The following is a 52,309-nucleotide window of genomic DNA, read 5'->3' as shown; positions in this document are numbered from 1 at the left end:
CTGCGGTGTTGCTTGTCGGGGGGTGCAGGGGGGCGGAGCCCCTCCTGCCGGGGGTGCAGGGGGCGGAGCCCCTTGCCGGGGTGGGCGGCCCCGTAGCGAGCCGCCAGGCGAGCGAAGGGGCCGATCGCCCCGCCCTGGGGGTCTGGGGGGTGGCCCCCCAGGTAAACACAGCCCCCAGATCAGCGCTGCCCGGTGAGCCACCTCAAGGGGTTGTCGTGGAGGACTCGGTTCAGGGTGGCCTCGTCCGCGCCTGCGGCGCGGAGGGCGGGGACGAAGGTGTCGAAGAGGAAGCCGAAGCCGTGGCCGCCGTATCGGGAGATCTGCGTCATGCGCGAGATGCCGGTGCTGAGCAGCAGGCGGTCGGCGTGGCCGCCGTCGAGGAACTCCATCACGTTGCGGACGCGGGTCGCGAGCGCTTCGGGGCGGCCGGCGGCCAGGCCCAGGGAGCCGAAGGAGACGTAGGCGCCCGCCTCGGCGATCTTGCGGTGCGCGGCGGGCTCGTCCACCAGGTCCTGCTGGCCGACCGCGACGCGGTGCGGGGGCAGGCCGGCGCCGGTGAGGATCTCCAGCTGGGCCAGGCCGGCGCGGCCGTAGGTGGCCACCGACAGGCCGGAGTAGCGGCCGGCGTGGGCGGCGGCGCGCAGGCAGCGCTCCTCGTCCTCGGTGGGCGTCTCACCCCAGGTGCCGATCTCGCCGATCACGCCGGGGAGCGCGTTGGTGCCGTCGAGCCCGAAGCCGATCTCGGCGAGCAGCCGCTCGGCGAGGGCGTCGGCGTCGGCGTCCTTGACGTAGGCGGGGTGGAACGGCTGGGTGAAGAACCCCGTGCCGGCGACCACCGCGACGCGGGCGCCCGCGCCGATGCGGGCGAGGGAGGCGGCGCTGCGGCCCATCCCGGTGCACGTGAGGTCGACGACGAGGCCGAGGTCGTGCTCGCCCCGGAGGGCGGCCAGCTCGCGGGTGACCGGCTTCTCCTCGTCCAGCCAGCGGCGGGGGTCGGAGTCCAGCGTGGCGGGCCGGGCGGGCCAGCGCAGATCGAGCTGCAGATGCTCATGCGGCAGCACCGGCCCGGTGATGGCGGAGATCGGGATCGTTCCGGTCACGGTGCGCAGCCGCCCGGGCTCCTCGCGGGGGGTCATATCATGCGAGGCTACGACATATTTGGCCTTTTCAGGACCTAGAGTGGGGAGGTTTTTACCTTTCCCCGCCGCCACCTTCGGCCACGGATCCGGCCGAAGATGCCGCGGCAGGCTCGGGAACTGGGTCGATGTCCTGCGCGGCCGCGCGGACGGCGCGGGCCCGGGCCGTGTTCGCGCTCGGCCACCGCTGGTCGATCTCGGCGTTCAGCGCGGCCCCGATCAGCACCGCCAGCGCCGCCACGTACAGCCAGGCGAGCACCGCGATGGACGCGGCCAGCGACCCGTACACCGACACCCCGGCCAGCGACCCGGCCAGGTAGAGCCGCAGCGCGAAGCTGCCCAGGATCCAGATCAGCAGGGCCATCACCGCGCCCGGCACCTCGCGCCACCAGGACGTCCGCACCGGCACGCTCATGTGGTAGAGCATCGCCAGGAACAGGATCGACAGCGTCACCACCACCGGCCAGTACAGCACCGGCAGGAACCCGGCGCTCTCCGGCAGCGCCTGCCGGACCAGGGCCGGTCCCGCCACCAGCAGCGGGATCACCACGATCATCACCAGCAGCCCGAGCAGGTAGAGCACGAACGCGCGCAGCCGGGTCCGGATCACACCGCGCAGCCCGGACAGCCCGTAGGCGATGGTGATCGTGTCGACGTAGACGTTGGTGGCCCGCGAACCGGCCCACAGCGAGATCAGGAAGCTCACCGACACGATGTCGGGGCTGCCGCCGCGGATCACGTCGTCGATGAGCGGGACCACCACCGAGTCCACCGCCGGTCCGGTGAGCACGGTCTGCGCCCGCTCGATCAGCCAGGTGCGGATCTCGCCGACGGTGCCCGGCCCCAGCGCGCCGCGGAAGTGCCCCATCGTCCCGATCAGCCCGATGACCAGCGGCGGCAGCGACAGCAGGGCGAAGAAGGCGGCCTCGGCCGCCAGGCCCGTCACCCGGTGGCGGAACGCCGCCACGGCCGTGCCGCGGACCAGTTCCCAGCAGGTCCGCCGGGCGGCGTGCAGGGGGGCGCGCACGCGCCCGATCACCAGTGCCGGGAGCAGCAGCCCGGCGCGCAGGCGGCCGCCCAGCGCGGCCCGTTCCTTGCCGAAGTCCGCGTCGCCCTCCTCTGCCGGGGTCCCGGCGGGGTCCGAAACCGTGGTCACACCGATACACCGTAGAGTGTCACCGGTCCGTTACCTGCGGGGATCACCCATCTCGCGGACGTTCGGCGCATCGCCGGACGTCGGTGACAATGGAGAGGTGATCTGCCAGACGTGCCGCGACGGCCGCCACGGGGACTGCCGTGGCGGATCGTGGTGCGACTGCCAGCACCAGCCGTCCCCCGCGACGCGGCGCGCCGCACCGGGGACGGCGTCCGGGGGCGGCTCCGCGAGCGGTGCGGAGGACGGCGGCGGAGAGCGGTCCGAGCCGCCGGTCAACTGGAAGCGGCAGGGGTGAAGGCGGCGGGGATGACACTTCTCACCTGTCCGTATGCCGGACGCAACTGGACAGCCCGCGAGACGGCGTGTCAAAGTTCAGATATGACTGCTGCGGATCCGTTGCTGGTAATGCGCCGGCACGTCGACTTCCTGCGCGTCCGCAGCGCGATCTGTCTGTGACGCCCCGACCACGCCCCCTGTTTTAGCACCGGCGCGTGGTGCCCCGGCGTCACCTTTGATCGACCCCTGCTCAGCGTCGAGCCGGCTGTTCGCGATGCCCTGTGCGCCACGCGTCCCACCACCGGATGGATGAGGATCGCGCCGTGCCACCTGCGACCAAGCGCAAGAAAGGCGAGGGCCAGTGGGCCCTCGGCTATCGGGAACCGCTCAACAAGAACGAAGAGAACAAGAAGAACGACGACGGGCTCAACGTCCGCCGCCGCATCATCGACATCTACTCCAAGGCCGGGTTCGACTCGATCGACCCCGCCGACCTGCGCGGCCGGTTCCGCTGGTTCGGGCTCTACACCCAGCGCAAGCCGGGCATCGACGGGGGCAAGACCGCGATCCTCGAGGACGAGGAGCTCGACGACCGCTACTTCATGATGCGGGTGCGCATCGACGGCGGCCAGCTGTCGGGGCCGCAGCTGCGGGCCGTGGCCGACATCGCGACCACCTACGCGCGCGGCACCGCCGACATCACCGACCGGCAGAACGTCCAGTTCCACTGGATCGCCATCGAGGACGTCCCGGCGATCTGGGAGCGGCTGGAGGCCGTCGGGCTGTCCACCATGGAGGCCTGCGGCGACACCCCGCGTGTGATCATCGGCTGCCCGCTGGCCGGGATCGCCGACGACGAGGTGATCGACGCCACCCCGCAGATCCGCGACATCCACGACCGCTACATCGGGTCGGCCGAGTTCTCCAACCTGCCGCGCAAGTTCAAGAGCGCGCTGTCGGGCTGCTCCTCCCACTGCACCGTGCACGAGATCAACGACATCGCGTTCGTCGGGACGGTGAACGAGAACGGCGAGGCCGGCTACCAGGCGTTCGTCGGCGGCGGCCTGTCCACCAACCCGATGTTCGCCAAGAGCCTCGGGGTGTTCGTCAAGCCGGAGCAGGCGCACGAGGTCTGGAAGGGCGTCGTGTCGATCTTCCGGGACTACGGGTACCGGCGGCTGCGGCACCGCGCCCGGATCAAGTTCCTGATGAACGACTGGGGCGCGGAGAAGTTCCGCGAGGTGCTGGAGAAGGAGTACCTCGGCTACGCGCTGCCCGACGGCCCCGAGCCCGCCGCCCCGCTCACCCAGCGCGACCACGTCGGCATCCGCCGGCAGAACGACGGCCTCTTCTACGTCGGCTTCGCGCCGAAGGTCGGCCGGGTCAACGGCCCGCTGCTGACCACCATCGCCGACCTGGCCGAGCGGTACGGGTCGGGCCGGGTGGCCACCACGGTCGAGCAGAAGATGGTGATCCTCGACGTGCCCGAGGAGAACACCGAGCCGCTGGCCGCCGCGCTGGCCGAGCACGACCTGCAGGTCCGCCCCTCGACGTTCCGCCGGCAGACGATGGCCTGCACCGGCATCGAGTACTGCAAGCTGGCGATCGTCGAGACCAAGCAGCGCTCCATGGACCTCATCGACGAGCTGGAGAAGCGGCTGCCCCACTTCGACCAGCCGCTGACCATCAACGTCAACGGCTGCCCGAACGCGTGCGCCCGCATCCAGGTCGCCGACATCGGCCTCAAGGGCCAGCTGGTGGTGGACGAGAACGGCGACCAGGTGGAGGGCTTCCAGATCCATCTGGGCGGCCAGGTCGGGGCGACGTTCGGCAAGAAGGTCCGCGGGCTGAAGACCACCTCGGCCGGGCTGACCGACTACGTCGAGCGGGTCGTGCGCAAGTACGACGAGCAGCGCCAGGACGGCGAGACCTTCGCCGCCTGGGTCCAGCGCGCCGACGACACAGATCTCAAGTAACGGGCAACCGGAATGAGCGAACGTGCCGCGCCGTTCTACTGCCCGTACTGCGGTGACGAGAATCTCGAGCCGCGTGAAGCACCCGCCCCCGCCTCCGGCGACGCCGGGGGCCCGACGAAGTCCAAGCCCGAGGGAGCGGCGTGGTTCTGCCGTGACTGCCTCCGTTCCTTCATGTTGAAGTTCCTCGGTGTTGGAGCGCCCCGCACACACAAGGAGACCCTTCGGTGACGCTGCTGGAGACCGACAGACCGACCCTTGATCTCGAAGACATCGTCGAATCGGCCGCGGTGGCCCTGGAGGGCGCCTCCTCGCTGGAGGTCATCCGCTGGGCGGCGGCCACGTTCGGCGACCGGATCTGCCTGACCTCCTCGATGTCGGACGCGGCGCTGATCCATCTGGTGTCCAAGGTCAAGCCCGGCATCGACGTGCTGTTCGTCGACACCGGCTACCACTTCGCCGAGACCATCGGCACCCGGGACGCGGTCGAGGCCGTCTACCCGGTCAACGTGATCAACGTGACGCCGTCCCGCACGGTCGAGGAGCAGGAGGCCGCGCTCGGCCCCCGGCTGTACGGCCGCAACCCGGACCTGTGCTGCCACCTGCGCAAGGTGGAGCCGCTGGGCCGGGCGCTGGAGGGCTACATGGCCTGGTTCAGCGGGATCCGCCGGGACGAGACCGCCAGCCGCCGCGACCGCAGGGTCGTCGAGTGGGACCGCAAGCGCGGGATGGTCAAGGTCAACCCGATCCTGGACTGGACGCAGGAGGACATGGACAACTACATGTCCGACAACGGCGTCATCGTGAACCCGCTGCACTACGACGGCTACCCCTCGATCGGCTGCGCGCCGTGCACGCGTCCCGTCGCCGCCGGCGAGGACCCGCGCAGCGGCCGCTGGGCCGGGACGGGCAAGACCGAATGCGGCATCCACCTGTGACGGTGGGCCCGCCGATGGTCGCGGTGGCGCACGGGAGCAAGGACCCGCGCGCCGCCGCCACCGTGGAGGAACTGCTGTCGGCGGTGCGGGCGAGGCGGCCGGTGGTGCCGGTCCTGACCTCGTTCCTGGACCACGCCCCGCCCTCGCCCGGCGCGGTGCTGGACGGGCTGGCCGCGGGGGGCGCGGGCGAGGCGGTCGTGCTGCCGCTGCTGCTGACCGCCGCCTACCACAGCAAGAGCGACGTTCCGGGCGTGCTGACGCAGGTCAGGAGGCGGCATCCGCTGCTGGGCCTGCGCACGGCGGCGACGCTGGGCCCGCACCCGCTGCTGATGGCCGCGCTGGAGCGGCGGCTGGCCGAGGCGGGCGTGCCGATCGGCGACCCGGACACCGCCGTGGTGCTGGTGTCGGCCGGCTCCAGCGACGCGTCCGCGAACGCCACGATCGGGGCGATGGCCCGGGAGTGGCGGGAGCGGGGCTGGCGGGACGTGGTGCCCGCGTTCGCCTCCGCGGCCCGCCCGTCGCCGGGCGAGGCCGTGACGGCCCTGCGCGCGGCCGGGGCGCCGCGCGTGGTGGTGGCGTCGTACTTCCTGGCGCCCGGCTACTTCGCCGACAAGGTGCGGGACGAGGCCATGGCCGCCGGGGCGCACGCGGTGTCCCCGGTGCTGGGCGCCGCTCCCGAACTCGCCGCGCTGGTGCTGCGGCGCTACGACGAGGCGCTGGACGCCGGCCGCGCCGAAGGGGCCGGCGGAAGGGCGCCGGGGTCGCCCAGGGCGGGCGTGCTGGCCACGGCGTAGCCGTTCGCGGGCGTGTCCGCGGACACGCCCGTGGACACGGCCGGCCCGAGCGGAGTCGGCGCCGGACCGGTCGGACGGGGCGTTCAGCCGGCCGGAGGCGCGAGAACGATCGTCATCGCGTCGTCGGGCGACTCCACGACGCGGCCGCTCCTCGCCAGGTGCGCGACGACCTCGTGGGCGAGGTCGTAGAACTCGTCGCGGCGGCTGTTGTAGAGGGCTCCGGCGAGCTCGTCGTAGTCGTCGACGGTGATCTGCACGCCCCTCTCCAGCATGAAGCAGATCAGCTCGCCGTCCAGGGTCAGCCGCCAGCCGTGGGCCAGTTCGGTGACCGCGACGGCGTCCTGCCCCAGGGACAGCGTGACCGGGCGGCCGTCGTGCAGCAGCACCGGGACCCGCCTGGTCAGCTTGCCCATGAACGTCCGGACGCCGGTCCAGGGGAACTGCTTGCCCGACTTGCTGGGCGCCCCCTTGCGCTGGTCGCGGACCGCGTTCACCGCGTCCCGGATCAGCTGCTGCGGCGGCCGGGTCCCCTCCTTGACGAGGCGCTCCAGCTCCTCGTAGATGTCCAGGCGCAACTCCTGGAACGGCCCCATCTCGTTCTTGCGCAGCACGTCGACGAACAGGTGCGAGCGGGAGCGGCTCCCGTCCGCCGACGCGATCGCGTCCTGGCCCGGCGGCGGCATCGGGGACGGCAGCACCGGAGCGGTGACGCGGGCGCGGCCCGCCGGGGTCAGTTCCAGCACCGGATTGTTGTCCTCGCCCGAGGTGTGCGTGGTGACGGCGAGCCCGCGGTCGACCGCGAAGCCCACCAGCGTGGAGACGAACTTGGGCCGGGAGTTGAACGTGCCGACCTGCTTGCGGAACCGCGGATTGTAGGCGGTCAGGGCCTTGCGCAGGTCGGTCATCCGCATCCGCGCGGCGGACCGGCCGATCGCCTGGACCAGCGCGTCCACGGCCTCGTCGCGGGGCATCCACGCGTCGTCCCAGACCATGCCCTCGGCCGCCGCCTCCGCCGCGGGGGCGAAGGGCGCCAGGTGGACGAAGGTGACGCCGCCGAGCATGACGCCGAGCATCTCCGCCACGTTCTTCACGCTGCCGCGGAACGAGGCGACCGCCACCTCCCGGCCGTCGGCGCGGGCCTGGCTCACCCGCTGGTGGACGGCCGCGGCGACGGCGGCGTCGTCGGCCGTCTCCCCCACGTCGGCGCGGACGACGCCGTACTGGCCGTCCGCGACCGCCTGCGCGGCGAGTACGAGGCATTCGACCGCGGTGCCCGAGTTCCAGGGGTGCGCGTCGTGGAGCGCCCGGAGCACCTCGCCCTCGGTTCCCGCGTGCGCCCGGGTGAGATCGATCAGAAACCTGTCCATGGTCCCTCCGATTGCGCTGGGGACCTCATCACCGAGCGATGAGGTCCCCAGCGGAAGCTGAGTGAGCGGGATCGCCTATGGCCGATCCCGCTTGAGGAGGGCCCACCTCAGAAGGGCTTCGATCAGCAGACCCGCCAGCAGACTGATCGTCTGCTCCGGCAGGGTCACCGCCGCCACGGCCGTTCCGGTGAGCACCGCCGCACAGATCAGAAACTCGGTCTCTTGGTCCATCATCGCCTCTGACGCTTGTCGTTCCGGGCGACTCGAACGAAGACGCTGACTTCCTGACGGACGCCGACTTCAGGACTGGGACGTGGAACTACGACGAGAACATGAGGACGCCGACGCACGACGGGGACGCGTGACTGCGACTGCGCGACTGGGACTGCGGGACTTCGGACGCCGACTGCGGGACTGGGCACGCGCAGGCAACAGCGTTGCCTGCCTGTAGCCACCTTATCGCAGAACGTGACCGGCGCGCCAGCCGCGCCGGACGGCCCGCCGCCGGGGGCACGCATACCGCGGCCCCATCGGGTATGCGGACCACATGACTGATCGCGAGGAGCTCGGCCACGAGCCCGAGCAGACGCACGACGAACGGTTCGCCCCGGTCACCCGCGGCGGCGGCGCCTCCCGCGACCACCCCCGCTGACCGTCAGTCGCGGCGGGCCTTGCGCCCCTCCCACCAGGACGCCAGCGCCCGCCGCACGGGGGCGTGGTGCTCGTCGTCGACGATCTTCAGGTCGCCCATGACCACCTGCGCCTTCACCCGAACCAGCGGGACCCGCCGCCCCTCCCGGGCCTCCCGGACCTGCACGCTCCGGTCGCCCATCACGCAGTAGCCCGACATCTCGACGTTCACGCCGTCCGGCACGATGACCTTCACATCGCCCATCACGGCGGTGGCGACCACGCTGACCTCGCCGCTGGGCACCTGGGCGCCGCGCAGGTCGAGGACGATGTCGCCCATCACCGACAGCGCCTCCAGCTGCTGGTCGACCCGGCCGCTGATGCGCTCCTTGCAGTCGCCCATGATCGCGGTGAAGCGCCGCTTCACCTGCAGCGGCGCCGGGTCGGCGCCGGGCGCGCCCATCCCGGGCAGGTCGGCGGTGACGCTCTCCAGGTCGCCGCGGGTGACGGCCAGGTAGGCGGCCTCGGTGCGCTCGGCCAGTTCCTCGAAGGTCAGCCGGCCCTCCACCGACGCCACCCGCAGCCCCTCCACCACGGCCTCGCGCTCGGCGTCGGAGGCGCGGACCGAGCCTCCCGCCGCGCCGTCCGCCGGCGCGGCGGAGGTGTACGGGGACTCGGACGGGGCGGCCGGCCGGTGCTCGGATGGCCGTCGGCCCTGCGGCGGGGTGGGCTGACTCATGATTCAGAAAATATGCCCTCCGGGCCCGCAGGCAATCCGCCGCGCGGACGAGATCGCCCCGGCTCTTTGGGAGGACCCCGCGGCCGTGGCCCCCTCCGGCCTGGCCATGGTCCTGCCAGGTGTCCTGACAAAGCGTAAGAATAAGGACATGGCGCCGATCGGTTCCCCCTCGTCCCCGGCGCCCGCCTCGCTCAGCCCCATCGTGATCGGGTGGCGCCCGCTGGCAGCGCGGAACGTCTTCGAGACCGCGTACTTCACGGCCCTGCCGGCCGGCATGGCCCTCCTCTGGGGCGCGGAGTTCGGCTTCGCCATGCCGCTCTCGCTCGGCGCGGGCGCCGCGCTGGGAGGCGTCCCGGCCGTGGCGATGGTCCTCACGCAGCCCCACTGCGTCCTGGGTCCGGAGGGGCTGACCGTCGTGCGCCCCTGGGGACGACGCCGCGTGACCGTCCCGGCCTCGGCCATCGCCGGTGTGGGGATCCTGGACGCGGCGGGCCGGCCCCGGCTCGCCGTCTGGTGCGACGGCACCGCGGTGACCGGCCGGCGCTTCCCCGAACGGCTGCGGCCCGATCCCGACATCGCCGTGATCCCGCTGTGCGAACCCGGCTGGATGAACGAGGCCAGGGTCGAGCGGGTCCGGCGGCTGGTCCTGGCGGCCGAGCTCGGCGAGTGGTGGACCGGTGGCGACGACGGACGGCTGGCGCTCTCGCCCGCGGACGTCCAGCGTTCGGCGCTGTTCACCGCCACCGGCCTCCGCCTGGTGAGGAACGCCTACCAGCACGCCGGCATCGAGGTCGCCACGCAGGGCGACCGCGCGCAAGGGACATGCCTGCGCTCTCCCGAGGGCAGGCCCCTGCTCCACATCACCCGTTGGGTGGAGGGCGCCCGGCCCGTCGAGTACCGCGTCCGATGGCCGGACGGCACGGCGGTGGGCTCGGTCGTGGCGACGTCCCCCCGCTGGAGGCTGTGCGACCCCGAGGAGCGGGTCCTCGCCACCGCCCGCCGGACACGGAACAGGGGCCGCCATCCCCGCGGCGCCCTGGTCGTCCGCGACCCCGGCACGGCCGTGGTCGCCTCGGTCTGGCCGGCCAGGTCCGGGCAACGCGCCGGGCTGCGGCTCCAGGCCGAACCGGCCCCCGCCTTGCGCGCCCTGCTCATCGCCCTCCTCTCCGTCGTCGTCTGAGAGGCCGAACGCGGCTCGGTATCCTGCGGGTGGAAGCGGCCGGCGACGGTGTTGGGAGCGGTGCGGTGACGGCGACACACGAAGTGTTCAACCAGGTTCCCCCGCTGGCCGGCCATGACCTGGCCGACGATCCCGCCCTGCTGGACGGGCTCGCCCGGGAGGGCGCCGGCGCCGCCCTGGCCGAGGTGCACGCCCTCGGACGGCTCGCCGGGACCGAGGAGGCCCAGGAATGGGGCCGGCTCGCCAACGAACACCCGCCCGCGCTGCGCACGCACGACCGCTACGGGCACCGCGTCGACGAGGTCGAGTTCCACCCCGCCTGGCACGAGCTGATGCGCACCGCCGTGGAGCACGGCCTGCACGGCGCCCCCTGGGCCGACGATCGCGAGGGCGCCCACGTCGCCCGCGCCGCGAAGTTCTACGTGTGGCGGGTCGACGCCGGGCACGGCTGCCCGATCTCGATGACGTACGCGGCCGTCCCGGCGCTGCGGCAGGCCCCCGAGCTGGCCGCCCGGTTCGAGCCGCTGCTGGCCGCGCCGGTGTACGACTTCGGGCTGCGCGAGCCGTCCGGCAAGGCCGGGCTGCTGGCCGGCATGTCGATGACCGAGAAGCAGGGCGGCTCCGACGTCCGCGCCAACACCACGCAGGCCGCGCCCCGGCCGGACGGCACGTACCGGCTGGTGGGGCACAAGTGGTTCACCAGCGCCCCGATGTGCGACCTGTTCCTGACGCTGGCGCAGGCCCCCGGCGGCCTGACCTGCTTCCTCGTGCCGCGCGTGCTGCCGGACGGCGCGCTCAACCCGATGCGCCTGATGCGGCTGAAGGACAAGCTGGGCAACAGGTCCAACGCCTCCGCCGAGGTCGAGTACGAGAACGCGGTGGCGTGGCGGGTCGGCGAAGAGGGCCGCGGCGTCCGCACCATCATCGAGATGGTCAACATGACCCGGCTGGACTGCCTGATCGGCGCGGCCGCCGGGATGCGGCAGGGCGTCACCGTGGCCGCGCACCACGCCGCGCACCGCAAGGCGTTCGGCCGGTACCTGATCGACCAGCCGCTGATGCGCAACGTGCTGGCCGACCTGGCGCTGGAGTCGGAGGCGGCGACCACGCTGATGGCGCGGCTGGCGGGCGCCACCGACCGCTCCGTGCGGGGCGACGAGCGGGAGACGGCGTTCAAGCGGCTCGCCCTGGCGGTCGGCAAGTACTGGGTCTGCAAGCGCTGGCCCGCCCACGCGGCCGAGGCCCTGGAATGCCTGGGCGGCAACGGCTACGTCGAGGAGTCGGGCATGCCCCGGCTGTTCCGCGAGTCGCCCCTGAACTCCATCTGGGAGGGCTCGGGCAACGTGGCGGCACTCGATCTCCTCAGGGCCACTCTACGTGGGCCTCAGACACTGGATGCGTTTTTCGACGAAGTCGACCTCGCCCAGGGCGCCGACCCGCGCCTCGACGCCGCCGTCAAGGAAGCGAAAGACGCCTTCGCCGACATTGAGACGATCGAGTACCGCGCCCGCCGCGTAGCCGAACGTCTGGCCCTCGTACTACAGGCATCGCTGCTGGTCAGGTACGGTCACCCGGCCGTCGCCGACGCCTTCTGCACCACCCGCCTGGCCGGCGACCGGGGAGCCGCCTTCGGCACCCTGCCCCCAGGCTTGAACCTCGCTCCGATCATCGACCGGGCGACCCCGAAGATCGGCTGAGCCCACGCTCAAGCACCACCATTGAGGGCGCGGCGAGGCACCAGATCAGCGCGCCCGACCACAATCCCACTGAAGATCATCCGCTAACGTACCGGATAGTAGATAGCTGCTGCGCTGGGGTCCGCCCTTGCTGTTATTCATCTCAGTTCGGCCCCAGACTTGATCGTGGGCACGTCCAACTGGGCTCGTTTGCAGCGGTCAGAGTGGGACTCGAACCCACAACCTGCGGATTAAAAGCCCGCAGGGATCATGTCGCCTCGGTGTAGACGGTGTTGCTCTGTGCCGTTCTATCCGCGTCCAGCCCCATTTCGGTGCCGGGCCATGTCGTCGCGTGCCGTCCCGTACCGATCCCGCCGAGCCGACAGCGAGCCAACATGCCCGCCGGTGCGTGCGCAGGATGCAGTCGGTGCAGAGTGTTCGGGCGTCCCCTCAGCAGCGGACAACCGACTCCAGGTTCCCGAGGTGCCCCGGGTTGTGTGAAGTCCAGAATGTACACGCGCGACCTGGAGCACTGTCATTCGTCGACGGCGAGTCGTTCGATGGCTTTCTGGCGGTCGCGGCGGGTGGGCAGGCTGTAGCGGCGGGCGGTTTCGAGGGTGTGGCCCAGGAGTTCGGCGACGACGACGATGTCGGTGCCCTGGCGGGTCATGATGGTGCCGGCGGTGTGCCGCAGGACGCGCGGGGTGAAGACGCCGTCGCGGCCGATCGGCAGGTTCGCGGCGGCGGCGATGGCGCGCAGCACGGTGTAGGCCGAGCGGGCCGACAGGCGGCCGCCGCGGCGGTTAAGGAACAGTGCGGGGCTGGCATCGGCGCCTTTCCAGTCGGCCCGCTCGCGCAGCCACTCCTCCAGCACGGTGCGGAGCTTGGGGTGCAGGGGGATCTCACGGCATCTGCCGTTCTTGCCGGCCCGGACGATCAGATGGCCGTTGAGAGCCGGGGTGCGGACGTCGCCGGTGTCCAGGCGGGTGGTCTCACTGATGCGGGTGCCGGCGTAGAAGGCGGTGAAGGCGATCGCCTTGTCGCGCAGCGGGGCGCGGTCGGCCTCACGCAGCAGGGCGAGCTGGTCGCCTTCGTCCAAGGGCCGGGGTGCGGCCGGGGGGATGTCGGCGCGTTCGGCGGCGGCGGGGCCGAGTCCGCGGCGGCGGTAGAAGTCATCGACCGCGGTCAGGTGCGCGTTGATGGTGGCGGGTTTGCGTTTGAGCGCGGTCTGCAAGTGGGTGCGGTAGTCCCGGGCAGCACGGTCGCTCGCGCCGGGGTCGGTGAGCGGGTCGCCCTCGATCGTCCCGTCGGCGAGAGCGATGGCGAGCCAGGCCAAGTACTGGCGGACCCGGGAGGCATAGACGCGGACCGTATCGGCATCCAGTGATTCGCTCGGGAGGGCGATGCTGCGCTGGTAAGCGGCGAACACCGGCTGCAGGCCCTCGGGAAGCGGGGTCGGCCGAGCGCCCCGACGGCGCCCGGCCTGCGGAGTCGCGCCGTCGGACGGGCGCGGCGAGGTCTCGGAAGCCGGTACTGAGGAAGGGGAACCGGTCGGGGACGAAGTATCGGAAGTCATAACTGGAGGTTACTTCAGATATTTCGCGATATCGGAAGTTCTTGGAGTAGAATAAAGATATCCGGCAACGACGACATCCCCACGCTGAGGGTGACCCGCCACACCGGCTCACCCCGACAGGGGGTTGTACATGCCGATGTTCAATCGTGCTCGTCGACCCGACCGGCCCGGTGCAATTGCGGGCAAGGGGGTTTCCCGGATGGACCAGGTCCGGCCCGCAGTGATCGTGCCGGCCGCGATGATCGTGTTCGTCGTGTTCCTGGTCCTGGCCGGCCTGCCGATGGCGGTGGCCATGGCGCTGACGACCCTGGTGGCCGCCGCGATCCTGGTCACGCTGGTGACCGGAACCGCGTGGCTCACCCCGCTTCGCCGCCTCGTCCCGCATCTGCGGGAACGCCACTGAACCGTCCGGCCGGCCATCCCGATCACCATCCGCCCCGAGCCGCCACCCGGCGGCCCGGGGGAAAGGGCAACGACCCATGTGGACTCTCACTGAAACAGGAACAACGATCAGCCTCCCGCCGCCCTCGACACCACGGCTGTGCCTGCGGCCGCCGCGGGCCGCCGGCTCGCCACAGGCGCCGCTGGAGGGCGGATGGTGGCCACGCTCGGCCGACCCGGCCGCCGAACTGCCTGGGCTGGCCCTGGCCCTGCGCACCCACAACGCCAACCCGCCCGACGATCACCGGCCCGTCGCCCACATCACGCTGCGGGCCGCCGACTGGGACAGCCATCCTGCCAGCCTGCGCGTCGACAGCGCCGACGGCATCCGAACGGTGGGCCTGAGCTGGGTCGACCCCCTGCCCGCCGGGCTGCTCACCGCGATCTACGCCGACGGCCGGCACCTCGACCTGCTCACCGTCCCGGCACCCACACCCCACGCGGAGGCCCACGCAGCCATGGAACTGGCCGCCCACCCCGCCAACCATCTACACACCCCCGACCTGCTCGCCGCCCTCACCGCACCGGTCGGCCCGCGTGACCCGGCGGGGAGCGAGACGGCATCCCACAACGCCTGGGAGAGCGAGGGCGGGCGGCTAGACCGACAACCGGCGGCGCAGTGACCGGTCCGCCACCCCGGCCGGAGCGGCCGGGTCTGCACACCTGCGATCGGAGATCGCCATGACCATCATCCCGCCCGCCACCACCGCATCCACCGCGACCAACTGGTACGCCGGACACCCCGGGTTCACCAACCTCCGGCGCTCCCAGGCCGCGACCAAAGCGGACTTGCCCACCCATGGGCGCCCCGGCCACACCATCGTCGCCCTCCACGGCGAACTCGACATCGCCTCCGCCCCGGCGCTGCGCGAACACCTGCTCGGCTCACTGCACCACAGCGCCCGGCTGCTGATCGTGGACCTGGGCGAGGTGTCGTTCTGCGACGCCACCGGCCTGGCCGTACTGATCGGCATCCAACGCCGCGCCACCGGAATCGGCATCACCCTGCAACTGGCCAACCCCCGGCCGCAGGTCGCCAAACTGCTGCGCATCACAGGACTGGACCGCAGCCTTTCCGTCCACCCGGCCTCCACCCCAAGCGCCGAGCCCGCACTCCAAGCCTGACTCAACGCCTGCAGCCGCTGGCCGAACCGGCCGCATAAGCACCTGAACGCCGGGCACAGGACCGGCGATGCGACCAAACCGGGTGCGATCCAAGTGCCGCCGACCGAGCCCGGGCCCCGCCCGGGCCTGCTTGTGGACTCCGTGACCACCGTGCCCCATCACCACGCCGACGGCGCCGCACCACCGGTGCTGCGCACCGGCCGATGGCGACTGCCCAGCGGGCGGTCGGCGACCGCCCACACCCGCCGGGCGATCCACACCGCCCTGCGGCGGTGGGGACTGGGGCCGGCCGCGGACGCCCTCGCCCATCAGGTGGCGTCACTGATCCAAGAGTTGCCCACCCGCTCCGCCGCCCACTCACACGGCCCGATAGACCTGCGGCTGGAACTACGCTCAGCCGACCGCCTGCTGCTGGGCGAGATTCAAGCCGCCACCCCCGACCGGCTCGTCCCCGATGACCCGACACCCGCAGGCGGCCCAGAGCCCCGTCGCAGCATCATCGCCCTCACCTACGGGCTCCGCCCCGCCCGCAACGGCACCGCCACCTGGTACACCCACGCCTTCACCTGGTACCAGCCGGACGCCAACAGCACCGATCGCCAAACCGTCCCCCCTGCCTGATCACACGGCGGTCGGCCAGCTACCCGGAGGGCTCGTTGATCATTAACAGGTGCCTGACCCGGCATAACGCTTGGCACCGCGCGCAGCGCCTCCGGCACGCCCAGCTCCCGGCCGCGCCCTCGATCAGCTCGCTCACCGGTGACCACCACCTCTGCGGCGCTTCGCGCGCTGCGTCATCTCGATCGCGTGCACGCACGAGCGCGCCAGCTTCCCGCGGCTCAGCCCCGAGTGCCGCAGCCGCTCCAGCTGCTCGCGGATGGCCTGCTCGTGGTGCACCGCCTCGGCCGCCAACATGCGATCGAGACGGTCTCGCAACCGCCCCCGCCCCACGCGCAGCACACCGGCGGCCAACAGCGCACCGCAAGCCGCGCAGCTCACCGCGAGCACGAGCCTGCCCCTCCCGCCCCAGGACAGGCCGGAGGCGATCAGCGCGCCCAGCACCAGGCCACTGGCGGCGCCGCTGCACACAGCGATCGTCGCGGTCTGCCGCATGGTCCGCTCGTAGCGGACCAGGTCGCCCTGCAGCTCCCGCACCGGCCCGTGCGCCCGGCTCACCTCTGGGACCGATCGGTCGGTGATGCGCATGAGAGGCTCCCTCTCTTTCACGTGCCGCTGCCCAATCTCGAAAAAGCTTCTTTCCATCGCGCCGCCACTTGAGGCCATGCCTCTCCCTCGTTGCCGACCTCTGCCCGCCCGTTCGTCCCGCACCGGCTGAGCCACTCGGCCCTGACACATCTGGCGGCCGCCGGGCCACAGCGCCGCCGAACTGCGGACCGAGCCGCACCACGCCCGCCCGGGCAACGTCGACTTCTACGCCAAAGATCGGCAAGGAGGCCGCTGCCCACGTTCAACGCCAGATGTACGCGGTCATGAGCTTTCCCAATCATGATCTTGGTGTCCGTCGAGTGATGGGTGGGTGGTCGCCGAGGGCCGGGTCTGGGGTGCAGCTGCTCAGGTCCGGGGGCGAAGGTTCGGGTGTGCTGGTCATTGCTGTGTTGGGCTGCCGGCAGGCCCGTTCGGTGACCGGGGTGCGGTCGAGTCGCTCCCCCTCGGCCGGCGGTCGCGACGGCGAGAGCCGGGTCCGCTGCGCCGATCAGCGGAGCGTCCCGGCCCCGGGTGTCGGCGGCGATGACCGTGATCAGGTTTCCAGGACGGCCAGGTGGTCGGCGCTGCCTCCGTTCCACTCGACCAGCAGGAGTGTGGCGTCATCGGTGGTGATCCCGCGTCGTTCCCGCATGAGGCTGTGGGAGTACGTGCGTGCCAGCGCCTGGGTGTTCATGCCTTCGCGTGCGGCCCGGTCGATGACGTTGATGAGACGCTGCTCCCCGAACTGCTCCCCACCGGCTTGGCGCTCCTCGACGAGCCCGTCGGTGAAGAACAACAATTGATCACCTTGCTGGAGCGCCAGCTCGCTGACCTGTGGCTGGTCGCCGCCGAACCCGACCGGCAGGGTGGTGGCGGATTCCAGGCTGCGGATCACCCGGTGATCGCGGATCAGCAGCGGGGCGGGGTGACCGGCGTTGACCCATTCCAGGCGCCCCGTCCCGACGTCCAGCCGCGCCATCTGCGCCGTGACGAACTGCTCGGGTTCGAACTGCTCGACGATCGCCGAGTCCATGAACGCGTACAACTCGGCCAGCCCGACATCGGCCCGCCGCGCATGGCGGTAGGCGCCGATGGCGACGGTGGCCAGGACCGCGGCGTTCAAGCCGTGCCCCATCGCGTCGATGACGGCCACATGCAGGATGTCGTCGTTGAGGGCGTAGTCGAAGCTGTCACCGGCGACGTTGTAGGCCGGCTCCAGCATCCCCGCGACCACGACCTGCGGGGTGGTCATCCTCAACGGGGGCAGCAGCGACCACTGGATCTCGGCGGCCACGCTCATCGGCTCGCGACGTCGCGCCTTGAAGAACCGATCGGTGTAGCTGTTCTTGGTGACCAGCATGTCGGCGACCAGACCGGCCAGCCGGCGCAGCAACCGCCGGTCATCGTCATCGACGGAGTCCAGCGTCAAAGCCAGCACACCGACCTGATCACTGCCGTCCAGCAGCGGCAGGAACACCCGGACGGCGGCGGCCAGCGGCTCTTCGACGATGACCACATCCAGGAAGGCCCTGCCGGCCACAGAGCCGTCGATCAGCTCAGGCTCACCGACCATCAGATGCCTGCCCGGCAACGGAAGCAGCAGCATCTGGTCATAGTCCTGCAGCAGGATGGAGACATCCCGGCCACCGATCCTCGCGACCTCCTCCGCGATCAACGGCGCGACCAACTGCGGCGGCATCTCATGCGCCCGGTCCAGCAACACGCCCAGCAACCGCTCACCGAACCCCTCGGACCGGTCCACCACAACCTTCTCCCGCTGCCCTTCCCATCCGGCCATGTCCACTTGATGCCCCGCACCGCCCCGCTCGCAGAGGCCGACCAGCCGCAGCCACGCAAAAGATCGTTCAAGATTGCCGGGAACCCTGTTCCCCCAACCGTCCCGACGGGCGAACCGAAGAATGCCCAGGCGGCACCACCACGGGCAGGCGAGAGTCGTCGAAGCGGTGCACCTGATCTCAATGGTGCAGGCGTGGCCGTGGTTCGCGCGGAACGGACCGGCCCGCCCGCAGCTCGATCGTCACCGGCCGCCCAGCGCGGGAACGTCCCGCAGCCGACGCCGGTAATGGCCATGCGTGCGGGACGGGTCCGCCGCACAACCGGGACACCGCACCCGTGGGCACCGTCCGGGCAGTGTCACCGAGATGATGACCAAGTACGCCTAGAGTGGTTCGCTGACCCAACGCCAGACTTCACCGTCGTGATGCGCGCGGACCAGTTGCGCCCCGCTGGAGTCGGCGAGTTCGGCGACCGCCCGGACCAGCCGACGATGGAAATCACCGGGTGGCCGACCGCGCGACGAGCCTTCCAGGAAGGTCACACTGACTCTGGCCTCATCACGGAGCTGGGCGGTCAGCCGACCGGCCTCGTCAAGGCGGAGCATCACGATCGCATCAGCACGGACCAGGTCGCGGCCATCGTGGCACTCGACCCACACCTCGGTCACCGTTGCATTCATGAGCCTCACTCCTCACGGCTTGTCCGTGTCCTATCCCACTTGTCCGTGTCCTATCCCACTTTCGCCCCCGGCCGCGGAAGCGTGCGATCCGGCCGGGATCGGCGAGCGATCCTCGTCATGGGGCGGGGCCCTGCCGAGATGCTCTCGCGGCCGTCCGCCCCCGTTCTCAGGCGTCCTGTGGTTCTCAGGGGTCTGGTGATGTCACATCCGGGCCGGTCGTGGCTGCCGATCCGGTCGGTGTGACGAGTGCGGCCGGCAGCGGCCGGCAGCTTGGGGGCGGGCAGGTGGTTGGAGTCGTGGGCGGCCAACTCCAGGGCCGATCGTGCCGCCGCGTGGGAGGTGTAGGGCGGGACGGTGAGCAGGTCGACGCGGTGGCCGTCGGCGTAGAGCGCGGTGAGCAGCCCGGTGGGCAGGGTGTCGAACCAGCTCAGCCGCACCACCCGGGTGTCGGCCGGGCCGTCGACGCGCAGCCGGCGTGGCCGGCTGTCCCAATCGGCCACTCGCAGCATGACATGGGTGATGCGCCCGCGGTCATCGGCGGGCCCGTCGGTGTCATCGGCGGGCCCGTCGGCCTGCGGCCCGGCTCGCAGGGCCAGGATCAACCCGGGCAGTTCGGCGACCGGGTCGGTCGAGCGGGGCCACCAGCCGCCGTCCAGCGGCGTCCGCGGCGAGCCCGCGGGGCCCGGCGGGCGCATCCGCAGCCGGGGGGTCGAGGGCGGCGAGAGGCTGATCGTTGTTCGTCGCTCGGTGATGGTGCGCATGGGGCACAGCCCCTTCTCCCGAGCCGCCGGGTGGCGGCTCGGAACGGTTGGCGATCGGGTGGCCGGCCGGAGGGGCCGGCCGGGTGGGTCAGCGGTGTCCCCGCGGATGCGGGGCGAGGCGATGAAGCCGGGTGAGCCATTCGGTTCCGGTCACCAGCGTGACCAGGATCGCGGCGGCCACCAGGGTCGTCAGCGCCATGCCCACTGCCATCGGCAGGCCGGCCAGGACCAGGAAGACGATGAACACGGTCGTCGCGGCCAGAGCGATCACAGCGGGCCAGACCTGGTCCGTCCAGGACACCTGCCCGTCCGGGATCGCTCCGGGCCGGTCGGGTCGGCGAGCACGAGTGAAGATCGGCATGTGCATTCCCTTGCCGGGGTGAGCCGGTATGGCGGGTCACCCTCAGGGTGGGGATGTCGTCGTTGCCAGATACTTTTATTCTACTCCTAGAACTTCCGATATCGCGAAATATCCGAAGTAAATTTATGGCTTTCGCGACCTCAATTCCGGCCGTTTCCCGGTCCGCGCAATCGGCTTGCGAGGTTTTCGCGGTACCCGCCCGGTCAGGGTTCCGCAAGCCCGGTGGCGCCGGGGCACTCGGCCCACCCGGCTTACCGAGGACCTGCGGGGCGGTGTTCACCGCTCACCCACGCGGCATCGTTACCGCGGTCGATGACTTCACCGCCACCGCGGGCCGAACCCCGCCGCCGGCCGCGCACCATTGCGCGGCAAGGCGACCACCTGCACCGCCTTCTATGCCGGCACCCGCATTTCGTGAAAGTGAGGCGATCGGCTTTGGTGATGGCCTTTGCGCGAACTGACGGTTTCCGGAATCTGGCGGGTGGTCTTGGTTGGGAGGTGGGCAGCCACGGCTGGGGCGGCTGCGCCGATATCCCAGGGTCGTCCGCGCCTCCGGGCGACGGACGGCCCTGGCCACGAGCCGTTCAGTTCGGATGAGGGCCTCATGAGCACCGAGCGTGTCACCGCGTCCCGGCCGAGCGAACGCGAGCGCCGTCGCGACGACCGCCTCGGCCCGGCTACCGATGGCCAAGGCCCGACCACCGCGCCCGAACCCGCCCAGCGCGGCCCTACCAGAACCGGCGCCACCAGCGGCGGCGTGATCGGACCGGCACAGCCGACGCGGCGCCCGCCCTGCCCCCTTCCCTCATGAGCGTCATCGACGGCCCCCGCAGCCGGTGGGCCGCGAACCGGCCCACCGTGGCGGGCCGGCACGGCCGACCAGCGGCAGACCTGCGGGCGAAAGTGCGAGGACGGAAGACGCACGACCGTGGTGCCCGCCGCAACCGCAGAAGACCGTATCCCGCCCGCCCTTGTGGACCCGGGTGACACCGCACGCACCGGCGCCAGAAAGAGCCTGATGACCACCACGGACCGTGATCCGGCCAGTCGCAGCCCTACGACCAGCCCGAACCGAGCCACCCCAGAACGGCAGCGAGTCACCTCACCCAGGGCCGCCACCCGCGCCCTCCCAGCCGGCCCCTTGCCGCCCACCGGTCTTCCCGCTCCCGCACCGGCGCAGGTACAGGAGGCGCGGGCCTACCTGACCCCTCGCTACGCCACCGGGGTGGACGAAGTCCTCTGGGAGGCCAGGGAACGGCCGATGCCCGACCGCGACGCCATCGACGCGATCATCACCGCCTCCGCCCGAGCTCAACGAGGCGCGGCTGATCACCCTGACCTGGTGGAAGTCGCCGCGGCACTCGTGGTGCTGGGCGCGGTCCGCCTGAACCTGGACCAGACCGAGGCACGTCTGCTGAACACCGCGCAAGCCTCGGGAATGAGCTTCGATCAGATCGCCGCGATCTTCGGTCTCAGCGCCGAAGCAGCCCTGGAACGCTACCGGCAACTCAAACCCCGCCTGGACGAACCCTCCGCCCCACCGCCCCCGCCGCTCCCCCGCCGCACCACCGCACGAGACGAACCCGCCTGGCCGCGGAGGCCGACCGTGGACCAGCCGATCTGGGACGAGTTGGACGACGAAGACTGGGGAACCTGAGCCGTCCCCAGAGCCGCCAGCCGCCGCACGGCCATGGGCGACAGGACCGAACGCGAGAAACGGGCCCTCCCGCTGATGATCTGGCCGCGGAGATCGCCGTGCGCGGCGGGCACATTCGACTGCAGTCGCCCCGGGGTGAGGATGACCCAGCAGGCGACGGCCATCAGGCGAGTCGCCGCGAGGGCGAGGATGGGGAATCGGCCGAATCCGGCGTGCACTGCGATGAGAGCAGGCTCACTCTGGTCAGACGAGGCGCTGGTGGACGTAACACCAACGCCAGCGCGATCCGGTTTCCACGTCGGCGACGAGCGGGTGGTCGGTCTCCCGGTAGTGCGCTCGGGCGTGCTGGTTGGGTGAGTCGTCGGAACAAGCCACCCAGCCGCAGGTCAAGCAGACCCGCAAGTCCGTCCAGATGTCGCCGCGGACCTGACACTCCGGGCATCCGTTCGATCGCGGGGTGACGGGCACCAGCCCGTCGAGGTGCTCACAGTGCGGCCAGTGCGGCGCCGATCCGTTCGGGCTGATCGGGGGCATGGACAAGGACATGTTCTGGTCGGTTCTCTCACGGCCGGCGCCCATGTGCGGCCCCCTTCCCCATCACTCGAACGAACGCCCCGGCTTGATCCTTGTCTCCCAGACAACTCCGTCGAGGCGGCGGGGGAAACGGCCAAGCCGAGCCCGGCCCATCACCAGGGCCGATCACCTCGGGGGGGACCTACGACCCTTCCTGCGATCCGGGTGGGGAAGTAGGATCGCCATGCCGCCCTGCGCATCCGGGTTCGGCCACCTGCCGGGTCCCCGAATGGGGGGCCAATCCTGGTACCAGCGGGTACGGGTGTGGTGGCGGGTGCCGGCGGTGTCGTTGCCAGGGAGGGTGGCGGGTGTGGAGCTGCGCCAGCTGCGCTACTTCGTGACCCTGTCCGAGGAACTGCACTTCGGCCGGGCGGCGGCCCGCGAGCACATCGTGCAGTCGGCGTTGAGCCAGCAGGTGCAGCGGCTGGAGCGTGAGCTGGGGGTCCGGCTGCTGGAACGCAGCACCCACCATGTGGCCCTGACCACCGCCGGGGCGTTGTTCCTGGTCGAGGCGCGGCAGATCCTGGCCCAGGTGGACCGGGCCGTCCGGGTGGCCCGGAGCGCGGTCGGTGCCTCTCCGGCGCTGCGGGTCGGGATCATCGACCCCAGCTACGACTCGATGCCGCAGATCCTGCACGAGGTTCAGGCCCGCTTCCCCGATCTGGTCATCCACCAGGTCGAGGCGGGGGTGCCCGAGCAGTACCAGCAACTGGTCGACGGGCGCCTGGACGTCGGGATCGGCCGGGCCTCGCTCGCCCCCGCCGCGATCGCCTCCCACCTGTTCCGCCACGACCCTCTCGGGGTACTGATCCCGCGCGGTCACCGGTTCGCCGACCTGGACGCGGTGCCCGTCGCCGCGCTCGCCCAGGAGCCGCTGCTGCTCGCCGAAGAGGCCCAGGCGCCGGAGTTCAACCAGTTCACCGTGGAGATGTGCCGAGCCGCCGGCTTCACTCCCGCCGTGTACGCGGGAACGGTGGAGAGCATTCGCGCGGCCGCCGATCTGGTCGCCCAGGGACGCTGCCTGTACTGCGTGCCGTCCTCCTGCCTCACGGCGATCGCCGGGACCATCTGGCGTCCGCTCACCGAGCCGGCCTCCTATTACCCCTGGTCGGTTCTCTGGCGGGCCGGTGACGACTCCGACCACGTGGCGGCCATCGTCGGCTGCGCGCGAGCCATGTCCCAGAGGCTGGGCTGGCTGGCCACCAACGATCGGACGGCGGAGCGGCCGGGGCCCCTCGATGCCACCTCTGACGACTAGATGCGAGGCCCGCGACCACCGCGCCGTCCTCGGCCACGGGGAGACGTCGGTTCAGCGGCGGCCAGGGCGTGTCCAACGACGGTGGCCGCCGCGAGCCCGGCGGTCGTCATCGAGTGAAGGGTTCCGCGTCGCGGAACCCTGCGAACGCGTGGAGTCCCTCTCGCCATTGCCGATGGCGTTGCCGTCGTCGATGGCGTCCTGGCGGCTGCGTGCGGGCGGACGGCCGGATGGCCGGCTGCGTAGCCCGTTCGGGCGCGCTCTGGCGCCTGTCAGCGACCGCAGCGCGAGTCCGGCCGCACCGGCGAGCATCAAGATGACACCCACGGTGTGCAAGTTCAGGCCACGCAGGGAACCGGTCAGGGCGAAGGTGAGGACGGCCCCGACAGTGAGGAGAGCGGTACCGGCGGCGACGGGCATCGTCCACCGTCCTTTCGGGTCGAAGGGCCGACGCGGACCTGCGCCGAAGGTGTAGCCGGTGATGTCATCCGCGCCCCGTCCAGTGGGCGGAGCGCCGGCCTGAGAACCCCGCCGATATCCGGCAGGCCCATCAGCGCGGCCGACCGGCAGGATGCCGTGCGTTTCAGTACTCCAGTCGGGGGCGCAGGGGCCCACCGACCGCATGCAGATGCTGCAGCCCTTCGGCGTAGGAACGGAACAGTCCTGTCTCGCAGTAGGAAATGCCGTTCTGAGCACAGAAGGCGCTCACCAGCCCCTGGGCGCGATGCAGGTTGGGCCGGGGCATGGAGGGGAAGAGATGGTGTTCGATCTGGTAGTTCAGCCCGCCGAGCGCAAAGTCGGTCAGGCGGCCACCGTGGACGTTGCGTGAGGTCAGCACCTGCCGCCGCAAATAGTCGATCTTATGCTCCCGGGCGAAGATCGGCATGCCCTTGTGGTTGGGCGCGAACGAGCAGCCCAGATACACCCCGAACAGTCCCTGCTGAACCAGCAGGAAGCACACGGCCTGAACCGGGGACAACACCCAGAGCAGGGCGGTGAGGTATCCGCCCAGGTGGACGATCAGCAGGCCGGCCTCGGCCGGCTTCGCCGCCCGCGAGCCGGTGGTACGGGTAAGGAGGGCGCGGACTCCGGCAATGTGCAGGTGGAACCCTTCCAGCAGCAGCATGGGGAAGAACAGCCAGGCCTGGTGGCGGGCGAGCCAAGCGCCGACACCACGGCGGGATCGGGTCTGCTCGCGGGTGAAGGCGATCGCGCCGGGCGAGATGTCGGGGTCGCGGTCGACCTGGTTGGGGTGGGCGTGGTGCCGGTTGTGCTTGGACGTCCACCAGCCGTAGCTGAGCCCGACCAGCAGGTTGCCGTGCAGGCGGCCGAGCAGGTCGTTGACGCGCTTGGAACCGGAGATCTGCTGGTGACCGGCGTCGTGCCCGAGGAACGCCGTCTGGGTGAACATCACCGCCAGGTACGCCGCCACCAGCAGCTGCCACCACGACGACCCGATCGCCGCGAACGCGACCCAGCCGGCGGCCAGCAGGAGCAGGTTCCCCCCGATCTTGACCGAATAGTAGCCCGGGCGCCTGGCCAGCAGCCCGGCCCGCTTCACCTCGCGGGACAAGACCGCGTAGTCACTGCCCCGGCCGCCTCCCGGCTTCCCTCCGGCATCGTCCCCGCCTCGGGCGACACCTTGGCTCACAGCGTCGGTGGCAACGGTTCTGGTCATGGTGCTCTCCTCGGGAAGGCACGAAATCCTGCTTCAGCCAAGGCAGGGCGCCTTCTTCATTCAGGCGCTCACGGCACGGTGCCCGTACCCTGCCGCGGCGGAACCGATCAAGTTCCAGTCAAGCCTGAAGCCGACCAAGGAGAAACCAGCAACCTGAGCAGGGCCCATCAGCGGAGGTGATCGCCCTCTGCGACCGGGTATGGCCGCGATGACACGGAAAGAGGCTTCGTCATGCCAGACAACGATGAACTGATCATCCGCTTCCACCCGGTCGGAGGCGAAGACATCACCGTCGCCACCACCGACTTCGACGATCCCGAGCAAGCGCTCGAGGCCGTCACCCGCGCCCTGGACCACCAACGATGCCTGACCCTGCACCAGGCTCGCTACAAGCGCGACCCCGATACCAACGCCGTGGTCATCAACCTGGCCAACGTCGTCTCGGTCCGTGTGTGCGGCAAGGACAGCGCCACGACCGGCCAATACCTCTGACCCGACCCATCTGGCTCTCGGCTCCACCCCGTTGCGCCCACAAGTATCAAACGCCACGTCAGGCAGGCTGCGCCGGCAAGCGACACACGCGCCCGCGGGCCTCGCCAAGCTGCCCGGGCTACGGGGGGAAGCTCACGTCACGTGCGGCATAGGGATGGGTGGCGATGTGACGGCGTATCTGAGCGGTTGCGTACGCGGCAGCCCTGGCCGCGTCCTCGCAGATGGGTGAGGGCGAGGCGTTCGACGACCCGGCGGGCGCTGCGCCTCCCGCCTGACCGCCGACCGGGGCCACGCCTTCGGCACCCTCCCGGCCGGCCTCGACCTCGCGCCCCTCATCGAACGCGCCACCCCGAAGATCCCCTGACCCGACTCCGGTTCCGGAGCGGGCCGGCTGAAGAATGCGCGATTACCGTCGCGGATAGTCGTGGTCCGCACGGCCATTTGTTTTTCCGCTTCCGCGGGAGTCCATGGACAATTCCCGCCGTGCCCCGGCCGAATACGGTCAAGCCCGTTCGGTCGCCGGGGTGAAGAGGACGAGGTTCACGTAGCGGCGGCCGGGCTTCAGCGCCTTGGCGAGCAGGCCGCGGTCGAGCTGGTGGGCGGTCGCCTCCTGGGCGGCCACCAGGTCCCGGAGGACGAGCGACGCCCATCGGCCGTCCAGCAGCACGTGCCCCGTGTAGCCCCAGCCCTCGAGCAGGTCGACGACCGGCCGGACCGGCGCGTGGCGCTCTTCCAGTTCGATCAGCAGGACCGGCCTGTCCCGCCGGATCGTCCCGGCGGCCCCGTGCAGCGCGTGGAGTTCGTGCCCTTCGATGTCCAGCTTGATGAAGCGGACGTCCTCCAGCCCCAAGCTGTCGATGGTGACCTTGGGGACCTGGACGGTGTCGCCGCCGCGCCGCCCGACCGAGGCGACGCCCGCGAACTCCCCCGCGGGCGGGATGGACAGATCGATGTGCCCGCACTCGTCGGACGCGGCGGCGTGCACGATCTCGCATCGGGGGAACGCGCGCTTCAGGAGGGCCGCCAGCGCGGGCGCGGCCTCCAGCGTCACCACCCGGTCGGCCAGTCCGGAGAGGCGGCGCGTCCAGGGGCCGAACCATCCGCCGACGTCGACGGCCGTGCCGCCCGCGGGCACGAAGTCGCGGACGCGCGCCAGTTCGGGCTCGACGCGCGGGTAGATCGTCCAGATGACGGCGGCGGTCAGCCGCGGGGGAACGCGGCGCGCCACCGCGCGCGCGAACCGCCCGCTCCGTGCGGCCTCGTCCTCCGCACCGGCCGTGGGCGCCCCTTCCGGCAGCACCATCACGGCTTCTCGCAAACATCACGTGCACCGCGCACAGGCGATCGCCTCCGACACCGACCCGAAACCAACAGCCGCCGCCGACGTCGGAGACAAAGAAGGAATGGGGCCTTCGCGCTCATACGTCGCATCGAGCAATCCGGACAGTAAGCCACGGAGTCAGTGCCGGGCAACATTGGCCCGGCCACAAAAGGATCACAGCCTATTCCACCGGACATGGGTAAACCGATCGGCCGATAAACGCGTCCGCGCACACATTGTTTCAACAGGGGTACGCTGCGGCCGTGCGACGGCATCTGTGCGTGCTCGTCCGGACGTGGCGCTCCAGGACTCGGAGTTCCTCGTACGGGAGGTGCTGTTCACCGAGACCATCGGCGACGGCTTCACCGTCCTGCGCCGCCTCACGCTGGCCGGCGGGTAGGGACCGCCCCCGGAAGCCGCGGCCCGTCTCCTGCGCGAGTCGGACGCCGCCCTGCACACCGTGGCCTAACGTTCCGGCTACGGCTCGGAGTACGCGTTCGCGAAGGCGTTCAAAGCGACCCCGCCACCTGATCCGCACGCTTCGATCAGCGAAACCGGAGGCCGCCCATGCTCCTCACGTCCCGATCCCATGCCGAGTACCGCGCGATGTTCGACCTCACCGACGACGACCTGGCGGGCGTCACTCTCGACTGCGGCGGCGGCGCGTCCAGCTTCGTCGCGGGGGCCGGCGCCGGCGGCGGCCGCGCGCTGGCGCTGGACCCTGCCTACGCGGCCGGGGCCGACGCGCTGGCCCGGCGGCTGTCCCGCGACCTGGACCGGAGCCGGGCGATCGGCATCGCGGGCGGCGACCGCTACCTGTGGGACTGGTACGGCTCCCCCGGCCGCCACCGCGAGCTGCGCCGGGCGGCCGGTGCCGAGTTCCTGGTCGACCTGCGGCGGCACCCGGGGCGCTACCTCGCCGGGAGCCTGCCCCGGCTGCCGCTCGCGGACGCCGGCGTGGACCTCGTGCTGTCCTCGCACCTGCTGTTCACCTGGGCCGACCGCTTCGACTACGCGTGGCACCGCGCGGCGATCCTGGAGATGTGCAGGGTGAGCCGCGGGGAGGTCAGGCTCTTCCCGCTGGTGCACCAGGGCGACGGGGCGCCCGTGGACTTCCTCGACCGGCTGCGGGCCGACGTCGAGGCCGCCCTCGGCGTGACCAGCGCTTGCGTGCGGGTGCCGTTCGAGTTCCAGCGCGGCGCCGACCGTATGCTCACGTTCGTCCTGTGATCCGGCAAGGAGTTCGCGTATGACCTACGACGTCACCGCCGTCCGCGCGCGGTTTCCCGCGCTGGAGGCGGGGTCCGCCCATTTCGACGGGCCGGGCGGCACGCAGACGCCGCGTCCCGTCATCGACGCCATCGCCGGGGCGCTGGCGGGTCCGCTGTCCAACCGGGGGCACGGCACGGCCGGGGAGCGCAACGCGGAGACGATCGTCGCCGAGACCCGCGGCGCGATGGCGGACCTGCTCGGCGCGGACCCGTCCGGGATCGTCTTCGGCCGCAGCTCGACGCAGCTGGCCTACGACTTCTCCCGCGTCCTCGCCCGGACGTGGGCGCCGGGCGACGAGGTCGTCGTCACGCGCCTGGACCACGACTCCAACATCCGTCCCTGGATCCAGGCGGCGGACAGGGCCGGTGCCACCGTGCGCTGGGCCGACTTCGACCCGTCGACGGGCGTGCTGTCCACGGACGCGGTCCGCGCGGTGCTCTCCGAGCGCACGCGCCTGGTGGCGGTCACGGCCGCGTCCAACCTGATCGGGACGCGTCCCGCGGTGGCTGAGATCGCCCGCGCGGTGCACGAGGCCGGGGCCCTGCTCTATGTCGACGGGGTCCACCACACCGCGCACGCCTCCGTCGACATCGAGGCGCTGGGGGCGGACTTCTTCGCCTGCTCCCCGTACAAGTTCCTCGGGCCCCACATGGGCGTGCTGGCGAGCCGTCCCGCGCTGTTGGAGACCCTGCGGCCGGACAAGCTGCTGCCGTCGACCGACGCCGTCCCCGAGCGGTTCGAGCTCGGCACCCTGCCCTACGAGCTGCTGGCGGGGACACGCGCCGCGGTCGACTTCCTGGCCGGGCTGGGCCCGCGGCGGCAGGGGTCGCGCCGGGAACGGCTTCTCTCGGCATTCACGGCCCTGGAAGGGCACGAGGACGTGCTGCGGCTCCGGATCGAGAAGGGGCTGGCGGACTTCCCGGACATCACCGTGCATTCGCGGGCGCCCGAGCGCACCCCGACCCTGCTGCTGACCATCGAGGGCCGCAGCACCACCGACGCCTATCGTTTCCTCGCCGAACGCGGGGTGGACGCGCCGTCGGGGTCCTTCTACGCGCTGGAGGCGTCCCGGCGCCTCGGCCTGGGTGATGAGGGAGGGCTGCGTGTGGGCCTGGCCCCCTACAACAACGCCGAGGACGTGGACCGCCTGCTGCAAGGGTTGTCAGACTTCCTCCGGCGGCCGCGCCCTTAAACTGGCGCCATGAGCGGAAACGCGCAGCTACTGGACGAATGCCGCCGCGCGCTGGAGGCACTCACCGCGCAGGCGGACACGGACTCCCTGCGGGCCGAGGCCCGGAGGCTCACCGAGATCCTGGCCGATCCCGCGCATTGAAGCGACGCCGAGGTCGCCGGCAGGCGGCTGCGGACCATTGAAACCTTCCTGCACGGTCTCGACGAGGCCGATTCCGAGCTGGACACGCTGGGCGGGCTGCTGGGACTGGCCGCTGACGACGACGCCCTGGCGGCGGAATGCCTGGCCGGGCTGCGCGAGCTGGCCGCCGTCCTCGACGACCTGCGCGGCCGTACGCCGGGCCCTGAGCTGGACGACCGCGAGGCCATCGTGCTCTTCAAGGTGGAACAGCACCCCGACACGTGGGGGCTGGACGAGCAACTGTGGCGCTGGTTCGTCAAGCGGGCCGAGCGGGACGGGCGGCCGGTGCAGGTCTACCACCAGTCCTGGCGCATGTTCTCGATGTCCTCGGGAGCGATGCGGATCGGCGGTGCGGGCGCCTACGGCGGCCTGGCCGGTGAGCGCGGACTGCACCGCCTGGAGTGGGACCACTTCCGGCGCGTCACGCCGATGGTGGAGGTGCACGTCGATGTGCTGCCGGTGGCCGCGTCCTATGACGGCATCCGCATCCAGGAGGAGGACGTGCAGGAGTGGGCGAAGGCGCTCGGGGACCACGGCGGCCCGCCCTTGAGCCCGGTCCGTACGGTGGGGCTCCGGCACGTGCCCACCGGAATCCTGGCCACCTGCACGGGGCAGGAGACGACACAGCGCAACCGCATGGGGGCATGGACCCTGCTGCGCTCGCAGCTGCTGCATCTCCAGCGCACGGCGGCGGACGGGCAGGACGCGCCGCCGCCGGTCAAGCACCATGATCGGCCTCTCGGGGTCTGGTGACGGCTCAGCGGCCGGTGATCCGGCGTACCAGGCCCTCGGTGTGATCCCTGGTGAACAGGTCGGCCGGACCGCTGATCTCGACCTTCCCGCCGGTGATGGGCGAGGCGACCTGCGGAGCGGACAGCACCTGCCCCTCGACGACGATGGCGATCCGGTCGGCGGGCGCCTGCGCCTGGGAGGCCGTCGTGGTCAGCTGGGCGAACGACCGGGCGTCCTGCGCGGTCAGGGAGATGGCCACCGTGAACCCGGTGCTGCCGCGCGCGGGGTCGGGCGGCTGGACGCGGATGTCGTCGACCCGGCCGATCGTCATGCCGCTCCCGACCTGCAGGCATTCGTTCTCGGACGCGATCGGCAGCCACTCCGCCGCGCAGGGGCCGGGCTGCGCCGCCCGGACGGCGAGGAACTGCACCGGCCGGCGCAGCACCGCGGGCCCGCTCGGAAGCTCGTCGTCCTCGTCGCCGGAGAGCACCAGGGCGGCCGTCAGCGATACCGCCGCGACGACGATCGCCAGCGCGACCACCAGGACGGGGATGAGCCAGATCTTGCGGGACGGCCCGGGAGGCGGCGGGGAGAACCCGGGCGGCGGAGTGTCAGAGGGGGGCGGCGGATAGGCCCCGGGGGGCGGGGGATCGCTCATCACAGGCCCAGTATGGGCACTGCCGCCGATTCCGGTCAGGCGGGGTCGATGCGGTGGTAGGTCTCGCCGTAGAGCGGCGCCGCCTGGGTGATGAAGTTGCCGGGGAAGCCGAGCTCGAAGTCGCCGGCGGCGTCGAGCCGTGCCACCGCCTCGCCGGGGAGGACGAGGTCGAGGGCGCCGAGGACGTCCTCCATCTGGGCGGCCTTGCTCACCCCCACCAGCGGGTGGACGGCCCGCGAGCGCGCCCGCGTCCACGCCAGCGCGACCTGCGCCGGGGTCGCGCCCACCTCGGCCGCGATGGCTGAGACCTCCTCCGCGGCGCGGCGGGCGGGCCCCTCCAGGGTGGCGGGGTCGTGGCGGCCGGCGAGCGTGCCCTTGGCGAGGGGGCTCCAGGCCGCGACCGTGAGACCGAGGTTCTCGGCCATCGGCAGCAGCTCGCGCTCGACGTCGCGTTGCAGGACGTTGTAGGGCACCTGGATGGCCGCGGGCCGCTCGTGGCCGTGCCACTCGGCCAGGGTGACGGCGCGGGCGACGGTCCACGCCGGGGTGTCGGAGAAGCCGACGTGCAGCACCTTGCCCGCGCGGACCGCGTCGTCGAGGGCGCGGACGGTCTCCTCGACCGGCGTGTACGGGTCCCAGATGTGCGCCCAGTACAGGTCCACGTAGTCGGTGCGGAGCCTGCGCAGGCTCTCCTCCAGCGACCGGACCAGGTTCTTGCGGTGGTTGCCCGCCGCGTTGGGGTCGGTGGTGTCGCGGGTCCAGGTGTACTTGGTGCCGAGGACGAACCGGTCGCGCCGCCCCTGCAGGAGCTCGCCGAGGTCCCGCTCGCTGTGCCCGCCGCCGTAGTTGTTCGCCGTGTCGAGGACGTTGCCGCCCGCGTCGGCGTAGACGTCCAGGATGCGGCGGGCCTCCTTCAGCGAGGCCCCGCCCGCCGCCTCTCCGAACGCGAGCGCGCCGAGGAACACCTCGGACACCCGCAGTCCGGTCCGTCCGAGCAGTCGGTAACGCATCGTCCTCCTCATGGTCCGGGCGGATCTTAGCGACTCGCAGGACCCTGGAACCGATTGCATACAATCTGGCGAATTTTCCTGGTCAAAGGCTAGCTTTTCCGCCAGATTGCGTGCAATCTAGGCGGACAGATGATCCAGGACGCTTTCTGCGAACGGGGTTGGCATGCGACGGCTCACGCGCCGAACAGTGCTCTCCGGGCTCGGAGCGGCGACCGCGGGCCTCGCCGTCATGGGCGGGGCCGGAACCGCGGCCGCGGCGGCCGGACCGGGGCGGAAGGGACGGAAAATGAAGATCACCAAGCTGGCGGACGGGCTGCTGTTCCCCGAGGGCCCGGTGGCGCTGCCGGACGGCGACGTGCTGGTGGTGGAGATCCACCGCGGCACGCTGACCCGGGTCCGGCCGGACGGCGCCACGTCCGTGGCCGCCGAGGTCGGCGGCGGCCCCAACGGCGCCGCGCTGGGCCCGGACGGGCGGGTCTACATCGCCAACAGCGGCGGCCTGCGGCGCTTCGAGGTGGGCGGGTTCGTCTTCGCCGGCGGCATCCCCGACGACTACACCACCGGCAGCATCCAGGCCGTGGACCTGGCGGACGGCTCGGTCGAGACCCTCTACACCGAGGCCGGCGGGGCGCCGCTGCGCGGCCCCAACGACCTGGTGTTCGACGCCCACGGCGGCCTCTACTTCACCGACTACGGCAAGAGCGACGGCGTGACCGGCGACAAGGGGCGGCTGTTCTACGCCAAGGCGGACGGCTCCTCGATCACGATGCTGGCCGGCGGGATGGAGGGGCCCAACGGCATCGGCCTCTCCCCCGACGGCGGGCGGCTGTACGTCAGCGAGACCTACACCGCGCGGGTCTGGTGGTGGGAGGTCACGGCGCCCGGCCGGATCAGGGGCGGCCGGTCGCTCGGCGGCTCGGGCGGCGGCAACTTCCTCTACACCGCCCCCGACTACACCAACTTCGACTCGCTGGGCGTGGACGGCCACGGCAACGTGTGCGTGGCGTCGATGGTGCATGCGGGGATCTCCGTGGTGAGCCCGTCCGGGAAGCTGGTGGAGTTCGTGGACATCGACGTGGACGACGACCCGGGGATCACCAACATCTGCTGGGGCGGGAAGGACCTGCGCACCGCGTACGTCACCGCGTCCAGCACCGGGCAGCTGTTGAAGGTCGACTGGCCGCGCCCCGGCCTCCGGCTCAACCACGCGGGCTGACCGGGCCGCGCCGGCCCGCGGGGATGCCCCGGGCCGGCGCGGTTCCGGACGCGGCGTCGCGGCTATGACGCCATCTTCCGCAGGATGCGGCGCGCGGTGCTCTGGATGTGGACCTCGTCGGGCCCGTCGTACAGGCGGGCCTCGCGGGCGTGCCGGTACATGCGCGACAGCGGGGTGTCGTCGGTGAGCCCCGCCGCCCCGTGCACCTGGACGGCGCGGTCGATCACGTCGTGCAGCATCCGCGCCCCCACGACCTTGATCGCGCCGATCTCGATTCTGGCCCCCTGCCCCAGGCTCAGGTCGCCCGCGTCGATCTGCTCGGCGGCCTGGAGGGTGAGCAGCCGGGCCGCCTGGATCTGGGTGTAGGAGTCGAACACGTGCTGCTGCATGAGCTGCTTGGCCGACAGCGGCCCGCCGAACGCGACGCGGGAGTCCAGCCGCGCGCACATCAGCTCGAACGCGCGCTGCGCCTGCCCGAGCCAGCGCATGCAGTGGAAGATCCGCCCGGGGCCGAGCCGCTCCTGGGCGATGACGAAGCCGTGCCCGCGCGGGCCGAGCAGGTTGTCGGCCGGGACCCGCACGTCCTCGTAGGCGACCTCGTAGTGGCCTCCGTGCAGGCCGAGCACCGGCGTCTCGCGGACGATCCGGTACCCGGGCGTGTCCGTCGGCACGATGATCATGCTGAACGCGCGGTGCGGGGACGCCGCGTCCGGCTCGGTGCGGCACATCACCGTCGTGTACGCGGCCTGCGCCGCCCCGGTGGTGAACCACTTGCGGCCGCGGATGACCCAGTGGTCGCCGTCCAGCTCCGCGGTGGTGCGCAGCCCGGTCGGGTCGGACCCGGCCACGTCCGGCTCGGTCATCGCGAACGACGGCGACACCTCGCCCTGGACCATCGGGGCCAGGTAGCGCTCGCGCCAGCGGGGGCTCGCGTACTGGTGCAGCATCAGCGAGTCCTGGAGCGTGAACGTGCCGAGCGCGAGCTGGCCCCACTCGCTGCGGCCCTGGACCTCGTTGACGTACACGTAGTCCAGGAACGGCAGCCCGCCCCCGCCGAGCCCGGCGGGATGGCCGAGGGCCCACAGCCCGGCCTCCTTGGCCTCGCCGCGGAGCCGGAGCAGCGCGTCGCGGGACTCCTCTCCCCCCGCGTTGAGCACGGGCTCGGCGGGTTCGACGCGCTCGGTCATGAACGCGTGCACCTCGTCCCGCACCTTGCGGATCCGGTCGGGCACGGGGAACAGCATCAGCCCTCCCCGGTCAGGTCGGCGGAGATGTCGCGGTCGCCGTAGCCCTCGGGCGCGGCGACCTCGACGACCGCCTCGGGACGGTCGTCGAACTCCAGCCGCAGCGCCCTGGCCATGGTGGCGTGCATCTCGTACATGCAGGTGATGTAGGTGAGCTGGAGGATCTCGCTGTCGGGCAGGTGCTCGCGCAGGATGTCGAAGATCTCGTCGGACACCCGCCCGCCGTCCAGGACGAGCGCGTCGGTGTAGGCCAGGACGGCGCGCTCCAGCCGCGAGTAGCAGTCGGCGGTCTGCCAGTGCGGGATCGCGCTGATCTTCTCCTCCGGCATGCCGAGCGCCCGCATCTGCTTGCAGTGCTGGGAGAAGACGAACTGGCTGCCGCGCGCCCAGCCGGCCCGGCACTGGCCGAGCTCGCGCAGGACGGGGTCGAGGGAGGCGTTGCGGTAGAGGGCGAAGCCGCGGACGGCGTGCCGGAAGACGTCCGGGGACTGGGCGAACACCGTCCACCAGTCGCCGGGCGTGCCGGTGGCCGTGCCGTGGTCGACGGCGGGGTCGCGGTCGGGGGCGAACAGGCGGTCGTAGAAAAAGAGGATCCGCTCGTCGGTGACCTCGGCGCGGGGGACCTCACGCAGGCGGGGCATCGTGCTCCTTCTCTAGCGGCGCGCGGCGGCGGGAGCGCCGTCGGCGGGGGCGGGGGCGGGGGCGGGCGGGACGGTGCGGTCGGCGGAGGTCCTCGGTTCGTGGGCGACGTCGGCTCCGGTGAACGACCGCGTCCAGCACGCGAACTCCAGCAGGATCCCATCGGGGTCCTGGAAGTAGAAGGACCGGACGAACACCCCGTCGTGCACCTCGCGCGACACCCCGGACGGGCTGTCGTCGTGGTTGAGGATCGGGCTGACCTCGACGCCCTTGTCCCTCAGCCGCCGCCGGTACTCCTCGAACCTGGCGGGCGGCACGTGGAAGGCGACGTGGTTCATCGAGCCGACGGCGCTGAGCAGCTCGCCCTGCTCGGGACGGGTCGCCGGGGCGGAGATCCCCGGCACGCCGTCGGGCGCGTCCGGGAACCAGAAGAACGCCACGCAGTCGCCGCCGCCGCAGTCGAAGAAGAAGTGCTGGCCCATCCCGCCGGGCAGGTCCAGCGTCTTGACCAGCGGCATGCCGAGCACGCCGGAGTAGAAGTCGATCGTGCGCCGCATGTCGGACGACACCAGCGCGAGATGGTTGATGCCGCCCAGCTCGAACTCGGTGTTCTGCGCGGTCATGGGACCTCCTCGGGAGCGGTGTGGCGCGCGCGCAGGTCCCGCTTGAGGACCTTGCCCGCGACGTTGCGGGGCAGTTCGGCGACGAACTCGACCCGGCGCGGCACCTTGTAGCCGCCCAGGCGTTCGCGCGCGAACGCGATGATGTCGCCGGCGGCGGCCTCGCCGGGCTCGGCCGCGCCGGGGCGCAGCACGACGGCGGCGTGGACCGCCTCGCCCCAGCGCGGGTCCGGGGCGCCGTAGACGGCCGCGTCCGCGACCGCGGGGTGGGCGTAGAGCACCTGCTCCACCTCGCGGGACGCGACGTTCTCGCCACCGGTGATGATCATGTCCTTGATCCGGTCGACGATGTAGACCATGCCCTCCGCGTCCCGCCGGACGACGTCGCCGGTGCGGAACCAGCCGTCGTGGAAGGCGGCGGCGGTCAGCTCGGGCTCGCGCCAGTAGCCCCGCGTCACCTGGTCGCAGCGGACCAGCATCTCGCCGGGCTCGCCGGGCGCGACGTCCTGGAACGCGGCGTCCACGATCCTGATGTCGGCGAGGTCCATGACGCGGCCGGCGGCGGCGAGCAGGTGCTCCTCGCCCGCGGCGGCGCGCCGGTGCTCGGCGATCCCGAAGTACAGGATGTTGCCGCCGAGCTCGGTCATCCCGAACCCCTGGTAGAAGTCGCAGCCGAGCACCCGCATGCCGCGCCGCAGCACCTCGGCGGGGATGGCGGACGCGCCGTACCCGATGGCCTGCAGGGTGCCCAGGTCGTGGTCCTCGATCCCGGGATGGTCGAGCAGGAACGCGATCATCGTCGGGGCCAGGCCGGTCTGGGTGACCTTCCACTCGGCGACCAGGCGCAGGAACGTCGCGTTGTCGTAGGCCCGCACGATCCCGACCGTCCCGGACCGCAGGTGGTTGACCAGCACCGCGTAGCCGCCCACGTGGCACAGCGGGAAGCAGAACAGGAACACGGTCTCGTCCGGGATCTCCCACTGCGCCGCCGAGCTCGTCACCCCGGTGACCAGGTTCCGGTGGGACAGCGGCACCCCCTTGGGCGTTCCGGTGGTGCCGCTGGTGTAGACGAGCCAGGCGGCGGAGTCCTCGTCGGCGCGGGGCGGCTCGGTGGCGGGCGCGGCCGCGACCAGGTCGGCGTAGGCGAGGTCGGCGGCGGCGTCCGGGCCGTCGAGGGCGACGAGGTGCTTCACGGTGGGCATCGCCTCGCGCAGCCCGCCCATCGCGGCGAGGTGCTCGGCGCTCACGATCAGCACCGTGGCCTGGGCGTGGTCGACCAGCGCGGCGATCTCGGACGGGTGCAGCCGGTGGTTGAGCAGGGTCAGCGCCATGCCCGCGGCCGGGACGCCGTAGTAGAGGTCGACGTACTCGGGCCGGTTCCCCGCCAGGACCGCGACCCGGTCGCCGGGCGCGGCGATCGACGGCAGCGCGTTGGCGACGCGCCGGACCCGGTCCCGCAGCCCGGCGAAGGTGATCGCCTCGTCCTCGAACCTCAGCGCGGTCCGCCCGGGGTGCTTGCGGGCCGCGTACTCGACGATGTCGTTGATCAGCATGGATCCTCCGGCCCGGTGCCGTCCATCGCGCCTCCTCGGAGTTGACTTGACAGTCATATCAAGTTGCTCGATGCTCGGATCCTGTTCCTGCCACCATCGGGTTGTCAACCCCGCCGGAGCGGCGGGAACGGGAGAGGGAGGACCACCACATGGGCAGCGGCGCGGATCCGGACCAGGCGCGGCCCGCGGACGGGGCGCGGCCGGCGGACGGGGGCGGGCAGCCGATGCCGCTCACCGAGCGCGGCGCCCGGACGCGGGAGCGGCTGCTCGCCGCCGCGCGGGAGGTGTTCGAGGAGCGCGGCTTCCTCGACACCCGGGTCGCGCACATCACCCGGCACGCCAAGGTCGCCTACGGGTCCTTCTACACCTACTTCCCGTCCAAGGAGGCGGTCTTCCTGGAGATCGCCGACCGCCTCTTCGAGGACATGACGCGGCACTCGGCCGTGCCCGGCCCCGGTTCCCGGCCCGCCGCCGACGGGCCGTCCGGCGCCCCCTCCCCCGCCGCGCGGATACGCCGCGCCAACCGCGCCTACTACGAGGCGTACCTGCGCAACGCCAGGATGATGGCGATCATCGAGCAGGTCGCGACGTTCAACGAGGAGTTCCAGGAGATGCGGCGCAAGCACCGCGCCCTCTCCGTCGGACGCTCCGCCAAGGCGATCGAGCGGTGGCAGCGCGCCGGGCTCGTCGCCGCCGACCTCGACCCCGAGACGACGGCCCGCGCGCTCGCCGCGATGGTCGACCACTCCCTGTACCTCTGGCTCGTCCAGGGCGAGGACCCGCCGGCCACGCGGCGGCTCCTGGACACCCTGGACACCCTCAACATCCGCGCCCTCGGCCTGCCGCCGGACGACTGACCCGCCCCATCCCCACGAGGAGACCCCGTGCACCAGGACCTCGCCGACCAGTTCATCACCGCCATCACGAGCGGCGACGCGGACACGCTCCGCGCCCTCTACGCGCCCGGCGCGAAGATCTGGCACAACGGGCCGGGCGAGGGCGGCGGGGCGGAGCAGGAGGTGGAGGACAACCTGCGGACGCTGCGCTGGCTCGCCCGCAACCTGGAGGACTTCCGCTACGAGGTGCTCCGCCGCGATCCGCTCCCGGACGGCTACGTGCAGCGGCACGTACTGCGCGGCCGCCTGCTGGACGCCGGCCGCACCCCGATCGAGGTGGCCGCCTGCCTGTTCGTCACCGTGGACGGCCGGGGCCGCATCGCGCGCATCGAGGAGTACGCCGACAGCAGGGGGGCCGACCCGCTGCACGCCCTCGCCGACGCGCAGCGCGCGGCCCGGTCATGACCGTGCAGGACGCGGCCCCCGCCGCCGGGACGGCCGAGGGGATCGCCGCGGCGCTCGCCGCCCTCCCGGCGCTGGCGGCGGAGGTGACCGGGCTGCGCCGGCTTTCGGGCGGGGCGAGCCGCGAGACCTGGGCGTTCGACGCCGGCGGCCGGGCCCTGGTGCTGCGCCGCGACCCGCCGGCGTCCCCCGACCCTGCGGCAATGGCCCGGGAGGCGGCGCTGCTCGCCGCCGCGGCGGCCGCGGGCGTGCCCGTCCCCCGGCTCGTGGACCACGGCCCGGACCTGCTCGGCCCGCCCTACCTGATCATGGAGCGGCTGGACGGCGAGACGATCCCGCGCCGCCTGCTGCGCGACGCGCGCTTCGCCGGGGTCAGGTCGCGCCTCGCCCGCGAACTGGGCGCCATCCTCGCGCGGCTGCACACGATCCCGCCCGGCGCCGTCCCGGGGCTGCCGGACGGCGATCCGCTGGAGGAGATCGCCGCGCGCTACGACGGCTTCGCCGAGCCGCGTCCCGCCGTGGAACTGGCGCTGCGCTGGCTGGACCGGCACCGTCCGGAGCCGTCCGCCCGCCGGTCGGTCGTGCACGGCGACTTCCGCAACGGCAACCTGATGGTCGGCGAGCCGGGCGTCCGCGGCGTCCTGGACTGGGAGCTGGCGCACGCCGGAGACCCGGCCGAGGACCTGGGCTGGCTGTGCGTGAAGGCGTGGCGGTTCGGCGCGCCCGATCCGGTCGGCGGCTTCGGCCCGCGCGAGGCGCTGCTGGAGGGGTACGCCGCGGCGGGCGGCACGCCGCCCGCGCCCGGGGCGCTGCGCTGGTGGGAGGTGTTCGGCACGCTGCGCTGGACGGTCCTGTGCCGCCACCAGGCCGAGCGCTTCCTGGACGGCTCCGACCCGTCGGTCGAGTACGCGGTGCTGGGCCGGAAGGTCTGCGAGCAGGAGCACGACCTGCTGCTGGCCCTGGGCCTGACCTCCCCCGTCACCGTCCCCGATCCGCTCGACGGCGACGGCGCCGCCGCCGGGGCGCGCGCGGCGTCGGTCCCGCACGACCGTCCCGGCGCGGCCGCCCTCATCGACGCGGCCGCCGCGTTCCTGGACGGCGCGGAGCAGCCCGACGAGCGGCTGCGCTTCCACGCCCGCGTGGCGGCGTCCGCGCTGCGCGTCGCCCGGCGCGAGCTGCTGCTGGGCGACGCGCACTGGGTCGCGCACCGCGAGCGCCTGCGCGCCCTGGGCTGCGCGGACGACGCGGACCTGGCCCTGGCCATCCGCACCGGCCGGCTCGACGGCCGGATGGAGGAGGTCGTGGCGGCGGTCCGCGCGTCCGTCGTGGACAAGCTGACGGTCGCCAACCCCCGCCACCTGTCGCTCCCCGCCTGATCAGAAGGGGCCGGCGCGGCCCAGGAGGGCGGGGGCGGGCTTGCCGAGCAGCTCGCCGAGCCAGATGCCCGTGGCGGCGACGGCCTCCATGTCGTACCCGGTGTCGATACCGCTGCGGTGCAGCGCGTACAGAAGGTCCTCGGTGGCGATGTTGCCGGTGGCGGCGGGCGCGAAGGGGCAGCCGCCGAACCCGCCGGCGGCGGCGTCCAGGACGGTGACGCCCTCGTCCACGGCGGTGAGGGCGTTGGCGTAGCCGGTGTTGCGGGTGTTGTGGAAGTGGAAGCGGAGCGGGGTGCCGGGGGCGGCCTCGCGCGTGCGCCGCGTCAGGTCGCGGACCTGCGCGGGGACGCCCACGCCGATCGTGTCGGCGAGCGCGATCTCCGAGGCCCCGGCCGCGTGCGCGCGGCGGGCGATCTCCGCGACCCGGGCGGGCGGCGTCTCCCCCTCGAAGGGGCAGCCGAAGGCGGCGGCGATCGTCACCCCGGCGGGCACGCCCGCGTCCGCGGCGGCCGCGGCGATCGCGTCCCAGGCGTCCAGCATCTCGGCGGTCGTGCAGCCCTGGTTGCGGACGCTGAACGTGTCGGAGGCGACCACGACCACGTTCACCTCGTCCACCCCGGCGGCGAGGGCGCGGTCGAGACCCCTCCGGTTGAGCACCAGGCCGCTGTAGGACACGCCGTCGCGGCGCGGCACGCCGGCCATGACCTCTTCGGCGCCCGCCATCTGCGGCACGCGCTTGGGGTTGACGAACGAGACGGCCTCGATCCGGCGCGCCCCGGCTTCCACGCAGCGGGTGATGAACGCGATCCTGTCCTCCGGGGACAGCGTGCGCGCTTCGTTCTGGAGGCCGTCCCGAGGACCGACCTCCAGCACTGTTGTATGCAATCTGTCTCCCAAGCTCGCAGTTTCCCTGTTCTTTCGACTATATTGCATGCAATACGTCAAGGAGTATCGATGGCCCGCGCCACTGACACCGCCTACGAGGCGGTGCGCCAGATGATCCTGTCCGGGGAGGCCGAGGCGGGCAGCAGGCTCGGCGAGGCCGAACTCGCCGAGACGCTGGGCCTCTCCCGCACCCCCGTGCGGGAGGCGCTGCAGCGCCTCGGCGCCGACGGGCTGGTCGAGGTGCTGCCGCACCGCGGCGCCCGGGTCGTGCGGTGGACGCGGAACGACCTGGCCGAGATCTTCGAGCTGCGCTCGCTGCTGGAGCCGTACGCGGCGGCGCGCGCGGCCCGGCTCGGCCAGGACGAGGCCGTCCTGGACGCTCTTCGCGGCCAGTGCGCGGCGATGGAGCGGGCCGCGGCGGACGGCGACCTCGGCAGGGTCGCCCAGCTGAACTCCCGCTTCCACGCCGCGGTCATCGACGCCTCCGGCAACCGCCGGCTGCCGGGGATGCTCACCTCGGTCATGCACGCCCCGCTGATCCTCGGCACCTTCCGCCGGTACGACGCGGACGCCATGGCCCGGAGCATGAACCACCACCGGGAACTGGTCGCGGCCATCACCGCGGGCGACCCGGACTGGGCCGAGTCGGTGATGCGCGCCCACGTGCGCGCCGCCGCGGCCCATCTCCGCGGCGCGACCGCCGCCGAGGACACCAGCGACCGGGAACGATGAACGACAGGGAACGATGAGCGAAGACACCTCCCCCCGAGCCTTGGGCGACCTGCGGGTCGTGGAGATGGGCCAGCTGCTGGCCGGCCCGTTCTGCGGCCAGCTCCTCGGCGACTTCGGCGCCGAGATCATCAAGATCGAGCCGCCGGGCGCCGGCGACCCGATGCGCGAGTGGGGGCGGGAGAAGCCGCACGGCAAGTCGCTGTGGTGGCCGATCCTCGCCCGCAACAAGAAGTCGGTCACCTGCGACCTGCGCACGCCCGAGGGGCAGGCGCTGGCCCGCCGCGTCATCGCGCGCGCCGACGTCCTGGTGGAGAACTTCCGCCCCGGCACGCTGGAGCGCTGGGGCCTGGCGCCCGCCGACCTGCACGCCGAGAACCCCGGGCTGATCATCACCCGGGTCACCGGGTACGGGCAGGACGGCCCGTACGCGCCCCGCGCCGGGTTCGGCTCGATCGGCGAGGCGATGGGCGGGATCCGGTACGTGACCGGCGATCCGGGCATGCCGCCGTCCCGCGCCGGGATCTCGCTCGGCGACGAGCTGGCGGGCACCTTCGCGGCGCTCGGCACCCTGGTCGCCGTGCACGCGCGGCACCGCACCGGGCGCGGCCAGGTCGTCGACTCGGCGCTGTACGAGGCCGTCCTGGCGATGATGGAGTCGCTGATCCCCGAGTGGGAGATCGCCGGCTACCAGCGCGAGCGCACCGGCTCGGTGCTGCCCAACGTCGCGCCCAGCAACGTCTACCCCACCAAGGACGGGCCGGTCCTCATCGCCGCCAACCGCGACACGATCTGGCGGCGGCTGGCGGCGCTGATGGACCGTCCGGAGCTGGCCGACGACGAGCGGTTCGCCACGCACGGCGCCCGCGGCGCCCACGCCGAGGAGCTCGACGACCTCATCGGCGCGTGGACGGCCGGGCAGGACTCGGCCGCGCTGCTGGAGCTCCTGCACGAGAACGGCATCCCGGCCGGGCTCACCTACCGTGCCAAGGACATGCTCGCCGACCCCCACTACCGGGCCCGCGAGGCCATCATCCGGATGGCCCACCCCGACTTCGGCGACTTCCCGATGCACAACGTGTTCCCGAAGCTGTCGTCCACTCCGGGCGAGGTCCGCTCCCTGGGCCCTGCCCTCGGCCAGCACAACGCCGACGTGTACGGCGGCCTCCTGGGCCTGGCGGACGAGGAGGTCGCCGCCCTGGCCGCCGCGGGCACCATCTGATCCGGCGGGCGCGGGCCCCGGGTCAGGTCGGCCGCGAGCAACGGTTCCGGCATCCGAGATCTCACGTTCATTCCGTAGTGCGTGGTAGATCATGAAACATCCCTATTTTCCGGATGTGACACACCGAACCACCTCGTGGACGCGGAAGGCCGCGCTCGCGGTGCTGACCGCCGCCGTCGCCGTACCGCTCGCCCTGGCCGGGCCCGCGCACGCCGCTCCCGAGCGGACCGCGCCCTTCCCCTATCCCGACGCCGAACTCACCCTCGTCAACCACCGCGGGCTGTCGCCCGGGTTCCCGGAGAACACGCTCGCCGCGTTCCGCAACTCGATCGCCATGGGCGTGGACGCCATCGAGATCGACCTGCGCCTCACCAAGGACGGCCAGATCGTCATCCTGCACGACGACACCGTCGACCGGACCACCGACGGCACCGGCCGGATCGGCGACCTCACGCTGGCCCAGGTCAAGGCGCTGGACGCGGGCGGCCACGCGGGCGAGGAGTTCGCCGGGGAGCGCGTCCCGACCTACACCGAGACGTTGGAGGCGGTCAAGGGCAGCGGCGTGCGCCTGCTGCTCGACATCAAGGACGCCTCGCGGGTCCCGGAGATCGTCCGGATCACCCAGGAGCACGGCATGGCCTCGCAGGTCATCGTGGGTCCGCGCACGGTCCAGGCGCTCGGCGAGTTCAAGCGGCTCGACCCGGGCCTGACCACCCTGGGCTTCATCGCCACCGCCGCGGACGCCGGCGCGTTCATCGACGCCGGCGTGGACTACATCCGGCTGTGGCCGGAGTGGATCACCGCGTCCCGGGACACCACCGAGTGCAAGGCCGACTACGCGGCCCGGGTCGCCGCCTACCAGCGCGGCGAGCGGTCGCATCCCGGCTCCGCCTCGTGCGCGGTGGAGGACGTCGTGTCGCGGGGCACGCCCGTCTGGTCGACGACCAACGACGCGGGCTACGAGGCGATGGACGAGCTGCTCGGCCTGGGCGCGACCGGGCTGCTCTCCGATGTCCCGGCGGTCCTCAAGCAACTGCTGGACGACATCGACGCCAAGCGGTTCACGACCGCGGCCCCGCAGATCGCGGAGCTGCGGGCGCACGTCAAGGCCGACCGCAAGGACCGGCACGACCGCGCGCTCAAGCAGGTGGAGAAGAACCTGAACCAGGCGCGCAAGTACGTGAGGGCCCGCGACGCCGGCCGCGCGTGCGGCGCGCTGCACGAAGCCTCGCGGGCAGGGTCCGGTTACGCCGGCGACATCGCCTCCGTCCGTTTCACCTTGGCCTGCTCGCGATTCGCCTAGCCAGGCGACCGGCATGATGAGAGGCCGATGAGGGCTTCTTCATCTGCGTTCGCCCGCGCCCGCTCGCTGACCTGGGAAACAGCGGACGGGCACGGGCGAAGGGCGAGGGCCCGCGACGAACGCGGGGGCGTTCTCCTCATCATGCGCCGCTAGCTTTCCGCGCCATGACCCCTCAGGACGCCCTTGGCGCACCTCCCGTCAGGCACGGGTCCCGGCCGGCGGACACGCCCCGCCGGCCGGGACGCGCCGTGCTGCCGATCGCGGCCGGGATCACCGCCGCGCTCGTCGCCGCCGATCTCGCCATCCGCGGCTTCCACCACTACGTCGAGCCGGTGCCGGCGCTGAGATGGGCGTTCAACGTCGGCGCCGAGGCGAACCTGGCCACCTGGTGGAACAGCACGCTGCTGCTCTCGGTGGCGGGGACGGCGCTCGTGGCGGCGGTGCTGTCCGGCCGGGACGCCCGTCCCGGCCGCCGCTCCTGGCCGGCGCTGGAGGCGGCGGCCGCCTGGCTCAGCATCGACGAGACGGTGCAGGTGCACGAACGGCTCGCCGGGCCCGGCCGCGCGTGGGCCCGCGAGCTCGGCCTCGCCCTCCCCACCTACGCCTGGGTCCTGCCGGGCGCGGCCCTCGCGCTGACCGGAACGCTCTGCGCGGTGCTGTGGGCCCGGCGCCTGCCGCCCGACCTGCGTCGCGGCCTGCTCGGCGCCCTGGCCGCCTACCTGACGGGCGCGCTGGTGGTCGAGAGCTTCAACGGATGGGCGCGCCGCCAGGGTGCCGACGTCGTCTACGCCGTCGGGACCAGCGTCGAGGAGGCCCTGGAGATGGGGGCGTGCCTGCTGGCCCTCGCCGTGCTCGCCAGGTTCGTCCTGCTCGGCCGCGACGCGCACACCGGACGCGTCGTGGTGCGCCTCCGCTGACCGCCCGCCCCTTTCACCGGGCGGGACGGCGCTGCGCTTCGAGCTGCCTCCGGAACCAGTGGTAGGACGCCTTGGGCGTGCGCTCCCACGTGGTGAAGTCGACGTGGACAAGCCCGAACCGCTGGTCGTACCCCTCGGCCCACTCGAAGTTGTCCAGCAGCGACCACACGAAGTAGCCGCGCACGTCCACCCCGGCCTCGACGGCCCGGTGCAGCGCGCGCAGATGGCCGTCCAGGTACTCGATCCGCTCCAGGTCGGGGCGGCCGGGCTCGTCCCGCGCCGAGCACCCGTTCTCGGTGACCAGGATCGGCGGGAGGGCGTCGCCGTACCGGTCGCGGAGCGCGACCAGCATCTCGCGCAGGCCGTCCGGCACGACCGGCCAGCCGAACGCGGTGGACGGGTAGCCCTCGATCGGGGTGTCCTGGAAGGGCAGGCCCGCGCCGTCGAGCCGGTCCCCGACCTCGCCGAGGACCGAGGCCCCGGACGGCCCGGACGGCGCGGGCGCCGTGTGCGGGGCGGCGACCATGGTCGGGCTGTAGTAGTTGACGCCGAGCCGGTCGATCGGGGCGGAGACGGTCCGGAGATCGCCGTCCCGGACGAACGGCGGGTCGCCGATCCCGAAGGCGGTCAGGTCGGGCAGGCGGCCCAGCAGCACCGGATCGGTGAACAGCCGGTTCTGCAGGGCGTCGAAGGCGGTGGCGGCGGCGCGGTCGGCGGACGAGCCGGTGGCGGCCCAGACGGGGCTGTAGTTGTTGGTGATCGCGATCTGGCCGGAGGTCCGTTCGCGCAGCGCGGGCACGGCGAGCCCGTGGCCGAGCAGCAGGTGGTGGGCCGCGGGCAGGGCGTCCAGCAGGAGCGCCTCGCCCGGTGCGTGGGTGCCGAGCCCGTAGCCCTCGGTCATGTGGACGAACGGCTCGTTCAGGGTGATCCAGGTCGGCACGCGGTCGCCCAGCCGGTCGGCGACCAGGGCCGCGTACTCGGCGAAGCGGTGGGCGGTGTCGCGGTTCATCCAGCCGCCGTCGTCCTGCAGCGCCTGCGGCAGGTCCCAGTGGTAGAGGGTCAGGGCGGGCGCGATGCCGCGTTCCGCGAGGGCGTCGACGAGGCGGTCGTAGAAGTCCAGGCCCGTGGCGTTGGCGGCGCCGCGACCCTCGGGCTGGATCCGGGGCCAGGCGACCGAGAAGCGGTAGGCGTTCACGCCCAGCCCGGCCATCAGCGCGAGGTCTTCGGGCCAGCGGTGGTAGTGGTCGCAGGCGATCGCGCCGGTGTCGCCGTTCTTGATCCGGCCGGGTGCGGCGCAGAAGGCGTCCCAGACGCTGGTGCCGCGGCCGTCCTCCGCGACCGCGCCCTCGATCTGGTACGCCGAGGTGGCCGTTCCCCAGAGGAAGCCGCCGGGAAAGCGGGGAAGCGCGTCGATGGTCGGCTCCTGCACGGTCCGCTCCTGCCTGCTCCGCCCCGAGACAACGTGAGAGACATTCATATTAGGCCACTGGGGCCCGACCGTTAACATGAGCCTTATTCACTTTCTTCCGGATCGGTGATATCCCTGCACCAACGGCCGTGGAACGATCCTCCACGGGACGCTCCCCCACGTCGAGGTGCGCATGTCCGACATCCGCCCCCTGTCGCGTTCCGCTCTGGCACCGCTCGCCCTGACCCTCGTCGCCCTCCTGCTCGCCGTCCTCGCCGCCCCCCTGCAACCCGCGACCGCCGCCGCGACCGCCGGACGGGTGCCCGAACCGGGCACCGGCGCGACCGGCGCCCCCTTCAAGGGGACGACCCCCGACGGGGAGGTGCGCGGGTACGTCGACGCGCACACCCACCTGATGGCGTACGAGGCGTTCGGCGGCAGGCTGTTCTGCGGCAAGCCCTTCGACCCCGCCGGCGTCCAGGCGGCGCTGCGCGACTGCTTCGACCACGCCGGCAACGGCGCCCTGGCCTGGTTCGAGAACTTCACCAGGCACGGCACCCCGCTGGGCACCCACGACCCGGTCGGCTGGCCGACGTTCAAGGACTGGCCCGCCTGGGACTCGCGCACCCACCAGCAGGCGTACCACACGTGGCTGGAGCGATCCTGGCGGGCCGGCCAGCGCGTCCTGGTCAACCACCTGGTCGCCAACCGGCAGATCTGCGAGATCTACCCGATCAAGAGCAACACCTGCGACGAGATGGACATCGTCCGGCTCGAGGCCCGGCGGATGACCGAGATGCAGGACTACATCGACCGGCTGAACGGCGGCCCGGGCAAGGGCTGGTTCCGGATCGTCCGCGGCGCCGCCGAGGCCCGGAAGGTGATCGAGGACGGGAAGCTGGCCGTGGTCCTCGGCGTCGAGGCGTCCGAGCCGTTCGGCTGCCGGCAGGCCGGCGGCCGGCCGGGATGCACGCGCGAGCAGATCGACCGGGGCCTGGACGAGATGAAGGACCTCGGCGTCAGCTCGATGTTCCTGTGCCACAAGTTCGACAACGCGCTGTGCGGCGTGCGGTTCGACTCCGGCACCACCGGCGTCATCGTGAACCTGGGCAATTTCCTGGGCACCGGGCGGTTCTGGCAGGTGGAACCGTGCACCGGGACCGAGCACGACAACGCGATCCAGCCGTCCGGCGCGCTGGGCGACCTGCTCCGGGGGCCGCTGAGCGGGCTCGGCCAGGCCGGGCTCACCCTGCCGCTGTATCCCAGCCCGCCGCACTGCAACGTGCACGGCCTCAGCGAGCTCGGCGAGTACGCGCTGAAGGGCCTGATCGACCGCAACATGATCGTCGAGATCGACCACATGAGCGTCAAGGCCGCCGACCGGACCCTCGCGATCCTGGAGGAGCACGACTACTCGGGCGTGGTGTCGTCGCACAGCTGGATGGACGGGAACTACGCGCGCCGCCTCTACCGGCTGGGCGGGATGATCACGGGGTACGGGCACGCGGCGGACCAGTTCGTCCGGGAATGGCGGGCCAACAAGGAGCACCGCGCCCCGGGCCGCGCCTTCGGGTACGGCTACGGCCTGGACGCCAACGGCATGGGCGCGCTGCCGCCGCCGCGCGCGGGCAACGACGGGAACCGGCTGCAGTACCCGTTCACCTCGCCGGTCGACCCCGGGGTGACGCTCGACCGGCAGCGCACCGGCCTGCGCACCTGGGACGTCAACACCGAGGGCGTCGCCAACTACGGCCTCGTCCCGGACTGGATCGCCGACATGCGCACCCTCGCCGGACCCGAGATCACCGAGGACCTGGCGCGCGGCGCGGAGGTCTACCTCCAGATGTGGCGGCGCGCCGAGACCGGGACCGGCTGACCGCGGGCGGCCCGCCGCTCATGCCCCGAAGCGGCGGGCCACCTCGTGGAAGGCCTCCTTCGGCTCCCACCGCCCGGGGTCGTCGGCGGACACCTTCACCACGCCGAACCCGGCCATGTCGAGGTCGCGGCCCGGGTCGGCGCGGTGGGGGAAGTCGCGCATGGCGAAGGTGAACACGAAGCAGCCGTCCACGCCGTGCTCGCCGTACAGGCCGATGAGGTCGGAGAGGTAGGCGGCCTGCGTGCGCTCGTCGCGCACGTGGCCGTCCCGGACGCGGGGCGGGTCGGCGAACCAGCGGACGATCCGGAACGACCCCGGCCCCATCAGGTCGGCGCCGGTGAACGCGCCGCAGCCGAACTCGGTGACCACCACCGGCTTGCCGTCGTCCCGCCGCAGGGCGCGCAGCCTCTCCTCGTAGCCGGCGTGGTCGGTGCCCAGGCGGTAGAGGTTGATCCCGACGATGTCGAAGCCCGACCAGTCCACGTCCTCCCAGAAGCCGGCGGCGTAGGTGACGGGACCGCGGAAGGAGCGCCGCGCGGTGGCGAGGGCGTCGGCGAGCAGCGCGTTGAGCCCGCGGGTGACGCGGCGGTCGAACAGGCGCCGCAGCCGCGGCCGGACCAGCACCTGCAGGCGGACGAAGACGCGCGGCCCGGGGAGCATCCCCGGCGCGGTGAGGGAGAACTCGCTGCCCACCAGGAGCGTGACCCGGTCCGGGAACCGGGCGCGCAGTTCCTCGGCCGCGGCCGCCGTGGCGGCGAGGTGGTCCAGCAGTTCCCGGTGGGGCCGGTCGGGGAGGTAGGGCCTGATGTAGACCGCGAGCCCCAGTTCCAGGGCCTGCCGGGCGGCCTCGATCTGCCGCGCGGTGTCGGTGCCGATGAGCATCACCGTCGTGCAGTGCAGCGCGTCGCGGACGGCGGCCAGATCGCGGCGCACGACCTCGGGCGGCAGCTCCTCGACGGTGTAGGAGATCCCCTTGATCGTCAGCGGCATGCCCCGACGCTAACCGCACCGGTCCGGGTGGACGACCGCCTTCCGGCCACGGCCCATGGACCAAAGTCGAGGGGCGGAATCACCCGAAACCGGCGATGCACGTGCATATGCACGTTACATCCGGTCGGCGAAGGCGATCACTGGCCTTAAGCTGACAACCATGTCCGACGGCCGCCCCGCCTGCGCATGCATCATCTGCCACGACTACGGCGATCGCGACCGCCTGGACAACTTCCAACTCCGCACGATCGTGCACATCACCCAGTACGGCTGGAGCGTCGTCCTGGTCCCCGCCGGCGACTCGGCGCCGGGCTGGGCGTACACCATCGGGCTCTGGCACAGCCACCGCTCCCCGGAACTGGCCATGTTCGGCGGCGACGTGTACGAGATGGAGGAGATCCTCAACTCCCTCGGCCGCGCGGTCGCCGAGGACAGCGCGCCCGCCGACGGCGAGCAGCGCGACGACGTCGTCCGGGGCCGCCCGGCCGCCTTCCGCTCCGTCGACACCCGCTGGTACGAGGGCGCCTTCGGCGGCGCCGTCGCCTTCTACCGCCGCCCGCCGCTGCCCTTCCTCCAGGTGGTGTGGCCCGACCAGAACGGCCTGTACCCGTGGCAGCCCGGCACCGAACTGCCCTTCCGCCGCGCCCAGCCCTGGCTGTGGCTCGACCCGCGCCAACACCCCGAGGGCGCCTGGACGCACCGGCTGTCCGCCCCCGCCACCGGGGCCTAGGGCCTGGGCATAGGGTCGGCGGGTGCACCGGCCGATCACCGAGACCGTCGAAACGCCGCGGCTGCGGCTCGAACCGCTGGCCGTCCACCACGCCGAGGAGATGGCGGACGTGCTCGGCGACGCCCGGCTGCACCGCTACATGGGCGGCGCCCCGCTCACCCTGGAGGAACTGCGGGCCCGGTACGAGCACCTGGCCGCCGGCCCCTCGCCGTTCCACCAGGAGCAGTGGCTCAACTGGATCGTGCGGCGGCGCCGGGACGGCCGCGCCGTCGGCACCGTCCAGGCCACGGTGACCCCCGGCCGGGACGGGCCGCGGGCCTCGGTGGCGTGGGTGGTCGGCATGCCCTACCAGGGGTTCGGGTTCGCGTCCGAGGCCGCCCGCGCGCTCGTGGACTGGCTCACCGCGCACGGCGTGCGGCACGTGGCCGCCAACGTGCACCCCGCCAACCTCGCCTCCGCCGCCGTCGCCCGCCGCGCGGGCCTGCGCCCCACGGGTGAGTTCGCCGGGGACGAGGAGGTCTGGAGCGACGAGCGGGACTCCTGAGCCCCCGAAAAGGGGGAAATTTCCCGCTCTGGAGGCGGCGCTACCCGCCCGGCCGGCCGTACCTCCAGGTGAGCCGGTCCCTTTCGGCCTTCCGCTCACGGAGAGGAGTCGGCCCATGGCCTCCCGAGCCCCGGACGTTCAGCGCTCCCCGCGGGAAGACCCCCTCGCGGTGCTGGGCGCCGTCGTGCTGCCGGGCGTCGAGCCCGCCGTCGCGCTGGTGCGCCGGTACGCGCGGGCGCTGCTCGGCCCGGGCTTCCCCGGACTGTACGAGCTCACCGTCGTGGCCAGCGAACTCTTCACCAACGCCGTGCGGCACTCCCGTTCGGGGCGCCTCCCGGGGGACGGCGGCGCCGGCCAGGTCACGATCACCTTTCTCACCGGTGAGAACCTCCTCCGGCTGGAGATGGCCGACCAGGGGGGAGCCGGTTCACCGCGGCTGCGCGCCCCCGACGACAATGGTGAGAGCGGGCGCGGCCTGCACGTGGTCGAGGCGCTGAGCCTGGCCTGGGGCGCGGAGCGGCGGGGGCGCCACACCGTGGTGTGGGCGGAGTTCGCCCTCGGCGGCCGCGGCCCGGCGCGGTGAACCGCCCCGTTCCCCGCGTGCCGGTCCCGGTGGTCCGGCGGGTAGGGGAAAATCGAAGGCCGGGACGGTGGCAACTCGTGCCACGCCGGACCCGAAAGGTGGGGAGATGCAGGAGGTGTGGCCCGGCGAGGCCTACCCCCTGGGCGCCACATGGGACGGCACCGGGACCAACTTCGCGCTGTTCTCCGAGGCCGCGGAGCACGTGCAGCTGTGCCTGTTCGACGCGGGGGGCCGGGAGACGCGCCACGACCTGCCCGAGGTCGACGGGTTCGTCTGGCACGGCTACCTGCCCGGCGTCGGCCCCGGCCAGCGCTACGGCTACCGGGTGCACGGCCCGTACGAGCCGCGCGAGGGCCACCGCTGCAACCCGTCCAAGCTGCTGATCGACCCGTACACCAAGGCGGTGGAGGGCGTTACGCGGGGCGAGCTGCTCAGCTGGCATGAGTCGCTGTTCTCCTACCGCTTCGCCGACCCCGACGCCCTCAACACCGACGACAGCGCCCCCTACATGCCGAAGAACGTGGTGATCAACCCGTTCTTCGACTGGGGCGACGACCGGCCGCCGCGGGTGCCCTACCACGAGAGCCTGATCTACGAGGCGCACGTGAAGGGGCTGACCAGGCTGCACCCGGCGATCCCGGCGGAGCGGCGCGGCACCTACGCGGCGCTGGCCCACCCGGTGATGATCGACCACCTCACCGATCTCGGGGTGACGGCGGTGGAGCTGATGCCGGTCCACCAGTCCGTCCCCGAGCACGCGCTCGTGGCGCGCGGCCTGACCAACTACTGGGGCTACAACACGCTGGGCTACCTGGCGCCGCACAACGCCTACAGCTCCTCCGGGCAGCTGGGCGAGCAGGTGCTGGAGTTCAAGGCGATGGTGCGGGCGCTGCACGCGGCGGGCATCGAGGTGATCCTCGACGTGGTCTACAACCACACCGCCGAGGGCGACCACCTGGGGCCGACGCTGTCGTTCCGGGGCATCGACAACGCCGCCTACTACCGGCTGCGCGACGACGACAAGCGCTACCACCTCGACTACACCGGCTGCGGGAACTCGCTGAACGTGCGCAGCCCGCACGCGCTCCAGCTGATCATGGACTCGCTGCGGTACTGGGTGCTGGAGATGCACGTCGACGGGTTCCGGTTCGACCTGGCCTCGGCGCTGGCCCGGGAGCTGCACGACGTCGACCGGCTGGCGGCGTTCTTCGACCTGGTCCAGCAGGACCCGGTGGTGTCGCAGGTCAAGCTGATCGCCGAGCCGTGGGACGTGGGCGAGGGCGGCTACCAGGTCGGCAACTTCCCGCCGCTGTGGACCGAGTGGAACGGCAAGTACCGCGACACC

General features: G+C 72.2%; 53 protein-coding genes. 28 read left to right on the top strand and 25 right to left on the bottom strand.

The genetic code is table 11. The features are described from left to right. Positions 1 to 179: 179 nt before the first annotated feature. Together ACFPZN_RS42630 and ACFPZN_RS42625 are read right to left on the bottom strand one after the other, a co-directional pair. Positions 180 to 1,136, bottom strand: coding sequence for a phosphotriesterase family protein (locus ACFPZN_RS42630; RefSeq protein ID WP_378288305.1), 957 nt, complete (start codon positions 1,134 to 1,136; stop codon positions 180 to 182). A 55-nt stretch (positions 1,137 to 1,191) separates the two neighbouring features. Further along, on the bottom strand, positions 1,192 to 2,292 hold the full coding sequence (locus ACFPZN_RS42625) for a YihY/virulence factor BrkB family protein (RefSeq protein ID WP_378288304.1): 1,101 nt from the start codon (positions 2,290 to 2,292) through the stop codon (positions 1,192 to 1,194). A gap of 581 nt (positions 2,293 to 2,873) precedes the next feature. Between ACFPZN_RS42625 and ACFPZN_RS42620 the strand changes: the two genes are divergently transcribed. From ACFPZN_RS42620 to ACFPZN_RS42610, 3 genes are all read left to right on the top strand, one after another. Beyond that, on the top strand, positions 2,874 to 4,544 hold the full coding sequence (locus tag ACFPZN_RS42620) for a nitrite/sulfite reductase (protein WP_378288303.1): 1,671 nt from the start codon (positions 2,874 to 2,876) through the stop codon (positions 4,542 to 4,544). Between the two features lie 224 nt (positions 4,545 to 4,768). Continuing rightward, positions 4,769 to 5,479: a phosphoadenylyl-sulfate reductase gene (locus tag ACFPZN_RS42615; protein ID WP_378288302.1), complete on the top strand. Its 711-nt coding sequence runs from the start codon at positions 4,769 to 4,771 to the stop codon at positions 5,477 to 5,479. Beyond that, positions 5,461 to 6,273 (top strand): sirohydrochlorin chelatase, encoded by an 813-nt coding sequence (locus ACFPZN_RS42610; RefSeq protein ID WP_378288301.1) that lies wholly within the window; start codon positions 5,461 to 5,463, stop codon positions 6,271 to 6,273. The genes ACFPZN_RS42615 and ACFPZN_RS42610 overlap by 19 nt, the downstream gene beginning before the upstream one ends. Before the next feature lie 83 nt (positions 6,274 to 6,356). On the opposite strand, the gene ACFPZN_RS42605 is transcribed toward ACFPZN_RS42610, so the two are convergent. From ACFPZN_RS42605 to ACFPZN_RS42595, 3 genes are all read right to left on the bottom strand, one after another. After that, positions 6,357 to 7,640 carry a hypothetical protein gene (locus tag ACFPZN_RS42605; protein WP_378288300.1) on the bottom strand — a complete coding sequence of 428 codons (1,284 nt, stop codon included), beginning with the start codon at positions 7,638 to 7,640 and terminating at the stop codon, positions 6,357 to 6,359. Positions 7,641 to 7,715: 75 nt separating this feature from the next. Beyond that, on the bottom strand, positions 7,716 to 7,874 hold the full coding sequence (locus ACFPZN_RS42600; protein WP_378288299.1) for a hypothetical protein: 159 nt from the start codon (positions 7,872 to 7,874) through the stop codon (positions 7,716 to 7,718). A gap of 421 nt (positions 7,875 to 8,295) precedes the next feature. Continuing rightward, positions 8,296 to 9,009, bottom strand: a complete 714-nt coding sequence (locus tag ACFPZN_RS42595; RefSeq protein ID WP_378288298.1) for a DUF1707 SHOCT-like domain-containing protein — start codon at positions 9,007 to 9,009, stop codon at positions 8,296 to 8,298. Positions 9,010 to 9,157: 148 nt separating this feature from the next. On the opposite strand from ACFPZN_RS42595, the gene ACFPZN_RS42590 reads away from it, so the two are divergent. Together ACFPZN_RS42590 and ACFPZN_RS42585 are read left to right on the top strand one after the other, a co-directional pair. Continuing rightward, the gene (locus tag ACFPZN_RS42590; RefSeq protein WP_378288297.1) at positions 9,158 to 10,189 is read left to right on the top strand and encodes a hypothetical protein; all 1,032 of its coding nucleotides are present in this window, start codon (positions 9,158 to 9,160) and stop codon (positions 10,187 to 10,189) included. Between the two features lie 65 nt (positions 10,190 to 10,254). After that, positions 10,255 to 11,886, top strand: coding sequence for an acyl-CoA dehydrogenase family protein (locus tag ACFPZN_RS42585; protein WP_378288296.1), 1,632 nt, complete (start codon positions 10,255 to 10,257; stop codon positions 11,884 to 11,886). Between the two features lie 514 nt (positions 11,887 to 12,400). On the opposite strand, the gene ACFPZN_RS42580 is transcribed toward ACFPZN_RS42585, so the two are convergent. Next, the gene (locus tag ACFPZN_RS42580) at positions 12,401 to 13,201 is read right to left on the bottom strand and encodes a tyrosine-type recombinase/integrase (protein WP_378288295.1); all 801 of its coding nucleotides are present in this window, start codon (positions 13,199 to 13,201) and stop codon (positions 12,401 to 12,403) included. Between the two features lie 439 nt (positions 13,202 to 13,640). On the opposite strand from ACFPZN_RS42580, the gene ACFPZN_RS42575 reads away from it, so the two are divergent. The 4 genes from ACFPZN_RS42575 to ACFPZN_RS42560 all read left to right on the top strand — a co-directional run bounded on the left by ACFPZN_RS42575 (position 13,641) and on the right by ACFPZN_RS42560 (position 15,628). Continuing rightward, entirely contained in the window at positions 13,641 to 13,844 is a 204-nt protein-coding gene (locus tag ACFPZN_RS42575; protein ID WP_378288294.1) for a hypothetical protein, read from the top strand. Between the two features lie 76 nt (positions 13,845 to 13,920). Beyond that, positions 13,921 to 14,505, top strand: a complete 585-nt coding sequence (locus tag ACFPZN_RS42570) for a DUF5994 family protein (protein WP_378288293.1) — start codon at positions 13,921 to 13,923, stop codon at positions 14,503 to 14,505. 58 nt (positions 14,506 to 14,563) lie between these two features. After that, a complete protein-coding gene (locus ACFPZN_RS42565) occupies positions 14,564 to 15,007 on the top strand; it encodes an STAS domain-containing protein (protein WP_378288292.1) in 444 nt (147 codons plus the stop codon). Positions 15,008 to 15,148: 141 nt separating this feature from the next. Further along, on the top strand, positions 15,149 to 15,628 hold the full coding sequence (locus tag ACFPZN_RS42560) for a hypothetical protein (RefSeq protein ID WP_378288291.1): 480 nt from the start codon (positions 15,149 to 15,151) through the stop codon (positions 15,626 to 15,628). A gap of 132 nt (positions 15,629 to 15,760) precedes the next feature. Here the strand turns inward: ACFPZN_RS42560 and ACFPZN_RS42555 are convergent, their stop codons facing one another. The 6 genes from ACFPZN_RS42555 to ACFPZN_RS42535 form a co-directional block, all read right to left on the bottom strand. Continuing rightward, positions 15,761 to 16,213, bottom strand: coding sequence for a hypothetical protein (locus ACFPZN_RS42555; RefSeq protein ID WP_378288290.1), 453 nt, complete (start codon positions 16,211 to 16,213; stop codon positions 15,761 to 15,763). Positions 16,214 to 16,766: 553 nt separating this feature from the next. Continuing rightward, a complete protein-coding gene (locus tag ACFPZN_RS42550; protein ID WP_378288289.1) occupies positions 16,767 to 18,011 on the bottom strand; it encodes a PP2C family protein-serine/threonine phosphatase in 1,245 nt (414 codons plus the stop codon). 240 nt (positions 18,012 to 18,251) lie between these two features. Then, entirely contained in the window at positions 18,252 to 18,344 is a 93-nt protein-coding gene (locus tag ACFPZN_RS56835; RefSeq protein WP_465252308.1) for a transposase family protein, read from the bottom strand. A gap of 48 nt (positions 18,345 to 18,392) precedes the next feature. Next, entirely contained in the window at positions 18,393 to 18,689 is a 297-nt protein-coding gene (locus tag ACFPZN_RS42545; RefSeq protein ID WP_378288288.1) for a hypothetical protein, read from the bottom strand. A gap of 50 nt (positions 18,690 to 18,739) precedes the next feature. After that, positions 18,740 to 19,450: a DUF5994 family protein gene (locus ACFPZN_RS42540; RefSeq protein WP_378288287.1), complete on the bottom strand. Its 711-nt coding sequence runs from the start codon at positions 19,448 to 19,450 to the stop codon at positions 18,740 to 18,742. An 88-nt stretch (positions 19,451 to 19,538) separates the two neighbouring features. Next, positions 19,539 to 19,811 carry a hypothetical protein gene (locus ACFPZN_RS42535; RefSeq protein ID WP_378288286.1) on the bottom strand — a complete coding sequence of 91 codons (273 nt, stop codon included), beginning with the start codon at positions 19,809 to 19,811 and terminating at the stop codon, positions 19,539 to 19,541. Positions 19,812 to 21,072: 1,261 nt separating this feature from the next. Between ACFPZN_RS42535 and ACFPZN_RS42530 the strand changes: the two genes are divergently transcribed. Beyond that, complete coding sequence (locus ACFPZN_RS42530; RefSeq protein ID WP_378288285.1) at positions 21,073 to 21,468, top strand: hypothetical protein; 396 nt, start codon at positions 21,073 to 21,075, stop codon at positions 21,466 to 21,468. Between the two features lie 243 nt (positions 21,469 to 21,711). Here ACFPZN_RS42530 and ACFPZN_RS42525 read toward each other — a convergent pair whose 3' ends face one another. Further along, positions 21,712 to 22,002 carry a UBP-type zinc finger domain-containing protein gene (locus ACFPZN_RS42525; RefSeq protein WP_378288306.1) on the bottom strand — a complete coding sequence of 97 codons (291 nt, stop codon included), beginning with the start codon at positions 22,000 to 22,002 and terminating at the stop codon, positions 21,712 to 21,714. Between the two features lie 349 nt (positions 22,003 to 22,351). Here ACFPZN_RS42525 and ACFPZN_RS42520 point away from each other — a divergent pair, with 349 nt between their 5' ends. Beyond that, positions 22,352 to 23,299: a LysR family transcriptional regulator gene (locus ACFPZN_RS42520; protein ID WP_378288284.1), complete on the top strand. Its 948-nt coding sequence runs from the start codon at positions 22,352 to 22,354 to the stop codon at positions 23,297 to 23,299. Positions 23,300 to 23,879: 580 nt separating this feature from the next. Here the strand turns inward: ACFPZN_RS42520 and ACFPZN_RS42515 are convergent. Continuing rightward, the gene (locus ACFPZN_RS42515) at positions 23,880 to 24,974 is read right to left on the bottom strand and encodes a fatty acid desaturase family protein (RefSeq protein ID WP_378288283.1); all 1,095 of its coding nucleotides are present in this window, start codon (positions 24,972 to 24,974) and stop codon (positions 23,880 to 23,882) included. A 231-nt stretch (positions 24,975 to 25,205) separates the two neighbouring features. Between ACFPZN_RS42515 and ACFPZN_RS42510 the strand changes: the two genes are divergently transcribed. Then, positions 25,206 to 25,466 (top strand): hypothetical protein, encoded by a 261-nt coding sequence (locus ACFPZN_RS42510; protein WP_378288282.1) that lies wholly within the window; start codon positions 25,206 to 25,208, stop codon positions 25,464 to 25,466. Between the two features lie 502 nt (positions 25,467 to 25,968). Here the strand turns inward: ACFPZN_RS42510 and ACFPZN_RS42505 are convergent. After that, the gene (locus tag ACFPZN_RS42505) at positions 25,969 to 26,769 is read right to left on the bottom strand and encodes an FkbM family methyltransferase (RefSeq protein WP_378288281.1); all 801 of its coding nucleotides are present in this window, start codon (positions 26,767 to 26,769) and stop codon (positions 25,969 to 25,971) included. Positions 26,770 to 27,354: 585 nt separating this feature from the next. On the opposite strand from ACFPZN_RS42505, the gene ACFPZN_RS42500 reads away from it, so the two are divergent. Both ACFPZN_RS42500 and ACFPZN_RS42495 read left to right on the top strand, forming a co-directional pair. Then, positions 27,355 to 28,017, top strand: coding sequence for a malonyl-ACP O-methyltransferase BioC (locus ACFPZN_RS42500; protein ID WP_378288280.1), 663 nt, complete (start codon positions 27,355 to 27,357; stop codon positions 28,015 to 28,017). 19 nt (positions 28,018 to 28,036) lie between these two features. Further along, positions 28,037 to 29,251: a cysteine desulfurase-like protein gene (locus tag ACFPZN_RS42495; RefSeq protein ID WP_378288279.1), complete on the top strand. Its 1,215-nt coding sequence runs from the start codon at positions 28,037 to 28,039 to the stop codon at positions 29,249 to 29,251. Between the two features lie 27 nt (positions 29,252 to 29,278). On the opposite strand, the gene ACFPZN_RS42490 is transcribed toward ACFPZN_RS42495, so the two are convergent. Next, on the bottom strand, positions 29,279 to 29,644 hold the full coding sequence (locus ACFPZN_RS42490) for a hypothetical protein (protein WP_378288278.1): 366 nt from the start codon (positions 29,642 to 29,644) through the stop codon (positions 29,279 to 29,281). Between ACFPZN_RS42490 and ACFPZN_RS42485 the strand changes: the two genes are divergently transcribed. After that, positions 29,633 to 30,184, top strand: a complete 552-nt coding sequence (locus tag ACFPZN_RS42485; RefSeq protein WP_378288277.1) for a PCRF domain-containing protein — start codon at positions 29,633 to 29,635, stop codon at positions 30,182 to 30,184. The two genes, ACFPZN_RS42490 and ACFPZN_RS42485, sit on opposite strands and share 12 nt — an antisense overlap. A gap of 4 nt (positions 30,185 to 30,188) precedes the next feature. Here the strand turns inward: ACFPZN_RS42485 and ACFPZN_RS42480 are convergent, their stop codons facing one another. After that, entirely contained in the window at positions 30,189 to 30,821 is a 633-nt protein-coding gene (locus ACFPZN_RS42480) for a SecDF P1 head subdomain-containing protein (RefSeq protein ID WP_378288276.1), read from the bottom strand. A 35-nt stretch (positions 30,822 to 30,856) separates the two neighbouring features. Then, positions 30,857 to 31,831, bottom strand: coding sequence for an aldo/keto reductase (locus tag ACFPZN_RS42475; protein ID WP_378288275.1), 975 nt, complete (start codon positions 31,829 to 31,831; stop codon positions 30,857 to 30,859). A 286-nt stretch (positions 31,832 to 32,117) separates the two neighbouring features. Between ACFPZN_RS42475 and ACFPZN_RS42470 the strand changes: the two genes are divergently transcribed. After that, on the top strand, positions 32,118 to 33,047 hold the full coding sequence (locus ACFPZN_RS42470) for an SMP-30/gluconolactonase/LRE family protein (RefSeq protein ID WP_378288274.1): 930 nt from the start codon (positions 32,118 to 32,120) through the stop codon (positions 33,045 to 33,047). Positions 33,048 to 33,109: 62 nt separating this feature from the next. Here ACFPZN_RS42470 and ACFPZN_RS42465 read toward each other — a convergent pair whose 3' ends face one another. Genes ACFPZN_RS42465 through ACFPZN_RS42450 form a run of 4 tightly spaced genes read right to left on the bottom strand, consistent with a single transcriptional unit; the run spans position 33,110 to position 37,103 of the window. Next, the gene (locus ACFPZN_RS42465) at positions 33,110 to 34,291 is read right to left on the bottom strand and encodes an acyl-CoA dehydrogenase family protein (RefSeq protein WP_378288273.1); all 1,182 of its coding nucleotides are present in this window, start codon (positions 34,289 to 34,291) and stop codon (positions 33,110 to 33,112) included. Then, positions 34,291 to 34,932, bottom strand: a complete 642-nt coding sequence (locus ACFPZN_RS42460) for a carboxymuconolactone decarboxylase family protein (RefSeq protein WP_378288272.1) — start codon at positions 34,930 to 34,932, stop codon at positions 34,291 to 34,293. The genes ACFPZN_RS42465 and ACFPZN_RS42460 overlap by 1 nt, the downstream gene beginning before the upstream one ends. Positions 34,933 to 34,944: 12 nt before the next feature. Continuing rightward, a complete protein-coding gene (locus ACFPZN_RS42455) occupies positions 34,945 to 35,553 on the bottom strand; it encodes a VOC family protein (RefSeq protein ID WP_378288271.1) in 609 nt (202 codons plus the stop codon). Next, positions 35,550 to 37,103: a class I adenylate-forming enzyme family protein gene (locus tag ACFPZN_RS42450; protein WP_378288270.1), complete on the bottom strand. Its 1,554-nt coding sequence runs from the start codon at positions 37,101 to 37,103 to the stop codon at positions 35,550 to 35,552. Before ACFPZN_RS42450 ends, ACFPZN_RS42455 begins: the two co-directional genes overlap by 4 nt. A gap of 149 nt (positions 37,104 to 37,252) precedes the next feature. Here ACFPZN_RS42450 and ACFPZN_RS42445 point away from each other — a divergent pair, with 149 nt between their 5' ends. Genes ACFPZN_RS42445 through ACFPZN_RS42435 form a run of 3 tightly spaced genes read left to right on the top strand, consistent with a single transcriptional unit; the run spans position 37,253 to position 39,777 of the window. Further along, positions 37,253 to 37,960 (top strand): TetR/AcrR family transcriptional regulator, encoded by a 708-nt coding sequence (locus tag ACFPZN_RS42445; RefSeq protein ID WP_378288269.1) that lies wholly within the window; start codon positions 37,253 to 37,255, stop codon positions 37,958 to 37,960. A 27-nt stretch (positions 37,961 to 37,987) separates the two neighbouring features. Continuing rightward, positions 37,988 to 38,404, top strand: coding sequence for a nuclear transport factor 2 family protein (locus ACFPZN_RS42440; protein ID WP_378288268.1), 417 nt, complete (start codon positions 37,988 to 37,990; stop codon positions 38,402 to 38,404). Beyond that, positions 38,401 to 39,777: a phosphotransferase family protein gene (locus ACFPZN_RS42435; RefSeq protein ID WP_378288267.1), complete on the top strand. Its 1,377-nt coding sequence runs from the start codon at positions 38,401 to 38,403 to the stop codon at positions 39,775 to 39,777. The genes ACFPZN_RS42440 and ACFPZN_RS42435 overlap by 4 nt, the downstream gene beginning before the upstream one ends. Here ACFPZN_RS42435 and ACFPZN_RS42430 read toward each other — a convergent pair whose 3' ends face one another. Then, on the bottom strand, positions 39,778 to 40,710 hold the full coding sequence (locus tag ACFPZN_RS42430) for a hydroxymethylglutaryl-CoA lyase (RefSeq protein ID WP_378288266.1): 933 nt from the start codon (positions 40,708 to 40,710) through the stop codon (positions 39,778 to 39,780). Positions 40,711 to 40,731: 21 nt separating this feature from the next. Here ACFPZN_RS42430 and ACFPZN_RS42425 point away from each other — a divergent pair, with 21 nt between their 5' ends. The 4 genes from ACFPZN_RS42425 to ACFPZN_RS42410 all read left to right on the top strand — a co-directional run bounded on the left by ACFPZN_RS42425 (position 40,732) and on the right by ACFPZN_RS42410 (position 44,833). Then, entirely contained in the window at positions 40,732 to 41,394 is a 663-nt protein-coding gene (locus ACFPZN_RS42425) for a GntR family transcriptional regulator (RefSeq protein WP_378288265.1), read from the top strand. Between the two features lie 13 nt (positions 41,395 to 41,407). Then, positions 41,408 to 42,613 carry a CaiB/BaiF CoA transferase family protein gene (locus tag ACFPZN_RS42420; protein WP_378288264.1) on the top strand — a complete coding sequence of 402 codons (1,206 nt, stop codon included), beginning with the start codon at positions 41,408 to 41,410 and terminating at the stop codon, positions 42,611 to 42,613. Positions 42,614 to 42,728: 115 nt separating this feature from the next. Further along, the gene (locus tag ACFPZN_RS42415) at positions 42,729 to 43,916 is read left to right on the top strand and encodes a glycerophosphodiester phosphodiesterase (protein WP_378288263.1); all 1,188 of its coding nucleotides are present in this window, start codon (positions 42,729 to 42,731) and stop codon (positions 43,914 to 43,916) included. A 248-nt stretch (positions 43,917 to 44,164) separates the two neighbouring features. After that, the gene (locus tag ACFPZN_RS42410) at positions 44,165 to 44,833 is read left to right on the top strand and encodes a hypothetical protein (protein ID WP_378288262.1); all 669 of its coding nucleotides are present in this window, start codon (positions 44,165 to 44,167) and stop codon (positions 44,831 to 44,833) included. A gap of 13 nt (positions 44,834 to 44,846) precedes the next feature. Here ACFPZN_RS42410 and ACFPZN_RS42405 read toward each other — a convergent pair whose 3' ends face one another. Beyond that, complete coding sequence (locus ACFPZN_RS42405) at positions 44,847 to 46,310, bottom strand: glycoside hydrolase family 1 protein (RefSeq protein WP_378288261.1); 1,464 nt, start codon at positions 46,308 to 46,310, stop codon at positions 44,847 to 44,849. A 124-nt stretch (positions 46,311 to 46,434) separates the two neighbouring features. On the opposite strand from ACFPZN_RS42405, the gene ACFPZN_RS42400 reads away from it, so the two are divergent. After that, positions 46,435 to 48,117: a Coagulation factor 5/8 type domain-containing protein gene (locus ACFPZN_RS42400; RefSeq protein ID WP_378288260.1), complete on the top strand. Its 1,683-nt coding sequence runs from the start codon at positions 46,435 to 46,437 to the stop codon at positions 48,115 to 48,117. 18 nt (positions 48,118 to 48,135) lie between these two features. On the opposite strand, the gene ACFPZN_RS42395 is transcribed toward ACFPZN_RS42400, so the two are convergent. Then, positions 48,136 to 49,107 carry a hypothetical protein gene (locus tag ACFPZN_RS42395; RefSeq protein ID WP_378288259.1) on the bottom strand — a complete coding sequence of 324 codons (972 nt, stop codon included), beginning with the start codon at positions 49,105 to 49,107 and terminating at the stop codon, positions 48,136 to 48,138. A gap of 160 nt (positions 49,108 to 49,267) precedes the next feature. Here ACFPZN_RS42395 and ACFPZN_RS42390 point away from each other — a divergent pair, with 160 nt between their 5' ends. The 4 genes from ACFPZN_RS42390 to ACFPZN_RS42375 form a co-directional block, all read left to right on the top strand. After that, a complete protein-coding gene (locus tag ACFPZN_RS42390; protein WP_378288258.1) occupies positions 49,268 to 49,837 on the top strand; it encodes a DUF4262 domain-containing protein in 570 nt (189 codons plus the stop codon). A gap of 22 nt (positions 49,838 to 49,859) precedes the next feature. Further along, complete coding sequence (locus ACFPZN_RS42385; protein WP_378288257.1) at positions 49,860 to 50,381, top strand: GNAT family N-acetyltransferase; 522 nt, start codon at positions 49,860 to 49,862, stop codon at positions 50,379 to 50,381. A gap of 115 nt (positions 50,382 to 50,496) precedes the next feature. After that, complete coding sequence (locus ACFPZN_RS42380) at positions 50,497 to 50,964, top strand: ATP-binding protein (RefSeq protein ID WP_378288256.1); 468 nt, start codon at positions 50,497 to 50,499, stop codon at positions 50,962 to 50,964. A 106-nt stretch (positions 50,965 to 51,070) separates the two neighbouring features. Further along, on the top strand, positions 51,071 to 52,309 hold a 1,239-nt coding region (locus tag ACFPZN_RS42375), incomplete at its 3' end, for a glycogen debranching protein (protein ID WP_378288255.1).

Origin of the sequence: Actinomadura rugatobispora (assembly GCF_042656285.1) — a bacterium.
Lineage (GTDB): Bacteria > Actinomycetota > Actinomycetes > Streptosporangiales > Streptosporangiaceae > Spirillospora > Spirillospora rugatobispora.
This window is presented reverse-complemented; position numbering and strand designations above follow the sequence as displayed.

Excerpts from the sequence above, each read along its gene's own strand:
- ACFPZN_RS42630 (WP_378288305.1), bottom strand. The coding sequence starts at position 1,136 with ATGACCCCCCGCGAGGAGCCCGGGCGGCTGCGCACCGTGACCGGAACG.
- ACFPZN_RS42620 (WP_378288303.1), top strand. The coding sequence starts at position 2,874 with ATGGATGAGGATCGCGCCGTGCCACCTGCGACCAAGCGCAAGAAAGGC.
- ACFPZN_RS42610 (WP_378288301.1), top strand. The coding sequence starts at position 5,461 with ATGCGGCATCCACCTGTGACGGTGGGCCCGCCGATGGTCGCGGTGGCG.
- ACFPZN_RS42605 (WP_378288300.1), bottom strand. The coding sequence starts at position 7,640 with ATGGACAGGTTTCTGATCGATCTCACCCGGGCGCACGCGGGAACCGAG.
- ACFPZN_RS42600 (WP_378288299.1), bottom strand. The coding sequence starts at position 7,874 with ATGATGGACCAAGAGACCGAGTTTCTGATCTGTGCGGCGGTGCTCACC.
- ACFPZN_RS42595 (WP_378288298.1), bottom strand. The coding sequence starts at position 9,009 with ATGAGTCAGCCCACCCCGCCGCAGGGCCGACGGCCATCCGAGCACCGG.
- ACFPZN_RS42590 (WP_378288297.1), top strand. The coding sequence starts at position 9,158 with ATGGCGCCGATCGGTTCCCCCTCGTCCCCGGCGCCCGCCTCGCTCAGC.
- ACFPZN_RS42575 (WP_378288294.1), top strand. The coding sequence starts at position 13,641 with ATGGACCAGGTCCGGCCCGCAGTGATCGTGCCGGCCGCGATGATCGTG.
- ACFPZN_RS42570 (WP_378288293.1), top strand. The coding sequence starts at position 13,921 with ATGTGGACTCTCACTGAAACAGGAACAACGATCAGCCTCCCGCCGCCC.
- ACFPZN_RS42565 (WP_378288292.1), top strand. The coding sequence starts at position 14,564 with ATGACCATCATCCCGCCCGCCACCACCGCATCCACCGCGACCAACTGG.
- ACFPZN_RS42555 (WP_378288290.1), bottom strand. The coding sequence starts at position 16,213 with ATGCGCATCACCGACCGATCGGTCCCAGAGGTGAGCCGGGCGCACGGG.
- ACFPZN_RS42550 (WP_378288289.1), bottom strand. The coding sequence starts at position 18,011 with ATGGCCGGATGGGAAGGGCAGCGGGAGAAGGTTGTGGTGGACCGGTCC.
- ACFPZN_RS42545 (WP_378288288.1), bottom strand. The coding sequence starts at position 18,689 with ATGAATGCAACGGTGACCGAGGTGTGGGTCGAGTGCCACGATGGCCGC.
- ACFPZN_RS42540 (WP_378288287.1), bottom strand. The coding sequence starts at position 19,450 with ATGCGCACCATCACCGAGCGACGAACAACGATCAGCCTCTCGCCGCCC.
- ACFPZN_RS42535 (WP_378288286.1), bottom strand. The coding sequence starts at position 19,811 with ATGCCGATCTTCACTCGTGCTCGCCGACCCGACCGGCCCGGAGCGATC.
- ACFPZN_RS42530 (WP_378288285.1), top strand. The coding sequence starts at position 21,073 with ATGCCCGACCGCGACGCCATCGACGCGATCATCACCGCCTCCGCCCGA.
- ACFPZN_RS42525 (WP_378288306.1), bottom strand. The coding sequence starts at position 22,002 with ATGCCCCCGATCAGCCCGAACGGATCGGCGCCGCACTGGCCGCACTGT.
- ACFPZN_RS42515 (WP_378288283.1), bottom strand. The coding sequence starts at position 24,974 with ATGACCAGAACCGTTGCCACCGACGCTGTGAGCCAAGGTGTCGCCCGA.
- ACFPZN_RS42510 (WP_378288282.1), top strand. The coding sequence starts at position 25,206 with ATGCCAGACAACGATGAACTGATCATCCGCTTCCACCCGGTCGGAGGC.
- ACFPZN_RS42505 (WP_378288281.1), bottom strand. The coding sequence starts at position 26,769 with ATGGTGCTGCCGGAAGGGGCGCCCACGGCCGGTGCGGAGGACGAGGCC.
- ACFPZN_RS42500 (WP_378288280.1), top strand. The coding sequence starts at position 27,355 with ATGCTCCTCACGTCCCGATCCCATGCCGAGTACCGCGCGATGTTCGAC.
- ACFPZN_RS42495 (WP_378288279.1), top strand. The coding sequence starts at position 28,037 with ATGACCTACGACGTCACCGCCGTCCGCGCGCGGTTTCCCGCGCTGGAG.
- ACFPZN_RS42480 (WP_378288276.1), bottom strand. The coding sequence starts at position 30,821 with ATGAGCGATCCCCCGCCCCCCGGGGCCTATCCGCCGCCCCCCTCTGAC.
- ACFPZN_RS42475 (WP_378288275.1), bottom strand. The coding sequence starts at position 31,831 with ATGCGTTACCGACTGCTCGGACGGACCGGACTGCGGGTGTCCGAGGTG.
- ACFPZN_RS42470 (WP_378288274.1), top strand. The coding sequence starts at position 32,118 with ATGAAGATCACCAAGCTGGCGGACGGGCTGCTGTTCCCCGAGGGCCCG.
- ACFPZN_RS42465 (WP_378288273.1), bottom strand. The coding sequence starts at position 34,291 with ATGCTGTTCCCCGTGCCCGACCGGATCCGCAAGGTGCGGGACGAGGTG.
- ACFPZN_RS42460 (WP_378288272.1), bottom strand. The coding sequence starts at position 34,932 with ATGCCCCGCCTGCGTGAGGTCCCCCGCGCCGAGGTCACCGACGAGCGG.
- ACFPZN_RS42455 (WP_378288271.1), bottom strand. The coding sequence starts at position 35,553 with ATGACCGCGCAGAACACCGAGTTCGAGCTGGGCGGCATCAACCATCTC.
- ACFPZN_RS42450 (WP_378288270.1), bottom strand. The coding sequence starts at position 37,103 with ATGCTGATCAACGACATCGTCGAGTACGCGGCCCGCAAGCACCCCGGG.
- ACFPZN_RS42445 (WP_378288269.1), top strand. The coding sequence starts at position 37,253 with ATGGGCAGCGGCGCGGATCCGGACCAGGCGCGGCCCGCGGACGGGGCG.
- ACFPZN_RS42435 (WP_378288267.1), top strand. The coding sequence starts at position 38,401 with ATGACCGTGCAGGACGCGGCCCCCGCCGCCGGGACGGCCGAGGGGATC.
- ACFPZN_RS42430 (WP_378288266.1), bottom strand. The coding sequence starts at position 40,710 with ATGCAATATAGTCGAAAGAACAGGGAAACTGCGAGCTTGGGAGACAGA.
- ACFPZN_RS42425 (WP_378288265.1), top strand. The coding sequence starts at position 40,732 with ATGGCCCGCGCCACTGACACCGCCTACGAGGCGGTGCGCCAGATGATC.
- ACFPZN_RS42420 (WP_378288264.1), top strand. The coding sequence starts at position 41,408 with ATGAGCGAAGACACCTCCCCCCGAGCCTTGGGCGACCTGCGGGTCGTG.
- ACFPZN_RS42405 (WP_378288261.1), bottom strand. The coding sequence starts at position 46,310 with ATGAATGTCTCTCACGTTGTCTCGGGGCGGAGCAGGCAGGAGCGGACC.
- ACFPZN_RS42400 (WP_378288260.1), top strand. The coding sequence starts at position 46,435 with ATGTCCGACATCCGCCCCCTGTCGCGTTCCGCTCTGGCACCGCTCGCC.
- ACFPZN_RS42395 (WP_378288259.1), bottom strand. The coding sequence starts at position 49,107 with ATGCCGCTGACGATCAAGGGGATCTCCTACACCGTCGAGGAGCTGCCG.
- ACFPZN_RS42390 (WP_378288258.1), top strand. The coding sequence starts at position 49,268 with ATGTCCGACGGCCGCCCCGCCTGCGCATGCATCATCTGCCACGACTAC.
- ACFPZN_RS42380 (WP_378288256.1), top strand. The coding sequence starts at position 50,497 with ATGGCCTCCCGAGCCCCGGACGTTCAGCGCTCCCCGCGGGAAGACCCC.